A 57671-nucleotide genomic window follows, 5' to 3' on the forward strand; every position below is an offset into this window, starting at 1 on the left:
GTAGCTGGAAAAGAAGTCCTTAGATGGCCTCCCAAGGCCTTGCTCGAAAACCTCCAATATTTTTCTTCCGCCTGGATGAAAGACCAAGCTCTTCACCTGATCAAGATGAATTCTATCCTCCGCTAGCAACGAGGCCAGCGCATCTGGCATCAGTTCGCGTACCATTGATGGTATCCGCTCTGAGACCACGATCTCAAATCCAGACTCGCCGAATTGCCAGCCCATTAGAGAAGTAGAGTCAGGGTAAAGTAAACTGCTGCTTTTGACGATTTCTAATTTGCCTGCACAGCTTTCAGCTGGGGCGATGAGAAGCGTGGCAGCGCCATCACCAAAAAGGCTCGTAGCGACGACGTTCTTAGGGGTGAGATCATTCGGCTGAAACGTCAGCGACGTCAGCTCTAGAGTAACGACTAGAATACGTTCCTTTGTTGCCCGGCAAATCGCTCCTGCCAAGCCAACTCCAGATGCTCCCCCCGCACATCCCAGGCCAAAAACCGGCGTCCGTTTCACATCTCTTCGCAAACCCAATTTCGAGATCAGATCCACGTCGATGCTAGGGGTTGCTATCCCGGTCGAAGAAATGAATACGATCCGATCGACCTGCCCTGGCTTGATGTCTGCACGTTCGAGACAGCGAGCTGTCGCTTCACATGCGAGCTCTTTGGCCCACGCCAGATATTCGTCGTTTGTCTCACCGATGCGATGATCGCTCAGAAACCATTCGGGCGTGACGCACACGAATCGCTCATCGACAAGCGTATGATCGAACACTGTGAGATATTTTCCCAGCGTATCTGTCTTAGATCGGAAGTGTCGGCCAGCTAGTCTCTTGGCCTCGCTCTGCGAGAGGCGAAATGGCGGTAGCGCCGTCCCAACAGCCAAAATCCCAGACATCAATTCCCCTTGGTGATCGGCGATGGGCTCGAGTCAGGCTGTCCGGGCGGAACGGAAAAAAGGACGCGATGAAATCAGCGCAATGAGGCCGACCTCTTCAGCGGAATTTTCATTCTTTCTGAGCCGGTGTTGAATTTGGCTTTCGTGCCGGTGTGCCGACCACGGTTGCCACGTGTGCATCTCTCCATCAACTGCCATGGCTGGTAGTGGACTCAAGTGGCAATGCCTCGCTTGAGGAGTTGGCATCCGGCGTTGGCACCTAGCACGTTTGGATCATTCGGCCCGGCCAGCGTCCGGGCAATTTCGAGCTCTCTTTGTAGCTACGGGATAGCTCCTTCGGCTTGAGACTCTTTGCGCCGTCGGAGACCCGCCGAATGTCCATTGGCAGGGCGGCCAGGCCCCTCAGCGAACCGGGCTGCAGAGCCTGCCAACGCTGAACTCGCGAACCCATAAATTCCCGCCAGTTGCGCTGCTCAGGGACGGGGGTGATGGAGAAGATATAGGTCGTCGCCAATCCACTGCGCTGTGTAGAGCTGGCCCCTGATGGCAAGCCTTGTCGTTGACGCAGAATCGTTCGGCACGAGTTGCCATTGGCGCAGTTCAATATAGAGACCATCGGGAACGAGTTGGTCACCATCCTGAAAATCCAACGCAACGGCGTATCCGAAGTCTGGCAGGTCGTGCTGCGCTGCCAAACCGCCGTGCGCGGAAGACGATGCCCTAGCTGCGGTCGATGCCGCTCCCACAGATCGCGGGACCGGTTCGAGGCGCTCCTGCACTGATCCGTGGTGTTCAGGCTGCGGAATCAGAATAATTTCAATACCTAGCGGATTAGTTGGTGTCACCACCTCGCGTCTTCCTGCCCAGTGCGCGGTATAGGGCAGACCGTGGATGCAGAAATTTGTCGGCTGGAATAGCCTCGGCAGGAGCCTGTCTCTATCAAGTGCGCGGATCAGCACGCCCGGGGCCGTTTGGGTACCGTGCTGCCAGCCCAAACCGACGATATGTCCGAAATCCTCAACTAGCCGGCGACCGCCGAAGCTCGAGGACGCCTCCGCAGCAGCGGCAGATGACGATGGTCCGGCGGGGGGAGGCCACGGCGGCACCGCAACATTAACGCGTCCGCCAGATTGAGGAAGTGCCGGCGATGCGCCATGCTGTGAAGGGGTTGCCATGCTTTCCAGAAATGGCCTCACCAGTTCATAGTCCTCCTCCCTCAAGACGAAGGCCTCTGGCGACCCCGCGACCTCGGGCGACACACCGGGCACCGCCGAACCGCCGTACCCGGAGGCCGACTCCCCAGGCATCGCAGCCGACAATGGCCCAAAGACATCCGCCACAGGCGCACCTTGACCATCCTCACGCGGCTCTGACGTCGCGGGCGCATACGACGCAGTAGTGACGTGCTGCTGAGTGCGTGCCCCGGCGCTCGGGTCCTCGTGTTCGCGGTATGCCTCTCGAAGGTACCTCAACGCGGACATGATCTTGGGGGCATAAGCCCTGTACTCTTTAGCATCCTGCGTCAACGTATCGTCGTGAATGCGGCCAGCCATTGGCTCCATTTTGCGCTCTTGGAGCCAATCACTGAACCCGCGAAGAACCGACGCGTAATCGCTGACAGTGGTCGGCTGCAGAGGCGAGGGTGCCCTCCTCCTCAAGTAAGAAATAAGGCTCTCGTCCTCGGCACACTTTGCTTTGAGATGATCGCCGGACTTGGCGGTGTGGCGACCCACCGGTGTTCCAGCAACGACCTCTCGAAGGCGCGTCAGCGCTCTTTCGAGCGTAAGGACCTCCTCCTCGAAAAGTCGTAGCTCCCTTGTATAGGCCTGCACATCGGCATTCAGTAGGTTAAGCCGATTGGCCATTGGCGGCCTTCCGGACTTGCGAAGCCATCCGCTAAACCTTCGCGCCGCGTTTGCCGTCCATCGCACGTAATTCCCGGCGAGGTCACTCCTTTTGGCTTCCGTTTCGAAGCGGGAAATAAGTGCCTCGTCGATGTCGAAATCGAGCGTCTCATGTTGGTCAGAGGGCCTGTCTTGCGAGCCATGCCTTTGCTTTTTGTGTGGCGGACTATCCGTCATAGTTCATCTCCGAGCCAGAATGTGCTCCGCACCCTACCCCGGTTGGAGCATCTCAAAAGCAAGCGCCGCGCCAACGGAATCAACGCAAATTCTCAAGCTTGAAGGTTCGCACGCGACAACCGGTCTCCGGTGTTCTAACTCCGACATGCCTTGCACCACCGTCAGAAGCAGCACACGGTCAGCTGTCGTTCGCGCGCGAACAGTTTCAGTTCGGTGCGCTAGCCGCATCAACTGCCGAAAGCGGAACTGAGCTAACCTCAATCAAAACCGGTCAGTCTGGATTGAAGAGAATGCAGATGGCCGTAAACGAACGAGGCGTGTTCGTCGGCATTGATGAAATCGCCCGTCGAAGCTTGCCATGCATGCTGCACGACCAGTTCGAAATCACTTGCCGCACGAAACGCAAAAGCCCGAAGCGACGCTACCCCTGGCTACAAACGTTAAGGCCGCGCGACCAACGACTTGAGCTCGACCGCAACCGTCGCCGCGCTCGTCTTTTACCGTCCTCAGCCCTGGCACGGGCAAGGCGCCCCCAAAAGGGCGGAGCCCGAGCCGAGCTGGAACAGCTATCGCCGTCGCAGAGCGGCGCTGGGCTGAAGCCGTTCACCACTTGTCTTCGCCTGTGGTACTGCCGGGAATGTGCTCCCATTTCACCTCTTTGTAGGTGAACGACCAGTCCTCCATATTCTGGAAGAAGTTATTCTGCGGGTTGATCGTCAGTGGCACAAAGGCCTTGCCTTCGATCAAGGTCGCGTCCTTCCAGGTCGTTTTGAAGAAGTTTTGCGGCTTCGGCATCCCCGCTGGATCGGCGCGGTAGAACTCGCACACGACCTCTTCAAGCACCTCGTTGGTTGCCAGTGCCTGCCAGAGCAGCGGCGAGGCGCGATCGAAAAACTTGGTAAAGACCACCGGCTGATGATTGCGCGTGCCGGTGGCGACACCGCTCGTCATATCGCGCGGAACAATGATTCCACTGCTGAACGCAACAACGGTGATCTTTGACTGGTTGTCGGAGTCGCTCTTGGCGACCTGTCCGATGCTATCCGGCTTGGACGCATCTTGGGAGATGTCGCCCTGCTTCTTGCCTTTGATCGCTATATAAGCCTCAAGTGACACTTTTCGCCTCCATTGTCTGGCACGCTCCCGACCGAGCTGATATGGCGGACATCGCAACATCCGTGCCAAATGGCGTCGGCAAAGGGATCGTTTTTACTGCCGGACTGGATATGGTGGTCAAACAACGCTGCTTAAGATTTCGGACCACAGTCCCCATCAAGGGAAGTCGTCTGCGCAAGTCCAGCGATGTTTCACGGCATAGCAGAGCCTACTCGCTCCAGCCTGCACTCGACGTCCAGAAACGCACGCGTGGCAAGGTCGAGCACAGCCTGCCCCGACACTCGGTAGCCGGTGCGATTGTCAACGACGGCATTGCCCCGTATTGCGTAGACGACCACCGTACGAGGGCCGCGTTGTCGCTGTTCCAGATGCTGCGTAGATAGCCGCAGACGTAATTCACGTCCGTCGCGAAGCACTAGCGAGCGTATGCCATCGGACGATTTCGGCGGCGCGTTAATCATCGGTGTTGGCAGGATGGTTGCGCGCGCTGCATTGGCGACCGCTTCCACCAACGGGTCGATCTCGCGGGTTGCGGGTCGCCAGATGGTCATAAAGCGCTAGGAGATGAGCAGCTCAGGCAGGCCCATCGTAGATCTCGAAAAAGGCACCAGATTGCGACTTGATGCGATTGAACAAGTGCGTTTCGGAGGTCACCACTCCCTTCATGTCAGGATTGTGCACCGCACCGACCACCACCGGCCGGTCAATATCGCCGTTCATGTAGCCAACCAAAACTTCCGTCCCGGCGACCAGGGGAAAATGGAGCCCGGTTTCACTCGGGCCAACATAAGGCTCGAGCTTCCTCACGTAGTCGCTGCCGCGTCCTTTTGGCGCTGCTTCGTCGGCGAACGTAAACTGGAGCTTGTAGCGGCCCTGGTCGTCGATTTCCGCCCGCTCGTTCCACACTTCTCCATCGATCTTGGCGCTGTAGAGGCCGACGCCCGGCGGCACAGGCGTCATAGCGACTGGACGGTAAGGTACGTCCGACCGGATGCAGTGGACCATGTTGTAGTAGGCCCGCCCGTTCCTCGGCAACGCGTTGAACCCGGTCGGAGCCGGCCTGTAGGCCGAGTGATCCGCGGCGACGACGAGATATTCGCCATCGAACCGTGGATGGCCCTGGAGTTCGAAAATGGCCCCTGCGCGGAGCTGCGTCGCATCGCTGTGGGCGATGTACATCGTCTGACTGGCGCCGATTTGCTCCGCACGGATCTTGGCGAGCGTGATCGCTTCGCCTTCGGAAGCAAAATGTCCGCCGAACCGCTCGGCCTTTCCCAAATAGCCGCTGCCTTGTCCGACCTCTTTATCGGCGGAGATGATGGACGGCACCGTTTCGTTATAATCGCGGAGCCCGATCGTTTTTGTCGAGAGAACGCGGCGATGCCGGACAGACAGAATTGCGCTTTCGTCGACGCGGCGGGACGCGCTGCGGTCGCGTTGGTGCGAATAGAGGATAGCCGCGCCGCTGCCGAACTTGATCTTGGGAAATGCCAGGTTCTTGTCGCCAAAGACAACGGTCTCACCGTCGTCTTCCTGTTTGAAAAAATAGAAAATTCCGTTCCGTTCGCAAAGGCGCGAAATGAAATTGAAATCACTTTCATTGTACTGCGCGACATAACTTCGCTTTGGATAGCTATCCAGATTGTACTCGGCAGGGATGCTAATGGCTGCCCTGTTCAGCTCCTCTTTCACGATGTCATCCACACCGACCGGTTGGCCAGGGCCATAAACGCGACTCGCTATCGAGAGTTCGGTAGCCGAGAAGCGCGGGCGTAGAACGAACTGAAGCACCCGCAGGTCAGTTACCGTCGGGTCCAGTTCCTCTACCTGGGCGCAGAGGCCCGAGGCAATCCATCGCCCGCACGCGGTTTTGACCGTCAGCCTGGCGCGTTCACCAATCATTGAGCCGATATCAGCATCGCTCGATGTCGTGGCATAAACCAGGTAGCTGAACGGCAAGGAAATGCACTCTGTGCCTTCGAATCCTTGCACGTCGAGCTTGAGCTCCGGCTGACTGAGAATGTCCAGATTCATACTGAGATTGTAGTCGGCCATCGGTTCACCACGTCGAAACGTCCGCAGAGCCAAGCAGCTTGTATCAGTTGCCGCGGAACGAGCTAACGTCCGAGACGGCAAGCGTGTGCCCGCAATTCCCAAGTATGGGAATGTTCAAATAGTATCTTATTTCCTTACACGCTTTACGACAGCCGCATGGCGAGCACCGCCCCACAAGCGGTAAAACCAAGGCGGTCGGGTGAGACTCTGGACGAACTCACTGACCGTCTGGATGCGGTCACGGCGGTTGAGGGCAAGACCGGAGGCGAGTGCCCGCCATTGCGCTGTGGAAATGGTCGAAGGCGGTGCCGGTGTCAGATTATCGTAGAGCGCCTCATCGGCCGGCCGATGCGCATATGGATGCATGCCGGTCAAGACCAGATAGGCGACCACAGCGAGAGAATAGACATCATCGCTTTCCGCCCGCGGCTCACCCATCAGCATCTCTGGCGAAGCATAGGCCGGGGTCATGAGAGCGATCTGATCGGGTGGCGCCGCACCCCTTTCGGTTCGCGGCGCAGCGTCAAGCGTCAGCACCGCGCCAAAGTCCAGAATTTTGATAGCGCAGTCTGACGTCATAAAGATGTTGCCCGGTTTCAGATCGCCATGGACAAGTCCGAAACGGTGTATATGGGCGAGCCCCCGCCCCGCAGCGCGGATGATACGAAAGGAAACAGCGGGTGAGAGCGGACGTCCCTGATTTTCAATCAGGATCTGCGCCAGCGACCGGCCCTTAAGAAACTCCATGACCAGGTAATGGTACTTGCCGTCGTAATCGGAATCATAAATACGCACCAAATTCCGGTGCGCGACCATACGAAAAAGACGCGCCTCGCGATGCAGCAGCCCGATCAATTCCTCGCGCATCCTCGGATGCGGACGGATAACCTTCACTGCCACGTCGGGACTTGGCTCGCGCGCCCACAGACCAATCCGATCGGTCGCGCGATAAACGGTGCTGATGCCGCCGACGCCGATCACCTCCACCAGGTCGAAACGACCGCCGAGTACGTATCCCACGGGCGCGACCGAGCCCACCGAAGATGGGTTCAAAGTGCATCCTCGCTTAAGCTGATCGCCCAGACATCACCGGTTATTCCACGTCCGCCGTCCCAGAGCAGGCAGAACGCCGAGGTCGCGGTATCGATTCCAAATCGCAACGGCGAGCAGTAGCCCGACGGCCAGGGATCGCCTTGCGCCAGATGCGATGCCGCCAGGGGCTCGTTGAGCCGCTGATTCCTCGACCCGACGAGGCACCAACGGCCAGACTCCTCCTGCAGATACAAAAGAGGACTCCGACGCCCGCTGGTCATAGGCTATCCGGGCACCGGAACGAGCGAAGGACGCTCAGGCTAAAGGGATTGCTTACACTTGCTGCGCGCAGTTCGTAGGTCACGCTGGTCCCGTCCGGCTTACCGATCGTCATGGCAAACCGATCCGAAGCGCCGCCTGAGGCCAGTTGTGACGTGTCGAGGAGGCGGAACAGTGCCCAGGGGCCTGACCGTTCGATCCTCTCCTCGGTTTTGTCCGCCGCGGTGAGCGTAATGGCGGCAATACTTGCATCGGTTCGGGTCGGCCATTCGAGCTCGTAGGCACGCGGCGCCTCGTGACGATAGGTGATTTCCCTACCGTCCAAGACAAACGTCGCGCCCATCAGTTTGGGGCTGAGATAAACTGGTTTGATGCTGAACTTCACTGCCGGTGCCGAACCGGGGCTGCTGAAGAACGCATTGCGGATCTCCCGCGCGCGCTGAAATTGCATCAATGCATCCGCGCGGATTGGTGCCTCCGCCCCATCGATGATCGCTGGTGCAAGGCCGGTCCGACGGTCGACGACCAGCGGCGAAAGGTATTTCTGGGAAAAGTCGTCGACGATGCCGCCAGGACGGAAGAAATCGCCGAAGTCCTTGAGCGTCATGTCTTCACTCGCCAATTCGAACACTGGATAGCGCTGGAAAATGATGCCCTGGCAGACCGGGACCACTTCACGCGTCCAAACCGCGTCGACATGGTCGTGCGCCCGCTTGAGCAAGATGTTCCACGTTTGAAGCGCCGTCTCGTTCATGATGGTGCGGATCGGCTCCGGTCGCAGCGCCGAGTCGGCGCGCAGGCCACCGAAAGCATCGTTGTTCGGATCCTTGGCGCGTCGTTGAACGAGCCGAAACGCCGCCTGGTTCGGATCCGGTGCAGTCGCGATGTTGGCCATCGCCACATAGAGGCCGCCGAAGAGACCACGGATATGATCCATGCCCGTCGGCTGTCCAGACGCCCCGTCTGTAGCCAGTTGGGCCAAAGGCCGGAAGGCTTCGGTGATCCGCGTTCCCGGCCAAGGCGCATCGCCGAACGCAGCATGGAACAGAGCACCCGCGGCTTGATGGCCGGCCGCCGAGGAGGGCCCGGCGGCGGGGCCTGTATCTCCGGCCTTGGCCGGGGTCTGCTCTCCTAACGGCAGCAGATTCGAATTGTCGTGCACTAGAGAAATCATCTGCTGCAGCGTGCTTTGCGAACCGGCCATCTCGCGCATGATCGCTGAGCCGCGTTGCAAATCGTCAAACTTGACGACGTGGATACTGCTCAGGGCATTTGTCCAAACGCGGATATAATCGTTAACATACCGATCCATGACTTTGAGGGCGATCGGTTGAATATCTGCCGTGTCGAATGGGGCGCCGGCGAGTAGCCAGTCGGCGTTCTGCTCTGCTCGGACGATAAGCGGAAGGTTCGGCAACACGAAATTGAGAAAACCGTCGCGCGTGAAGATGCCGGGGATCATGGCACCACCATTCGCATAAACCGGTTCCTGCTCGTCAATCGCGGGAAGACCAATTTGGAAGGTGCGCATTTGGGTGATCTCAAGCTGCCCGGAACCCAGCAGACGAATAAAATCGACCGGCCGCAGGCGCGTGTTCTGCGCGCCTTCGCGTAGGAGGCGAGCATAGACCTGCTCGACCACAGGACGCTTGTTTAGCCGGGACCGCACCGCTCCCGCGAATTGCTGGTCGACACTGATGGGTTTCGGCAGCAGTTCGATAAGCCGCGTAAAATGCTGGTTCAGCTCGCCAGCCGACGTCGGATCGAGCGCAAATGTGCGCGCGACTTCATTGCGCGCAGCCTGCTCGACTTCGCCACGGTCGAAATGCCCCGGATCATGCAGCATCCAATAGGTGCGGAACACCTCCTTGACCTGGTCCAGCAAAGCATCGTTGCCGGCGCGCAACAGGGCATCGATGCGGACGGCGAGTCTGCCCGCGAAAACCGGCAGCAGGCGATTGAGCAGAATGCGGTCGTAGGTATTTTGGGCGGCTGGCGCAAGCACAGGGGGCGCGGAGATGCCGAGATCATCAAGCTGGGCAAACCAACCGTCTTCCCCAGCCAATAGACGTAGCCGGCGCGCGGCATTGAGTGTCGGCAGGATGGCCTTAAGGTCGAGCGGTCCGCGGTTTTCCAAAAGACGCGCCTCTGTAGTCTGCGCGGCCAATCTGGTTTGCTCGATACGAGCCTCATTGCGGGTGAAGGCACTATACCACAGAATAAACGCAGCCACCGTTAGCACCATTGCCACGATATGCCCGCCGCCATGGACCAGAGCGAGCCGGCGCTCAAGTTTCGAATTGCGGCCGACTAATCCCTGCTCAGCGAAGATCACTTCGGTCAGCAACTGCTTGATAAAGAATCCCCTTCCCGGCTCGAGCGTCGGCACGCGCCGGGTCAACTGCAGACCGACGTTTCGGCCAATCGCATCGACCACGCGATCGATTGGCTTTCCCTCCTGTGTGCCGCTGGTGAAGTAGACGCCACGTAGCATCGGCTCCACATCGAAGCGCTGCGATCGGAAGACCTCACCAAGGAAGCTCGCGATTTCGCTCCGGACACCCCAGAACTCCTTCGGAAACGCATACATGAGTCCCCGTCGGTTGAGATCGCGTTCGCCGTGCATGCGAAGGGGCAGTCTGGCCTCAAGTCGCTCCGCAAGCTCCTGCATCTCCAAGCCCACGGTCTCGCCGATACGATCGCACGGCCTAAGAGGAAAGGTCTTGCCCCAGACTTGGGCACGGCCTTGATTGTCGAGATCGTCGAAATATTCTGTAAAGCCAGGCACCATATCGCATTTGGTCACCAGCACATAAACCGGAATGCGCATACGAAAGGTCTTCAGCAGTTCCTGTATCCGCGAGCGAATGGCCTCGATGTGCTGTCGCCTCATCGGCTCGTCCCGCGACAAAAGATCGGCCAAGCTGACAGCAACCAGGATACCGTTGATGGGCCGCCGGCGCCGATGTGTCACGAGAAGATCGAGGAAGCCGCGCCAGGCCGCACGATCGACCTCGGTATCGATGTCCTGCGTCGTGTAACGGCTTGCCGTATCGATCAAGGCTGCTTCATCTGTGAACCACCAGTCGCAGTTTCGTGTACCGCCAATGCCGGCGACCGGCTCGACTCCAAGCTGCCGGGAGAGCGGAAACTCGAGCCCGGAGCTGCGCAAAATCGTCGTTTTACCCGCGCCCGGTGGGCCAATGATGATGTACCAGGGCAGTTCGAACAGATAACTTGGTCCGCGCTTGCCCGCGAATACCGTATCACGCAGGACCTTCAGTGCATCCTCGAAACGCCTGCGAATTAATTCGACTTCCTCCTGGCTGCTCTTGCCGGCAGGTCCGATCAGGCCTTCGCTCTCCATCAGTGACTTGATGATGCGGCGGTTAGTGCGGCGCGCCAGCCAGTAACGGGCAAGCGTGACGAGCACGACTACGAGCAAGAGACTCGCGATCGCGCCGGCGCGAACGGTTGGCTGGTCGAGCGGACGTTGCTCGAACACGACGAGATGAGGACCGCCGAACCAGATGAGCAGGCTGATCGCAAGCAAGCAGATGATCGTGACGATGCCTCGAACCGAGAAGAGTGCCGCCAATTGTGGGCCGAACACCTGCGCCTCCCCTAAAGCCCTGAACGGCCGATCGACTCGAGCAACTGCTCTACATCCGCCATTTGGTTTCCGAGGCGCCACCGGAAAAAGATGTAGCCGATGAGCATCACAAAAGCGGCAATGGCGAAAACGGTCCACAAGGACCCGTAGGTGCGCAGCCCGGTGCGGGCTTTGACGCCACGCCACTCGCCCGACAGTTCTGCGGGCGGCGCGGTGGTGTATTTCCCCAAAAGGCGATGGACCTCCGAACGCAGGTCTTCAAGCCGCTCGCGCCCTCCATCCATGACGCGATATTTGCCTTCAAAGCCCATCAGCAAGCAGAGATTGATGAGCTTAAGCAGTGCGAGGTATTTGGTGGGCTCGGCCTGGACGCGCTCGACGATCTGGAAGACCTTTTCGCCGCCCCACGTCTCGTTGTGGAACTGGTTGAGCAGGCTATTGTCGCTCCAGGCGCTTTCACCGCCCCATGGCGTGGTCATCACCGCCTCGTCGACCAGCGCGCAGATGACGTAACGCGCAGCGCTCACATCGCCGCGACTGGCCTGGTTCTTGACGGCCCACTCTTCGAAGCGGCGAATTTGCTCGACAGTTCCACGACGCATCGCCGCTATATCTGCGTTCTCGACCATGCGAAGTTGCGCGACAATTAGAAAAATCGGTGTCGCGGCCGCAACCAAAGCGTCTTCCGGCGCCGTTGGCTCGAACAGACTTTGTGCGACAATTTCAGCATGGTTGGCGATCCGCACCTCGCCGGGTGCGGGTGATGGCGTGACGGGGAAGGCTGCTGCGGCAACCTTGGACGGAACGCGAAGGGACGATTGGTCGCGTTGAATATGACGGGTCGGACCGAGCGGTCTGCGTCCAATGACTGTCGGCTCATCCATGTGTTTCAGCCTGGTTAGCCACACGTTCTCCGCGGACGGCCCAGAACTCGAGATGCAGATCCGGGTAGTCACCGCTGACGTGGAAGGCGAAGGCCGCCGAGCGCGGCAGGGTGCGCCACAGCTCTACTGATTGATCGAGCTCGAAATAGACAGCGTTCTGGATGTACGGTATCTGGCGCGGTGCCACGGGCAGTGCGCGAACAGGAATACCCGGGAGCTGAAGATTGACGAGATCTCGAATCTGCTCGACCGAGCCTACCTTCATTTGCGCGGGAAGCTGGTTCCGCAGCGTCTCGGTGGCCACACTTGCCACTGCTATAAGAATGAAGCGAGCGTCCTGAAATAAGGCGCGATCAGCGATGACAGCGATCAGGATGCCATAACCGCGATCCTGTAGCGGGAGTGAGATCGCGGCGCCTTGGATTACGACGGACAACAGCTCGCGCAGAATACGAACCAGAGCCGTGAAACCGGTTTCGAGATCCTCATGGCAGTAGGCAGGCATATCTGCGGGTATACGGCGGTCACCGGCGAAACTCGACAGCTGTCCTGCGAGGCCGAGCAGCGCGCGGAAAAGTGTTTCGGGATGATGCCCGCGCGTCGCGGCGAAATGGTCGAAAACGGCTTCGGCGCCGTTCACTACGGATAACGTGACAAGGTCGATCAGCCCCGCGCCATCTGCCCTCGCGCGGGATGGATCGGCGCGCGCGGCAAGAGCATCAGCGCGGGTCCGAAGCAACGACCTGATCTCGTTCAACAGCACAATCAGCGGTTGGACAGCATGGATATCGAGGGCCGGCGGGAGATAGGTGTCGGTCAACTTAATTGCGCCGGCCGAATCGATATCCTGGATTCGGCCAATCGGCATGGTGATCAGCTCGCCTTGCTCCTCACTATCGAACACAAGGTGCGTTGTTAGCGCCGCAACATTGATATCGACGGAAGGCTTCTCAGGCGCAGTCGCATTCCGGACCTGAAGGACCTCCTGACGATGACGGCTCGTAGGGGCATCCCCAGGAGAGAGTTCATTGCCGGCGTGCCGGCGCCGCGCCACAGCGATCTTGACCGGCAAGTTCTTCGCCGCAGCTGGGGCTGTTCGCCCAGGTGGAAGCTGGCCGTGCTCAGGCAAGCGAAGCGCCGTACCGTCGGGCATAATGGCTTCGAGCTCGGTAAGGACGACCTGCCCGAGCGCGAGGCAGCCGCGATCGAAGGCGATCCTCCGAACACCCCAACCATGACCGATCAGACCGGCGATGCGATTCTCGAGCAGTTGCTCGACCCAGCGGTCGTATTGCTGCAGGTGCTGCGGCCGCACCAACATGCCTTCCGACCAGATCGGTTTACTCGTCCCAGACATCGCCGTGTCGCCTTGTGAACTCTAGTAGTCGGCATCCGCTCAAAGCCTCGCCGCGACAGTGACAGAAGCGATTAGAAGATTTTCCACCAGTTTTGGCTGGCTTCAACGCTGATCGCATGCGCCGTCAATTTCACCAAAATCGTGTTGTCTCGGTCGGGTTTGATTTCGGTCGTTGATCGCCATTGCGCATCGTTACCCAGTCGGAAACCGGCGATCACGCCGATATAGCGAGTTTCAATGGGCGTATTGCGCTCGAAATCGTATTTCTCGCCAGGCTTGAGTTCAGTCTCGCGCTTAGCCACCAGATCGGGCCCGAGGCGTTTGGCGTCGTTGTCGAACAGCTCGAAGAACTGGGCCTTGTCGAAATTGGTCGTCGACTTCAGCTCATAAATGCGTACGACAACAGGCGAAGGCTCACCACGCGCGTTCTGATTGACGAGCGGATCGGCCTGAATGATGACTTTGATCGGCGTTGTCTTCAGGCTCTTATCGATCGAGCAGCTGGCCACTGCGGCGGCCGCCAGAAATGCTCCGCCAACGAGAGACAACCGCTGAAGTTTGGTCGGCGGCACCGTCATGTCGCGTTCCGCTCGCTTGAACCAGGTGCCGAGAGCCGCGTGTTGTAGGTTCTGGTAAACTCTTCTGCGATGTAGGCGCGCGCAGTCCGATCAATGTCATTGATCATGGATTCGTGCAACTCGACAAATCGGTCCCACAGCTTGGCCTTGTTGATGCGGGTGCCGAAGAGACCTCTATTGACGCCATCGCTCTCGATCCGTTGTGGACTCATATGCGTCAAGACATTGCTGACCGCCCCTCGCATCGCCGCTATGGCCGCGATCTCATGCGCTTTGATGTCGCAGAACCCTTCACGGACCGATTGGGAAAGCGGCAGCAAAGCATGATCCTTCGCAAGCGCCTCGCGCAGCGCGCTATGACCGCTCTTCATACACTTGAATGCATTGTTGTCGCCAGCGCGCCCTGCCGGCTGAATGTGGAGTTCGTTCTTGACCGCGGTCCAAGCGGCCAGAGTCGATTGTAGACCGTTGGCCGTTTCGGCGATCGCGCGGCCGAGTTCAGCGAGGACCTCCTGGCGCTGCGCCAGCGGCAGACACCCCGGATCGATCCCCAATGCGTTCCAGAACTCCTGCAGTTCATCCGATTCTGCCGGCGATGACGCGGGGGAAAGTGAGGCTGCAAAACCCGTTGTGTCGTGAACCCCTGGAGCGTCGATCGGCCTTCCAGCAACTTGCTGGTTTATGACGGCCGACGCATCAAGCCTGCGCTCTTCGGGACGGTCATCCGATGCACCGGGAGCGCTCAGTGGTCCACGATCGGCAGAAGCGGAATTGATCGGATTGGACGTGACTTGAAGTGGGGTGCTTGGTGCGTCGAGGCGCGAATTCGCCTCTAATGCCGGCGCAGGCGGCGGCGCTCTGAATGAGTCCCCTTCCGGCAATAGATCGCCAATGTCAAGGTCCTCTGGAATAATCGGTCCAGGACGGCCAGTCGCCGGTGCAGTCCAACTTTCCTTGAGTAGTGTAGGCGGTCGATGCAATGGCTCGACAAATGAGGTCTCAGCCTGTGGCAACGGATGCGAAGGAGGTTCGCGCAGCCGCGCATGCAAGGACGGCATCTCCGTGTCGGCCATGCTCGACACTTGCGCCATCCGAGACAAGTCTGAGAGCAGATCTGGCTCGGCTGATCCCGCGTTCTTGGCGGGAACCGCGTCTTCAAGGAGACACAATAGATCGCGCACCTGTGGTGAAACGACCGCCTGCAGCCTCTCTTCCGCAGCTGGATGGGAGGACGACCTGCACCCGTCGATCGCGGTTAACGGATCGAGCGAAATATCTATATCCCTGCCCAACAGCCCGGGAGCCGTAAGGGGTACATCGGCCAGCTCCTGCGCGACTGAGGGCGACGGCACGGCCGGCGCTGCGCCACCGATGCGCACGGCGTTCGAAGCTGTTAGCCCGAGCTGCTGACGTTTCTCGTCAGGATCGTACTCGATCATGACCGAGATGATGTAGCTTGCCATATATAATGTATCGCCATCGGCCAACGGCGCCGTGTTGCCGCGTCCCAACGGCTCGTCGATGGTGTTGATGTAGACGCCGTTAGTGCTGGTGTCCGTGACGGAGAATCCGAGACTGTTAAATGCGATCTGCGCATGGCGCGCCGATAGAGTATTTGTTGGATCCGGAAGCTGCCAGCTGCAGCCAAGTCCCCGCCCGATAACGCCACCTTCCGGTCCGAACGTATGCATTGCGTTTCGGCCCAGGGCTTGCGCGTTCTCTCCGATAATTCCGAGTATGAGATGCATCCCATGCCTTGTTCGACTTCGCTTTTCCGCGCGGCTGCGTATGCGCCCGCCGGACCAGACTTGTGCGAGGCGCCAACGTAGCTACCTCCTTCCGTGTTGTGAGGTCGGTCGACCGTTTCGCGCGCTTATTCGCTCTTTGTGCGCTCTCGGGCACGGTGAAGGACGCACTGACTTTTCCCTCTCAAAAGCGAGTGACACGGGTGCAGGAGAAGAAGATCATCGCCCGTCCTGCGTGTCCGCATGCACCTAAACTCCCTCAGTCTTGCGGCATCCTGCTAGCAACCGTCGTGCCAACGGCTCTCGCGCTCCAAACTACTGATTGGGCCTTGAAAGCCGAGACGCGGCAAATCGCGGCCGGTGTTCTGAACGTGACAGAGGCGCTATGGCTGTCAGATACTGGACAAGGGTCAACCTGGGGCCTCGCTCCGATATGGCACCTTCACTTCATCGCCAGCGTCCCCGATCCTCGCGGGCTCAGCAACGGCCACTTCGGCGACCGCTGGATGCCCGCGGCCCTATCCTCTGGGTTAGCCCTTTCAAGGTGTTAAAACGAAGGCCCGCCAGAAGCGCGCGCCGGACTTACCTCGAACCTGCCGAATGAACTTGCGATGGCAATCACAGCAGAACTGAGCTCTCTATCGCCTCAACTGGCTCTATCAACGTCGTCCAGCCCAATTCTCCTTCACCCAGAACCCATTCCGGCATCTCTCTCGCCGCCAGTTCTAGCTTGAGGTCCCAGGCCAGCGGCTCGCGCAAGATGGCACTCATAAGACGGCAAAGGATGGCGTGGGCCTCCCGAGCGGGCAGCAGCGACAAAAACTGCTGCTTGCTGAGCGGACCGAGGCGAAGCCGAAATTTGCCCACTATGTCCGGCATCGTTTCGCCAGCAAGAGTATCAAAGCCGAGCTGAATACCGGGACTACCTAGACGCCACTGCGCTTCTGGCGGAATATCGATTTCGCGCCAGATGAATTCTTCAATCCGAGTCGGAACGCCCAAGTGGCTGGAAATGACGCCGGCTACGAGCTGTGCCGACCGGCTGTACAAGGCAAGCTGACCTGCATGAGGCAGCAACCGGGCCCGCCATTCCCGGTCATCAGCTGTGTTTTCTGCGGGCATGAGCCCAAAAAGCGCACCGACCAGCACCGAGATCGCGTCTGTTGCTCCCTCCTCGAAACGCAAATAGTGGCGATAGTACCTCCAAATTCGCAGCAGCAGGCTAATGAGACGGTGATTGAAAAAGTCGAAAAACTGGCCGAGCGCTCCAGTGCCGTCCCCATGCATGACGCGTTCGGTAAAAAAGGGGGGCAACGGCGAGGATGGGCCGTGCAGCCCCAGGAAATTGACAAACAGCTCCAGCCGCTTGCCGGCCTTGACTTGGCTGATCTTCGCGATCTCTTCGGCGGGAAAGCCGAGCATTGGCGCCGCGCGGAAGCGCACGGCCTCGCGACCGGGATCGTCGGTGGATCCGATTGGTGGAGCATCGCTGAAGCGCCGTTCAAGAAGGGCTGCGAGAGAGAAAAATCCGTAAGTCGCGAGCTCCTTGACATCGTCGGGCGCGGTCAGAACGGCGTGATCTGTCCGATTCTCGCTGGCCATGTGTAGTGCGCGTTGCTCTCCGTGCCATGGATCGAAAACCGGTGCAGCATGTTGATGCCGGCGAAGGCGGCGAGGAAGCCGTCGAGTACCGAGCCCAATAGGAATAATTCGCCCTCACTGCCGATCTTGCTGTCGGCCACGGCCAATTCGATGTTGCGCATCCGGATCGGGGCGCCGCGCACCACATGATCGGTATCGGTGGTCACGACCCGGTCGAGGCCCTCGAGTAACAGCTCCAGGCGACGGCGCGCCTGACGGTCGTACACCGCTCGAAAATCGTAGCTGGAAATAACAGTCCGCAAGGCATCGATATTGACCATGGAGCCGTAATTGCGCGCCAGATTGGCCGTCAGGCGCCGCAACAGGCCGGCATTGATCGGTGGTGGCACCTCTGCAACGACACCGGTAATGTTGGAAAAGGTGACGGAACGAGGCGTGTCGGAGGAAGGCTGGTCCACCGCACCAACCGGCAGCCGCTCGGCGATAGGTCCGTTGGAACAGGTCAATCGAAGCGAGACGACATCGATCGGCGGATGTTGGGCGATGTCGAGCCGATCAACGAAACTCACATAGTGATCGATGCCTCGGCCGACTACTGCGGGGCGAATGCGCTCGCGAAAGTAAGCCCGGTTGCGACCCTCGCCAGGCAGATCGTGGCGCAACAGACCGAACGGCTCGAATTCGACGCGTACGGGGTGTCCTTGCACGTGGCCGGTCACGCGATCGACGGACCGGATGCTGAAGTTGGGTCCCCCGGAGGAAAGCACGCGATATTCCGTTTTCTTCCGCTCCAGGCGGATCGGCGCCCCCTCGTGACTGAAAACATTGATGGCCGGCGTGCAGTTCAAACGAATCTGATCTTTGCTTACGCGCAATTGCGCGGGGAACGGACGGTGAAACTCGATGCTGAGCTTGCATTCGCTCTCCGTCTTGGCCCCGGCCGGATCGAGACCGGACAATTCGACGTAGAGGAATTTCGAGGGATAACTCAGATATTCTTGAATGATCCGGAATCCTGAGAATTCGTTAGATGGCCAGGGCAAAACCGCCTCATCATCGCCAAAACCGACCGGCGTGATCTGTGTTGGCCCGATGGCGGCAACGACCTGTTCATCCGCCACGGTGACCGTCGCTGCCGTGACGTGTCGGCACAGCCAGGTCAATAGACAGCGCCCTACTTGCGGCTCTCGTTCCGTCGAAAAGAAGAGACGGAGCCGGCCCTTTCGAAGACATGACAGGTTTTGTCGACCGGTTGCCTTGATAGCTAGGGTAAGGCGAGCCGAACTCGTCCGGTTTTCTAGCTCGACGTCATTAATCTCCAGCGGCAGTACGTCAATTGGATAACAGGTGACAAACGCGCAACCGGTTCCCTCAATCGGACGGGAGCGGATGCTTGTGCCGGCAGGAACGTTCACGCTCACGGTGCTCGCCGATGGCTTCACGGCAAATGCCAGCGTCGTGATGGGCGGCAGGGGTTGAAGATATTGTGGCCATACCATCCGCAACAGGTCATGGACGAATTCTGGAAACTCGTCGTCGAGCTTCTGGCGCAGCCTTGCCACGAGGAAGGCAAAACCCTCCAAAAGCCGCTCTACGTCCGGATCGGTCGCATCACGCCCGAGAAAGGGAGCGAGCTCCGGATTGGCCTCTGCGAAGTCGCGGCCAAGCTCACGCAAATAGGATAGCTCATCTTCGTAATACGGGTTGAGGGCCACCGCTTCAGCCCCGCAAGAGGACGCGCCGGTCGTCGCTCAAGATCGTATCGAACGAGACACGCTCGACCTGGTCGTCATAGTTCACCATTGCGGTTACGTGGAATGTCAGCTGTAACGGCTTGTCGGGATCGGTGTGAAAGCGGATCGAAACATTCCCCAGTCGGGGTTCGAACGTCTCGATCTCCTGCTTGAGCGCACGAGCGACCTCGCGAACCGCATCGGCGCCATGCCCGATCGCGTCGTTTAGATCCGGCATCCCGTAGTCGGGCCGCGTCTCGCAACAACCCTGGCGCGAGTTCAAGATCCGGCGCAGGCTTTCGAGGATACTCGCTTGGAGGCGGGTGAACGAAAAATCATTCCGTGACGGAACCAAGGTCACGGCAGCTTCTTCCAAGCGCTCAATAAGACTGCGGTCGAACATCCACTGCCCAGGCCTTTATTGCTTGTCGAGCCTGCCCTTTAGCGTCAAGGCAAAATCCGCGCCCATGTACTTCAAGTGTGGGACGACAGATATGCCGACGCGATACCAGCCCGGTTCGCCTTCGACATCTTCAACGGCGATCTCCGCCTTGCGCAAGGGACGGCGCGAGCGGACATCTGCCGACGGATTCTGCTGGTCGGAAACGTACTGGCGGATCCAGTTGTTGAGCTCGCTCTGCAGCTCTTCCCTGCTTTTCCACGAGCCGATATTCTCACGCTGCAGCACCTTGATATAGTGTGCGAACCGGTTGATTATGAACATATAGGGCAGCTGGGTACCAAGCTTGTAGTTGAGCTCGGCTTCCTTCCCTTCCTGGGAGTTGCCGAAATACTTCGGCTTCTGCACGGAATTGGCCGAGAAGAAGGCAGCGTTGTCCGAGCCCTTGCGCATGGTCAACGCAATGAAGCCCTGTTCGGCGAGCTCGAACTCGCGCCGGTCCGAGATGAGCACCTCCGTAGGTACTTTACTTTGCAACTGTCCCATCGATTCATAAGTGTGCAGATTGAGGTCCTCCACCGCTCCACCTGACTGTGGGCCGATGATGTTTGGGCACCAGCGATACTTGGCGAAGCTTTCGGTCAGACGGGTTGCGAAAGCAAAGGCGCCGTTACCCCACAGATAGTTATCCGTCTCGCCATCCGAAGCTTCCTGATAGTTGAAACTCTTTACTGGAATCGTCTCGGGTCCATAGGGCAAGCGCAGCAGGAAGCGCGGTAGCGTCAAGCCGAAATAGCGAGCGTCCTCGCTTTCGCGGAACGAACTCCACTTGGCATATTTCGGCCCCTCAAAAATCGATTGCAGGTCCTTGAGATTGGCGATCTCCTCATGTCTTTCGACGCCGAACATCTCAGGCCCGGCTGAGGCGATGACAGGCGAATGCGACATGGCGCCCACCGCGCTCATGTAGCGCATGAGCTTAATGTCTTGGCTCGAACTGGCAAATTCGTAGGCCGATATCATGGATGCGACAGGCTGGCCGCCAAACTGGCCAAACTCAGCTGTGTAGACGAGCTTATACAGACCGGACTTGACGATCTCCGGGCTGTCTTCGAAATCGGTGAGCAGCTCATCCTTGCTGACGCTGAGAAGTTCTACCTTGATGTTCTGACGGAAATCGGTTCGGTCGACCAAGAACTTGAGGCCGCGCCAAGCTGACTCGAGCTTTTGGAACTCATCGGTATGCAGCACAGCGTCCAGCTGAGCCGAGATCTTGCGATCGATCTCCGCGATCATCTGATCGATGAGCTCGTTGTTGACCATCCCATCGGCCCGCTCCGGTTTGACGAGCTCGGCAAGGAACGCCGCGACACCCCGACGGGCGAGGTCGTACCCCTCGTCGCGCGGTGTGATTTTGGTTTCGACGAGAACCTGATCAAGCAGCGAAAGCTCATTAGTCGTAGTGGCGACTTCGGCTGGTTGCTGCGCGCTTGCATCGGCCATAACACCGCCACTCATATCACTCACTCCGGCTTACTGGTGAGCTCGCCGACGAGCTGCGGCCGCGCACCGTCGTCTTCGAGCAAGTTCTGGATGGCTTTACGGAAGTTAGGCATGTTGCCAAGCGGGCTTTTCAAAGCAATCAAGGCTGCGCGCAATTCGGTCAAAGCTCGAACTTCTGAAATTTGTTGCGCGACACGCTCGGGCTCGAAATCTTTCAAGCTCTCAAACTTCAGCGTTACTGACAGCTTGCCGGCCTCAGGCGATTCGTCGAGCTTGTTCTCGGCCAAGATGTCGACGCTCAGTTCCTTCCCTTTAACGATCTCGTTAAAGTTGTCCTTGTTGATATCGACGAGTTCTCGGTCCTCAATGGGACAGTTATCGTCCCGTCCGGTGAAGTCGCCCAAGACCATTAGCTTGAGCGGCAGCTCGACATCCTCCTTGAGGTTGCCGGTTGCCGGCTTGAAGCGGATATTAACGCGCTCCTTCGGAGCGACTGAGCTTTCCTGTGCCATACCAGCTCCCGTTGCCCATTGGCTTCGACCAACTCAGCCGCTACCGAGGCGGCTCGCCCGTGCGATGTCGATCCGTGCTGCTCGAGTTCGGATCTGCTCCAGCGCGAGGCGACGGCGAGGCTCGTCGATCATCTGTTGCGACTCGGAATGGGTCATTGCGCGGAAGCGCAGTTCAGCAGCCTCAAGCGCAAGCGCAGGCTCCCAGCTTTCCAGGTCGCGCATAGCGACAACCCCTTCGATGTGCTCGAGCAGCGGGATGGCAGTCGTGACGAATCCGGTCTCGACGCAGAAACGTGCTTGTGCAAGATGGCCGACGAAACGCGCACGTTCGCCGGTCGCGCCATCCAGCGCACGCGACAGCCTCTCCAGCGCCGCCTGCCGCTGCCCCCCGCTGACGAGCTTGTATGCGTCAGCGACCGCTTGCTCCGCGAGATCAGGGCTCGTCGTCGCGTCTATCACCGCGGCGGCCCAGGCACGCGTTTCGTCATCTGCAAACGGCCTGCCGTTGTTGAAATGAAACTCCAAGATGCGCGGATAGCGTGTAACCAGCATGGTCACCGCCCCGCGTACCACCGAGGCCGCCGTCTCAAATGACGGCCCCATTTGCTCCAGCGCCTCGGCTGCGTGCCGGTGAGCGTCGAGCCAGAACGGTCCCGTCCAGGCGATCTCTTCGGACAAATTCACGACATCGGCCTGCTGACCGGCCACCACTTTTGCTTCTAACGCGACGATGCTATCGGCGGGCGGAAATACCTCGGTGCGGCCACCCGAATCGGGCGGGAGCGCGTCGAAACGCATCCACGAGCCGACGCGATTGAGCAAATACGCCTTCGGGTTTGCTGGCGAGGCGAGGCGCATGGCGGCAGCTGCCTGTCGGAGCATATCCGGCAAACGCTCCGCAAAGTCGGCCCAGTCATCGACGCCGGGCTGTAAAGCCAGATCCGGCGCCGCCTGTTGAGTCGCGCCAGTCAGCGGCGAGGCCTCCGCTCGCGCGGCCGAGGTCTCTTCGAAAGCACAGAACCCGTCAGCCACACGATCCGCCGCCTCGGCGGCTGCGCGTTTGGCTTCCTCGTAATGCGGCTTCAGCGCCCGGGAAAGCTCGCCCAAGGCAACGTGCTCGTTGACCAATTTCTCGCCGAACTGCTGATCAAGATCATCAAGCGCTTCATAGGCGGCGAGCACCGCAGGATAATCGGCTTCGGCCGCCGCATTTTCGGCCACCGCCAGCCCAAGGCGACCGACGAGCCAATCGACCGCTCCAACCCGTGCTCGGTGCCGCTTGATCGGGGGATAGAGTCCCTCCCAATGTGCGTCCACCATGCCACGCAAGATTGCTAATCCCACGGCAAGACCCTGATATCCCTCGATGCGAAAGAGACCATAGACAGCCCAACAGGCAATCAGAATGTCTTTTGACTGGTTCGCCAGGATATGAAGCGATAGCTTATTGACTTTCTGCCAATCAACCGCGGCTGGTCCGTCGGCATCCATACGCCGCACCTCCGCTTCGAGCTGCTCAAAGTCGGCCGCTTCACGGACGTCAGCACCGGCTGGCACGGCGCCCGGCACAGGCGCGGCGCCGTAGAGCGCGCGCGCATCGGCGGCGGCACAAGCCGCTATGCCCGTGCGTTCGATCACGGTGAAAAACTCGTGCGCGGACACGCGCTGAGGCGCGTAGCGGCGTTGGAGCGGTCGAATTCATATCCGCCGCTTCCAGTGAACTGAGAAGCGTGACTCTTGTATGCCATCACTCCGACTCGTTATGAAGGCGATGCTGGATGCCCCCCTTCAAGGCTCGTGCCAATTGTGGGTGCTTGATTTGTAAGAATATCTGCTCGTGTCGACCCGACAGCCTGTCGCAACTTCGACAGTCGGCATCGGAGACGCTTGAGCTCGACCTCGCAGGTGCTTGCTTAGAGGGAGTTATTGAGCTCCGTAGATAAATCCCTAGCTCCAGGTTTGCTCCTGAAACACTGATTCACGGCAATTATTGTGCAAGTTGAGGTGGCACCATAATCCGAGTCAACGGCGTGAGCCCCATGCGTTAATTCGACCACTCGAACAGCTCGACCAAGCCGAAGGGTCCGACAATGCGAGGAAGCTAAGGGTCGCGCCCCGCCCGAGGCTCCAGCAAAGAAGATTGTCTCGATCGGACATTGAAGCAGCGATGACAGAATCGGCGGGCAAATCGACTCTGATCGAACGTATGTTTTTCAATTCTGCCCCAACGATCGCACGCTTCATGATTGTCAGGACGGCACTGGCGACGCCACGCATCAATTCGACCGCGACATAACATTTTTGCGCCTCAGTCAACTACCAACGCCAGCAATTGATCTACATGACAGAAGCGTGTCACCTATCGTTTGATGAACGTCGGTAGGTCCAACGTGACCTGCAAGGAATTCGGCATGCAACATCAACCACAATATGTATTCGATAACGGACCTAGCCGGTCGGCTGTCTCGTCGTCCGTAGAAATGCTGCGCGCTCTGGTCTGCTCCAATAGCGAGCTCTCGTTCCTCATGGAAGCGCATGACGGACTCTCTGCCGCGATCGCCAAGCGTGCAGGATTCAAAGGTCTCTGGGCGTCGGGGCTGTCGATTGCCACCTCTCTCGGCTACCGCGATGCCAACGAAGCTTCATGGAGCCAGTTCGTCGACGTTGTCGAGCGCATCGTGGACTCGGCCGAGCTTCCTGTGCTAGTTGACGGCGATGGCGGCTTCGGGAACTTCAATAATGCACGCCTCTTGGCACGCAAGCTCCGTCAGCGTGGCGCAGCCGGCATCGCACTCGAGGACAGCTGTTTTCCCAAGATGAACTCATTTGTTGGCGAGAAGCGTCCCCTCGCCGATATCAATGAATTCTCCGGCCGTCTGCGGGCCGTGAAGGATACAGTTTCGGACGACCTGGTCCTCGTTGCTCGGACCGAAGCCCTGATCGGCGGCTATGGAATGGACGAAGCACTTTTGCGCGCTCACGCTTACGCTGACGCGGGAGCCGATGCGATTCTTATACACTCACGAAAGAGCAGCGCGGACGAGATCCTTTCGTTTGTGAGTGCCTGGCAGAAGCGGCTGCCGGTCGTCATCGTCCCCACGAAATACTTCCGAACACCGGTCTCAGCATATCGCGATGCCGACATCTCGACAGTGATCTGGGCGAACCACTCCATGCGAGCCGCAACGGCAGCAATGCGGCAAGTCTGCGATGAAATCATGGTCGAGCAAGGCATTGCCGGCGTTGAGCCACGTATCGCGACACTCGAAGAGGTCTTCGCGCTGTTGGGGTACGACGAACTCGCCCGTGCGGAAGCGCGATATCTGACTCCCCGATGATCTATGGAAGTCGTTTCTTACGCACACAACAACATACTCGTTACTGGATGCTGCCATGCAGCCGACTGCCCGATCGCGACGCTCCATTGCCGCCTCGCACGTTCCTTGCTCTCCCAATACATACTGGAGATTTCATAAAATGGCGTCACAGTTCGCAGGTAGCCGCTCTGTGCATTTCCGCGTGTTGGCTCGATCAGCTCACTTATCCAGCGGATTCATTTCTCTCGGAAAACGACCGACGCGGAGCATGAGTTGTTTCGTTTGAGCCGTTAGGTTACTTTTTGGAAAGGCTTCCGGCAGATTTTACGCCACCGCGGTAACCATAAGCGGCATTTTGGATCGAAGGAAACGGCATGTTGGCGCAACGGACAGCCCTGCTCAAACCGTCGAGCACCGCCACGGCAAGGGCCACTGCCAAAGCAGCTGCCGCGAAGGGCGCGGAAATTATCGATTTAACTGCCGGAGAGATCTGGGCCGATATAGCACCATCGGTGCGCGAGGGTGCAATCGCCGCGATCAGCAACAACCTCAACCGCTACACCGACACGATCGGTTTGATGGAGTTGCGCCATGCGCTAGCTTGCAAAATTTCCGCCGAGACCGCTCACCCCTGGTCGGCAGACGAAATCGCGGTAACAAGCGGCGCCAAACAGGCTCTCTTTAATGCGGCGATGGCGATTCTAAATCCCGGCGACGAAGTGCTCATCCCCGCTCCTTACTGGACTACGTTCCCGGCGCAGATAGTCGTTGCCGGCGGCACGCCGGTCTTTATCGAGACGCGCGATAGCAATTTTGTGCCGAGACTTACGGACCTCGCGGCGGCCGTTACCTCAAAGACTAAAGCGGTCGTGGTCAATACGCCGAATAATCCGACCGGCGCGATCTACGACCGCGACATTCTTGCTGGTATTGCCGAACTCGCCATCGACCGGGATCTCTGGATCATTTTCGATGAATGCTACGGAGCTTTCGCCCATGCCCCACATACCCATCATCCGATCGTTTCTGTCGCCCCCCAGGCACGCGATCGCATTTTGATTGTCAACTCGTTTTCCAAGTCGTTGGCCCTTGCTGGCTGGCGGATTGGCTATCTCGCTGGCCCCAAGGCGGTCATCAGTGCAGCTAAGGCGCTACAAAGCCATACCACGTCCAATCCCAATGTCATTGCACAGTATGCGCTGCTCCATTACCTGGAGCGCGGTGATCCAGCGTTCCAACTGCAGTTGCAAAGCCACGTCGCCAACGCGCGAGCGCGCGGGCTGTCGATTTTTTCAGCGCTGACATCGGTGCCCTTGCCCGCTGCACAAGGTGGATTTTACTTCTATCTTGACCTTACCGAATTGCTGCGGCGCGCCAAGCATAATGGCCGAGAATTCAACGCCGATGACGTTGTTAACGCCTTGCTGATGGATGCAGGTGTCGCAACTGTTTCCGGCACCGCCTTTGGCGACCCCGCCGGGGTTCGACTCTCCTACGGCATCGATCTCGAATTGCTCGAAAATGGCTTGCAGCGTCTGACCGCGACGCTGAACGAACTGACCTTCGCCTGGCGAGGTGTCTATAATTGAGGAGGGTTGCCATAATGCCCGAAATTGCAAGCAAAGCCGCAGGCCCCGTAGCGGGGCTCGGTTCGCGCATGAGGCCTCCGACCGGGATGCGGACCGCCCTGATCACATATCTGCAGCCTGAGAAATTGGAATGAGAACAATATCCGTTTCGCACCAAGCAAGCGCAAAGGGAGACCCATTTCATCCCTTCCTCCCTAAGTCGGATAGCTGCATTCCAGATGCAGTGGTTCTGCCTTTTTGGCCGCCGTCACAGCGATTCGACTGAGATTCGGAAAGTGTTACCTCAACTGCAGCCAACGAACATCGTGAGCATGATGGCCCGAAGTCAGATAGCGCTCTTATCCAGCACGTGTTCGTCGTTGCCCTCGGCATTCGCAACGACTTGCCGCCGGAACTTTATAGACAGGGGACCGTCAGAGCCATCAATGCTTAGAAGAACGATACTTATCACGCGACGATGAAGGGGCATGAAATGACGGCCAACGCTCCCAAGAAAGCGATCATTCTCGCCGCGGGCTTCGGATCCCGCCTTCGCCCGCTGACCGATCTACGCCCCAAACCGCTAGTCGAGGTCAACGGCACTCCGATTCTATACAACGCCCTGCGCAATCTGCAAGCCGTGGGCGTGAAAGAGGTGACCATCGTGGTCGGTTACCGGAAGGACGCCATTCAATATGCCTGTGGCAATTGTTTTGACGAACTCGACATCAACTATGTCGAGTCAACCGTTTTCGATCGCACTGGAAGCGCCTATTCTCTGTGGTTGGCGCGCGACGCACTTCTCTCCGCAGACTGCATTCTTCTCGAGGGCGACGTTTTCTTCGAACCGCAAGCATTACGTTACTTAATGGCCAGCCAAGCGCCCGACGTAGCTGCAGTAGCTCCCTTCGGTGAATTGATGGAGGGATCTGCAGTAGAGTTGTCGGATAGAGGCTTCATCTCAGGTTTCCGCATGAAGCAAACCGCAGGAACTCTTGTCGCAGGTGGCCCAAGACTTTTCAAGACGATGAACCTTATGCGATTCTCGGCGACGACCCTCGGGGCAAAGATCGTCCCAGCGCTGGATGACATCATCGGATCCGGATCTACGCAGGCCTACACTGAGGAGATTCTTGCCTATCTGGTAGAAAGGCGTGGCTTACAGCTCGCAGCGGCACGATGCGACGATGTCAGGTGGTATGAAATCGACAGTACGGAAGATCTGCGCATCGCCGAGCGCATTTTTGCAAACAGAAGCGCCCTCGCTCCCGCCGCGTCGGCTACAGTCTAACGTGGGGATCTAATGCTAAAATACCTCTGGGATCCAGCGAATGCCGTGACTATCGCAGGTCTTCTTTTTTCTTCCGCCGGCCTATTCCTTGCTCTGTCCACACACCTTGACCTAGCCGTGGCAGTGGCCCTCTGGGCAGTCCTGTCAGACCATCTCGACGGCGTTGTGGCGGCTCGCACGAAGAATCGAGCCCCAGACGTCGCAAAAATGGGAAAGTACCTCGATGGATTCGCCGACATTATTTACGGTGCCGTTTTGCCCTCTGCTATTGTAATCCAGCTCACCCACGCCTCACTCCTTTCCCTGGCGACCGCAAGCGCGCTACTCGTGGCAGGAGCAATTAGGCTTAGCTACTTTGCGAACTTCGGCAAGTCGTCCGATGAGCGCTTCCTGGGTGTGCCCTTATCATATGATCTACCCTTACTGGCCCTCTTGTTCCTTCTCAAGCCCGTCATCCCTGCTGCAGGATTTTCAAGCGTCGTTAATGTCTGCTTCTTGCTGCTCGCGGTCGCTCACGTGTCATCTATTCGCGTGCCATCACCGAACACCGCAACGTATGCGGCAATTAGCATCTTCGTCGTCGTGTCGTCGCTGGTCTTAGCCTTTCGTTCCGCTTGATCAGCGCGTGGCAGAGAAGGACACGTTGTGGGGAGGCAAACGATCGTACCAAGTGAGCCTTTTCGTGGTGCGGGGCTTTACTACGCACGATACAAGATATCTTATCCAGAGTCTTTCCAGATATTGGCTCCGGTTTGCTGTAGCCGACAAATGGTCTGCTCTCGATCTGGCTGCCGGCACGGAACGGATTGGAATTTCCTTGCCGCGCTTGGTTGCGGACACACTTTCCGTAGACACGAGCGACGAAACGGTCAAGGAAGGAAAGCGAACAGTGGCGACCCTCAGGTGTCGATATCCGTAGACTTGAGCCCACCAATATTGTCATTTGATATCGTGACAATCGAGATAGCTGCTCCTGGACGGACGAGCGACGGTGACGGCAGGTCTAGCTCAAATGCTTAAGAGGATGGCTGAGAGCCGAGCGAATGGCACAATCCGATGTTGAGCAACATCAAAGAGTTGGCAACTTTCGGGCAGATCCTGAAGTCGTTTGGCACGCTGAGGCTGGTGCATGCAAAATGCGCGATAGGATTTGCGCCGCCGTCAACTACTTCCTTTGGTAATTGATCTAGAAGAGAAAGGTATGGCAACTACGCGATGCGTCCCTTCCTATTCAACCAAGCACTCTCGGCTAATCGACATGCGATATCCATCACGATCTGTGCCGCGAACGGCCTTCATCGAAATCCCAACTACCGCCTGCTGACATGCCGCGCGCTCACGCTTGCTTCAACCGCAACCTCTTCTTCCTCTTGGAAGCGTATCCTGGGCACGGTGCCGCAATCGCCGCTGACGCAAATTTCGAGACGCGAGTAACCCCTCTACGGCTTTAGCCGATCACTCTCTTTGAACAACTGGTGGCCAGAACAATGAGATGAACAGAGCCAGCCCACGAACGTGGCGAGTCAACCTTCGTGGTAGCCGCCTGCTACCCGCGGCACCTTATCCAGATGACCTCTTCGGATCACTAGTTCGGGCTTGCGAGTGGCTTGCAACCTCACCTTTAGCAGCCATACGGCTCAATGCGTCAATCCAGAATTCTCATTCAAACTCCCAAGGCAACTACCATGACGATCCAGTACAGTCGACATCCGTTGCGGGAGAGGTTTCCTAATCTAGAGAGATGACCCGCACGATGGCGCCGACATCGCCAGGATGGCCCAAATATTGAAAGAAATCTCATCTGCATGCCAGCTCGATCGTACGCTGGAGCTCTTGGGTTGGTCTTCGTCCACCGATGCGGTTTGGTAGGGGTGTCTCATCGTAATGGTCGACAGACAAAGGGGCCTATTGTTGTCTCGCACTTCGCGACTCTGAGGGTACAATTGCAACCGAAAACCGCACTTACCCAGCCGTTCGAGCACTCGTCCGAATCGCCAAGCAAATCATTCGGCGATTGTTTCGACGAAGATCGCATTGTCCCGAGATCGTCCATTGGATCGAATCCACAGCGTGAGTGACCTTGTGGTGCAAATATTTCGTTCACTCGAGCCAGGGAGCGAGCTTGTGTTCTTAGATATCAGGGAAGTCAGTCTTGAAAGTGTTCTACTTGCGCGACACGACATTTTGAGGCCGCATCAAATGCCCGAGGAAACAATTACTCCGGCAGATTTACATCCAGATGCGGTTCATTTGGGGGCCTACTTGGACGAGACCTTGATCGGCGTTGCGTCAGCTGGACCAGAGCCATTTCCTTACAACAAGGAAATCGCCGGTTCTTGGAGGGGTCGAGGATTCGCCGTCTATCCGAAGTATCGCAACCACGGCGTGGGAAGCGCCCTCATGAAAAGGTCACTGTCGTTGTTGAGGGCACGCGGCTGCTCCCTTCTTTGGGCATTCGGACGGGTCCCCGCGATGGGATTGTACTCGCGCGTAGGCTATAAAACGTATGGCGAGGTCTTTGAGATCGATGGCGTAGGTCCACACTACACGATCGTGCTCCCGTTCGGCGAAAGCAGGGAGTTAGATAAGTTCTTGGAGAGTTCCCCTCCGTCCGATGCCTCATGACGGATTAATCTTTACATCTCTCAACTTTTGTATCCCGTTTCTGGGCGAAGCTCGTCTCCGATTCTAGTCTCGTTCTTTCGCTACCTTGTCGGCATGCGGTGTTTGCGTCAGTTGCTCCAATGGACGGTGAATTCTCCGGTAACCTGCGCTTTTTTTGGGGGCTGTGTAAACTCGAAGCTGCCCCATCGAGACGCCCCGATCGCGCAACGGACCTTTGACGCATTTCGCACCTATGACTGGATGTAGCGGTCAGATGACAAGAGCTAATCCCTCGTCAACATCGCCCGCTCTTTCCCAAACATGGCGAAGCGTCGGAGGATATCCGTACTTGTGTGGTCAGTATCACGGGTGTTGTTGAAGGAGAGCTCTCACCACCGGATGCCAGCTTCAGAACGCGACTCCACCGGAATCGATTACGCATGAAACACTCTAGCATCTGCGGGTGCACGCATCTTCGTTTTTTGTCCGTTGCGAAAACCATCGATCGCCTGATTCTTCCCTTTCTGCCCACGCCCAGCGGTGCCTTTTAATATGCGTGGCGTCGATCATCGGGGAGAGCATCGATCGCCTGTTCGCACAACGCTCCCGCAAAAACTGTTTCAGACGCTGCGCCTACCCAGGGAACGGTTATAGATTGGCCGTCGACGCCGCCCCACATTCGGGCGCGCAATCCAACCAGCGGCAGCCCCTCCTCCTATATCGAATTGCAACAATTTGCGCCCCGTCAACTACTAAGGTCAGCAATTGATCTTAAGCATATCCACTATCATTGTTTGAATGCGGGTCGGGAAAAGTGACCATAAGGACTCGGCGTGAAACATCCGGCGGCCCGATTTCGGGATCCCGTACGCATTCGCCTCTCGTGCGGAATGCGGTCTGAAACCCTCGGGCTGAGGCAGTTGGTCGAAGTCCTCAAGACAATTGGCTGCGATGTGCGTTGACAATGAAGGCGATGAAACGAGTACAAATTTACATGTTGGCAAACAGACTTTTTTTGAATGAGCGGCGTTTGTTTATGCTCGGTTGGTCGATCCGCCCTGAACACGAGAACTAGGATGATGCCTGTGCTCGGAATTTCAAACGGTGGACGCTTGACCGTCTGGTTCATCGGAGATTCTTCCGGCACCCTTAGCTAACCGGCCGGCTTGCGATGGCCGGCTTTCCTAGACTGGAAGAGCCACATCGACGCGGTCTTCGTTACCTCTTCGCATTTTCCTGGTTAACAGATCTGGGGCGATTGGAGCAGGGCCGGAGCGAAGATCATGGATCGAGCTTCAGCGTCGCAGGTATTGCCTCCACCATCCTCGCGCCGGTTGCGTGGCGGATGGGATCAAGCCTGCTGCTGGAGCCTTCAACGCGACCCTGCATCGGTCGTCTGAGGAGAATTTCAATGCCTACGGACGAAACAACGACAACAATCGATATGACACGAACGATGGCGCCGGAAGTGCCGATTTTTCGCGAACATATTGAGCGGAGCCTCACGGTTCTGGCGCGCAAACCGGAGCTTGCCGGGACCATATTACGCCATCGGTTTCATGGGACTGCCCGCGACAAACAAGTCGCGGCGAACTGGTTGGGGCGTCGGCTTGGTGCGGCGCCAACACCGGTCCGCTTACTGATGACTAGCGGAACTCAGAACACGCTTATTATCCTGTTCTCGCGCCTCGTCCCCAAAGGCGCGGTTATTGGGACGGAAAAGCTGACATATGCGGCGATTGGCCAACTCGCGATGCTGAGTCAGACCACGGTTCTACCCATCGATATCGACAAAGACGGGTTGCGGGACGATTCCTTAGAAGCAATGTGCAAGAATCATAGAGTCGGAGCAGTTTACATGAATCCGACCGGCCACAATCCGACGACCTCGATTATGTCAGCCGAGCGTCGACGAAGGATTGTTGAGGTGGCGCGCAGGCATTCCGTACCGATTGTTGAAGATGACGTGCATGGTCATATAACCAAAGCCGCACCGCCCCCGATCGCTTCAATCGCTCCCGACCTCACCTGGTATATGATGAGCGTCTCCAAATGTATGGGCATTGGGTTAAAGACGGCCTATTTAGTTGCGCCATCGGAGGAAAGTCTTGCTGATCTTGTTCGGCCGATACCGAGCATCTCCACTTGGTTTGCGCCCGGGATCTCCGCGGCCGTTATCACTGATCTAATAGAGAGTGGAGCTGCGAGCCAAATCGCGAGACACATCTCTGATGAGATTGCGGCCCGACAAGCCATTGCGCAGGAGATGCTGGGGCATTTGGGCATGATGCACACGAACGGGTCTTCCTTACACATCTGGATAGACTTACCGTCGAACTGGACAATCGAGTCGTTCATTCAAACAGCCGCGCGCAACGGCGTGGCACTGAGACATCCGCGCGTGTTCGCGACACCTGGCACCGAGATCGAGGGTAACATCCGAGTGTCGTTGATCGCTCCCTCAACGCACGATGACCTTCGACAAGGGCTCCAAGTATTAGCGGACTTGCTCATGGGTCGTGCGAAGTCTCAAGCATAGCGGCTGCCCTGGTTTCGGTGAACGCAGATGTCGACGGCGGAATTTGCACATCTCAACGGCCAAATTATCCCCTGGAATGACGCGAAAGTGCATGTATTCGCACCCGTGGCGAAGTACGGAATAGGTGTCTTCGAAGGAATACGTGGCTATTGGAACGAAGAGGCACAGCAATTATACCTTTTTAGGGTCGCGGAGCACCTTGACCGGTATTCGTTCTCGCAAAAGGCGATGCGATTCGATCAAGGGCCGTCCAGATTGGAATTGGCCGAAGCGCTCGTTGACCTGTGTCGCGCAAATGGATTTCGGACGAACGTACATATCCGGATGATGGCTTTCATTGACGGCTCTGGCGAAATGGACGCAACCGGGCCCGTAGGAACCGCCATCACAGCGTTGCCGCGGGAGACCACTAAACAATCCATCAAAGGCGCTTCTGCTCAGATTAGTTCGTGGATGCGCATGCCGGATAACGTCATGCCGGCACGTATTAAGTGCAATGCCAATTACCATAACGCGCGATTGGCTATCATGCAGGCTAAACGCGACGGTTACGATGTCGCTTTCCTCCTCAATTCAAGAGGAAAAGTGGCCGAGGCACCCGCGATGTGCGTGTTCCTGGTTCGCACTGATCAACTGATCACGCCGAGCGGGACCAACGACATACTGGAGTCGATTACCCGCCAGACCGTTATCGAGTTAGCCCGCGAATATCTTGGGCTAGAGACGATCGAGCGCGATGTTGACCGAACGGAACTGATCCTCGCGCACGAAGTCTTCTACTGCGGCACCGGCTCCGAAATCACGCCAGTGACATCTATAGACAGTATAGTTGTTGGGAGCGGTCAACCCGGGACCATCACACAACAATTGATGGAGATCTACCGGCAGATCGTCACCGGCAAGAGTGAAGCGCACGCTTCGTGGCGAACTCCCGTCTTTTAATGACGTTAACACGACGCCCGGCACGCTCGGCGAAGTCGGGCGTTTTCCGCAATCATGGGCAGCGGTCTGTGGGCTCAACGTCGAAATGAGCTGGGCCTTACATTGCGGGCTGCAAGGCTCGGCCTTCTGGCGACGAACCGATCTGAAACAGGGACAGCCCTCCAGATGCGGGCTTGCCGAGCCCCTTGTCGACAAGCCCAAAGTGTATGAGGTTCTACGTCTGCGGTGATCAGCGAGCGCGCCTGTGGCGGATCGACATCCTATCGCGGCCCCGGAGCGGAACGTAAAGCCTTGCAGGACAGGAAAGCGACGCGAGAAGGCATATCTCGCGCGCGGCAAGAACGTTTGAAGTCGTGAAGTCAATTAGCGCCCTGGCCGGTCGAAAGACGTAGGTCGTCAGAACGATCTACCATCCTGTGATTCTAGGACCTTGGCCGCGGCGACTGCTACAATCGTTACCGCGAAATGCAAGAAATTTGCGGCCGTCAACTACCAGCGCTAGCAATTGATCTAGGTGAAGCAAGCATGTGAGCTACGGTTGATGAACTTCGGACCGATCGAACATTACTGGCTAAGGAGCTCGCCACGGAACGTCGACCACAACTTGTTCTCGCCAACGGTCCTGATCCATCAGCTAATAGTCGGTCGCAGAATGCTGTCTGCTCGGTCTGCTGCAACTGCAACCTCTACCTCATGTAAGTAAATGATGCGTTCTTCGGAGCGATTGGCGAGCGACTGCTCCTTTGATGGGTGTCTTTTTACAGTGCTCGCCTGCTACATGTGGCCCGTTCCGGACTTGCCCCGGCCGTCCAATGTACGTGAGACTACAATCCTGGCTGGTCTCTTTGTCACGTTGATAGAGGGGCGGCGCTTCAGTGACTCATGGATCTGCAAAGGAGGTTTAATGTCAAACGCGTCGAACTGCCCTGCAACCAAGTGGGGCGATTTCAGCAATAGTGCAGCTGAGTACGGTCAATGCCCCCCATATTCGGCAGTCGTGCTGGGATCACTAACCAGAACGGTTGCGAGCGTCTTCGGTGAGGTCCAGATCGCCGAACTTGGCGCTGGGACCGGAAATCTGTTGCGATCTTTAGACGACCAAAGAGTGACCGGCTATGCCGTCGAGCCCAACGCCGCAATGCGCGCTGTTGCCCGTCAGCTTGCTCCTCATGAGTCTCGATTCCAGTGGGTGGCAGCCACAGCCGAGTCGTCCCAATTACCCGATAATTCCGTAAATTGGGTGATTCTTGGAAATTCGTACCAGTTTGTTGATCCCCCACAGACGTTCAAAGAAGCCCACCGAATTCTCAAGGAGCAGGGGTTCCTAACGATTATCTGGGACATTAGAGACTTCAAGCGAGATCAGCTTCAGCGCGAAATAGAAGAAATGGTGAAACGCGAAGTATCCGATCTCAAGAGAACTGGCACATCGGTTGCCGACATAATGGATGCGGTCGACACGGAAGGGCTGTTTACCGAATACTGCTACATGGAAGCGCGCCACGAGCAAAACCTTACCCCTGAACGTTTCCTGGATACGTGGAAAGCCGGGCACGATATTCCAAGTCAAGTGTCGCAAAAGCAATGGAATGATCTTCTAACCAAGACGGCACGGATGATTCCTCGCAAACCATCGATCCATACGATCTGGATCACCCGCGCCTGGACGTTCCGGGCCACATAATGGTTCTCTCAGATAAGACCATTGATAGGAGCCAAATATGATCGTCGCGAGCGAAGTGTATCGTGGTGCGGCACCCTATTACGCACGATACAGGCCACCCTATCCGGGAGATTTTTTCCGATCATTGCTTAGGGTTTGTGGCCTCGGAAACAGCAGTCGTGCGCTCGATCTAGGCGCCGGCACGGGACAGATCGGCATTTCCTTGGCGCACTCTGTTGCGGACGTGCTTTCCGTCGATGCAAACGACGAAATGGTTCAGGAAGGAAGGCGAATGGCGGAGGCCCTAGGGATCAAGAATATGGAGTTTGTAGTATCGAGATCTGAAGACCTAACCGGCCCAATATCGTCCTTTGATGTCGCAACGATTGCGACCTCCTTCCACTGGATGGAGCGACGGATGGTGTTGGCAAAGCTAGCCCACGTGCTCAAGTCGGATGGCTGGGTCGCGATCATCCAACCCCACCAGGATCGCTCGGAACCTGGGGACTGGGAGACTGCGATGTGGAGCGACATCAAAGAGTTCTGGGGAGGATGCTTTCCGGCAGGTCCTGGAGCTGTTCAACCCGTACTAACGGTATCCGATCGAGAAGTCCTTCGCGATTCCGACTTCAGTGAAATCACTGAGCTTCGTCACTACTACGAGCATCACTGGAATATTGATGACCTACTTGGTTTCCTCAAGTCAACGTCAACAGGTTCGCCAGGTATTCTCGGACCTCGTTGTGGCGAGTTTACAAATCGTATGCGTCGCTTGTTGTTGTCGTATTCGCCGTCAGGCTTCTTTGTGGAACGAGGTCACATCACGACGTTGCTCGGACATAGAGCCTAGGTGCAGTTTTGGCCCGACGATCGGTCAAAATTCCCAGGTGACGTCACCTCAAACTCCTCCACCTAATTCCGCCTGACTGGGCGGCTGTTCGGCCACAGAGCGCGCCTTGAGCGCCAGACGAGCCAACGAGAGATCCAGCGGCTGATGGGGATCGACCGCAAGGCGACCCGGCGCTACGGGGCGATTTTCGTGTCACGGCGGGCGGCAGAGGCAAATTGCCCGCCGGGGTGACCGCCGGCTCCGAGGCCGCGGATGGCCAAACACCCTCACCTGCGTGACCGCCGGCTATCGGAGTGAAGGTGACCGCCAAGGCGTTTGATTTCGTCCGCTCAACCTGTCAACCGCATCGAGCAGCGGGCCCGTCTGAAGGTAAGGCGTAGGAGACCCACATAGCGTGGCGCGTTCGAATAGCAGAGAATCTCCTGGTGATATGCAAGGAGATTCCCGTGAGCGAACGTATGTCTGATACTAGAAGCTTCGAAGTTCTCACGGCGACTCCTGTGCGGCCGTCTAGCAGTCCGAGCGCGCAGTTACCGGTCATGGTCGGATGAAGAGAATGCGCGGATCCTTTGAGCGACGCTAGTTACCGGAGCGAATGTAACGGCGTTTGCGCGGTCAAATGGGCTCGATCCGTCGCAACTTCTCGCGGGGCGTCGCAAGGCGAAGGCGTTGACGTCGGGCTGACCGGCTTGCCGATGTGATCCGGGCGGTTCGCAAAGGCATGATCGCGGCCGGCGTGCAGGTTTATGTCGCGAGCACACCGGTCCGCCCGCGTGCACCACCACTTCGCCGATAACAATTTCTACGACGTCGCTCCGCAGCGCTTCAAAGCGCGCAAACTTGACGGGCTTGCTCGGCGCTGCTGCCAATGGCACGACCACCCGGAAACTCGCTCCAGATGAGCCGCAAAGCCCTTCCGCGGACGCGGAGCGCGTTTCGGCTTGTCCTGAACGGCGCTTTCGAGCTCGGCTTCGTTCGCTGAGATTGTCATCGAACCTGAGAGTCCGCAGGCTGCGAAGGGCCGGAGAAAGTTCTGATCGGCGAGGACGTATCGGAGCGTCTGGACGTGATGCCGGCGAAGTTCCGCCTGATCGTCACGCGTTACCCGAAATACGCCTACAGGAATCGCGACGGCGTGATCCAGGCGCCGGTGCCCCCTATCATCGAGAGCGGCATCCCCATCGAGGCGCTGCTGGCCTCGAGATTGCCGGCGCCAAATATGCCGATGGTCTGCCGCTCTATCGGCAGGAGGCCATCTATGCGCGGGACAAGGTCGAGCTGGACCGTTCGCTGATGGCGCAGTGGATTAGCAAGGTTGGCTTCGAGCTGCAACCTCTGGCAGACTACGTTCTGGAGAAGATCAAGCCGGGCGAACGAATCTTTGCCGATGAGACCAGGTTGCCGACGTTGGCTCCCGGTTCCGGCAAGACCCAAAGGCCTGGTTATGGGCCTATGGCTCAGGACGACAGACCCTTCGGCGGTGCAGATCCGCCGACGGTGGCCTATCGCTTCGAAGACAGCCGAAGCGGTGATGGCGGTCTGCTGCAGGTTGACGGTTATGCGGCTGCGGCGCGGCGATCAAAGTGAGAGTGCGTATTGCCTCACCTATCGATACTCCCGAGTGCAATCGGTTGCCTCATTTATTTTGCTCCCGGCTTGGGTTGAGGAGGAGGCCGGGTGCGGAGATGGCCGGGGTTTCGGAGCGCCCGGCCTCAAGGCGCCCGGTCGAGGCCATGTTCCGGGAGGAGAAGCCGCATCTGCGGCCGCGACCGGCTTCCTTACTTCTCCGAGTTCGCGCGCACCGTCTACGAAGACACCACCGTTCGCGGGGATCACAGCGACTATGCGGCGCGTCCCGCGACGATCGGCAGCCAGGTCGTGGTACGCGTTTACGAGACCACGATCGAGATCTGCGACCGCAGCACCCGGGCGCTGTTGCGCGTTCATGCCCAGGCCGCACGGCCGGTTCGCTCGAGCTGCCGGACGACGAGCGCCCGTTCAATCCATGCCGTCAGACCGCCTTTCCTGCTGGCAAGCGCCGGCGACATCGGACCGCAAGCGAAGGCACTCTGTCAACACCTGTTCGACACTGATGACCGCCAACGCGCGATGTGAGGCATTGTCAGGCTGGCGAAGAAGTCTCCCGTGCGGCTCACCGACGTCGCGCTGGACACCATGATCGGAGGAGAACTTGCGGATAATTGAAACCTCACCGGACGGGAGCGATCACCATAATAGAGCAGCAGTGTCTCCAACTCGAACGACGTGGGAATGGGAACCATGGATGGTAGAGCTGGATCACGCCGACGCGGCGAGGTGGCATGCAGCCGTTGTCCTACGCGTCGCGGCCAAGTCCAATTCAATTTCAGTTGGGCTGGTGGGCATCAACCTGTCACGTCAATGATCGGCAGGCTTCTTACCGCCGAGATGAACGCACTGCGCGGATTAGCCTTCCCAAGGTACGGCTAGGATGAACAGGGCGTCGCCAAGATCGGTCAGAGCGTGGGAGCGCATTGTGAACACCGTCCCCGAATCTCGGAAATGAGCGACAGCGGGCGGTCGCCACGGCGTTCGCGGGAAGTGGATCGCGCCGGCACGCTGACCGGCTGTGACCGTCGCGCCAAGCGCGACAAATGGCTCAAACAATCCGGTCTCCTCAGCGTAGACATATCGTCGGGTCGGCAGGCGAGTCATCAGTGGTGTCGGGGGTGGAGCCGGCACATCTGTCAGCGGGCGCGTGACCACGCCAAGATCGAACAACAGGCGCCGCAGCCCCTGTTCGGCCAGGCGGAGCGCATCAGGGGATACGCGACCTGCGCCCCCGAGTTCAGTTGACATGTGCGAAACGCCGGCGCGTTCGCAGGCACCAAACAACTTTTGGTCGTTGCCCATCAGGCCTTTCACGATGATGCTTGTCGGCATCCCAAAGACCCTCAAGAAATGCTGTCCTCGCGCGAGACGAGCGGCATCGGCGGAATAGAAGATGTGCGCTGAGGGGAGGTATTCAGACGAACAGCCGCCCGAATGGAAGTCGAAGACGTGATCGACCCGGGGAAGCAGCTCATTCTCGATATAATGGGCCATCATGCGGGTTGGACCGCCGTTCGGATCACCCGGAAAGCTCCGGTTTAGATTGCCATCGTCGAGGGGCGAGGTGCGGCGCCCGGCATAGGCGGCTGGTGCATTGGCGGCAGACAAGATGAGGATCTTCCCACGGACGTCGCTGATTTCGAGTTCGCGCAGCAATTTCATCAGCATGACCTGGCCCTCGAATTCGTCGCCATGGTTGCCAGCCATTAGGAGCACGCGCGGGCCGTCGCCGTTTTTGAAGCGAGCGATCGGAATTGGAATCCAGCTAGCACCGTGGAGGTGACGCGAACTTGGCAGTCGGAGATAGCCTTCAGCCTTGCCTTCGCCATCCAGGTCAATGTCGGTCCAGATGCGGCTCCGACCTTGCGGATATTCATCACTAACGTTGAATAGTTCTCGCGTCACGAGTGTTCTCCTAAGAGTTGTAAGGGATTGAATTTTCGACGAAGGTCTGCGCTCAAAGACTTCGCGCGCCACAAGAGCAGTCGTTTCGATCAAAGTCCAAGACGCCAACTGCGCGTCCATGCGACTGCGTGCGCATAACTCCGATTCTTGGTCGATCCGATTGGGTAATCCGGCTCCGTTAACCCGTCATCGGCTAGATCCGGTTCTTCTTACGAAAGATCTCGGTGCCTTTCACCAAAGAGCTGATCTTGCCGAAAGCGATCTCACGCGGCAGATGCCACATGCCGCAATCGGAGGCGGGATGGAGCCTATCCGGCGGCACCACCGTGGTAGCCGCCTCAAGGCGTTCGGAGATGTGCCGCGGGGTTTCGACCGTTTCTGTGCCTAGGTTGAGGAGCCCGAGGATCACGTGCTTAGACCCGCAATGGCGCAGAAGCTCGGGCTGGTGCCCGGGCTGTTCGTACTCTAGACTGATGGCGTCCACCCGGTCGCAGCCGGCAATCAGTTGCAGAACGTCGGAGTAGCTGTCATTGGGTGCTTTCGTCTCGCGGAAATAGGAATACCCATAGCACACGTGTACAGCCACGGGCGCCCGCAAACCGGCGGTAATCCGTTCGATAGCAGCGGCGCCGAACTGGCGCGCCCGGCTAAAGCTGGTGTGAAAGGACGGCTCGTCAATTTGCAGAAGGTCGGCTCCAGCGAAGTCGAGGGCGCGCAGTTCAGCGTTCAACGCATCGGCGAGCGCGAAAATCGCCTTTTCCTCGTCACGATAGAAGTCGTCAGTCATCTTGCCGTAGGAGGTCACGGGACCGATGACTGTCACCTTTATAGGCTTCTTGGTGTGGCGTTTGGCGAAGATCAGCTCGTCGACGCTGAGTGGCCCCGGCCACTCGACCGGCCCAACGATACGCGGAACCTGATTGCGGACGCGCTCTAATTCAGTGGCGCGATCTTGGCGCACCCGCGAGACAGGCTCGATCTCACTGTCTTTCTTGCGGATTCCTAAAGACTCGGGGTCGACCCCCTTGAGCCTCGAATAAAAATACCGGTCGTAGGCCGGGCGTTGAGCCTCTCCGTCCGTCAGAAGGTCGAGGCCCGCCCGCTCTTGCTCGTAGATCGCTAGTAGCGCCGCGTCTCGGCGGGCAGCGTCGAGATGGGGCGGGAGAATCCGCCATGCGCTGCCGTCCAGGTTGAAGCTCTTTTCGCGGTTGACGAGCCATTCGGGCTTGGCGTAGCTGCCGACAATCTGAGTGGTTAAGGGGCGCAACATTTTCGGATCCAACTCCGTTGCTTAAGGTTACAGAAGGTTAAAGGCGGCAGGTTTCAATCCGTGATTGGCGTCCAGCACGTACGGCAACATCCGCAATCGACAGCGGCGAACTGCGCAACAAAGGTATGCTGCCAAGATCATTTCGGCCGTTGTCAATCGACGGATGCGACGACCTTCGACGGCTGCGATGACCCTTTAATTTCTCATGATAGCTCTGCTAGGCAATGCACTGAGACCTTCGATCACGTTTGAACGTGTTCGCTGATGTGCGCGAGCTTAGAAACTCGAATTGCTACAGCTGGATGACGTCAATCGAATAGTTCGATTGGAACTTGCGCACGCGCGATGGATTTGCGATGCGCGCGGCGATGATCTCGGAAAGCAAGAGCGTAGCTAAATTCGCGTCGCCATCAAATAGCGCGCGACGCAAGTGAAAGGTCCGGCCGGAGTTCTAGTCACGGAAAGTTCGCCGCATAAAGTCTGCTGAGCTTTGTGGCAGAAGCGTTTGACCGAGGCCAGAATCTGGTCTGCGGACTTGGTCTATTTGAAAGGCTTTGGTTTTTGTTGTGCAGGTCGATGAAGTTGCGGATGTCGGCCTCGAGCTGCCCGACGGAGGTGTGAACACCTCGCTGGATCTGCTTTCGGGTGAGTTCGGCGAACCAGCACTCGACCTGATTGATCCATGACGCGGAAGTCGGCGTGAAGTGGACATGATAATGCGGCGGGCGGGCGAGCCACGCCTTGATTCTTGTGGGTGGAGTAGTTATCCATGACGATATGGACATCGAGCCCTTCAGGAACTTGAGCATCGATCTCTTTTAGCAATTTCAAGAACTCAACCGGCCGGTGGCGCTTGTAGCATTTTCCGATGACGAACCCCGAGGCGACATCGACGGCCAGAGCGGGCCTCTTCATGCATTTCACAAATCAGCGGAGCCATTTGCCAACGGTGTGTTCATGGAGACCGAGTTCGATAGCTACGACGATGACGAAGTTGCCTCTCTAAGTACGTCCGCTCCTGCTGACTTAGCACCAACGGCGCGATCGGCCGTCCTCTCACAACGGCACTTGACACAAGCACTCTCGTTCAGAGGTCCAGCGCTGTTCTATGTGACGAACTTGCATTCCAGATGACCAGCGGCCGTCAGCTCGCGGCGCTGAAAACGTATCTTAGCTCAGAGCTCACCGAGTGGCGGACGAGTTGCCCGATTGGGGCGTTCTCGCCGCCGTGGCGGAAATATGCTTGCAAGCAACATGCAATACACCGCTTATTCACTCTATCGCAATGGTGTGCCCGTAGGCACTGACGTTGAAGGCCTGCTGACGCAAGGAGGCCCGGGCCAATGATACAACGTGCATCATCGCAGCTTTGGATCATTGCATTAAAATAGGCGATTGCTCGATTAGTTAGAACGCTTTGGAGGGAGTAGAAGCCCCGCAAAAGCTTAAGAGCTAATAGGTGCCTTATTTTTCCCCCTGTTGCAGAACGTCTGAAAATCCGTCCCTCTGAAACGAAGGCCATGACGGTGCGACCCGTTAAGCTGCGCGATAATGGCGCTGACGTTGTTACACTCAGTCAGGGCAAACCGGATTTCGACACGACACCTGCTGTTGAAGAGGCCGGCATTGGGCAATCCGAGAGGGATGAACGAAGTACACCGCGGTCGCCGGGATTAGGCCGCTGCGCGAGGCTGTCCGCATGAGCCTTCTCCGCGACCACGGTCTTGACTACAACATCGACCAGATCACGGTGAGTTGTGGCGCAAAGCAAGTCGTATTCAACGCTCTGTTTGCCAGCCTCAATCCGGGCGATGAGACCGTAATTCGACGCCGTGTTGGGTCTCCTATCCTGACATGGTGGCGGAAAGCCGGTTCTCGTTCCTTGCAATGAATTCCATGGCTTCAAGCTGCGCCCAGAGAGCCCTGGAGGCTGCAATCAAATCGCGCACCAGGCGGCTGTTGCTGAATTCACCGCCCGATCCGACGGGGGCAATGTACAGCCGAGCCGAGTTGCTGGCGCTCGCGGCGGTGCCGCGCCTTCATTTCCTCGTCCACATTCTCTTCGACGACATCTACGAAAAGCTCACCTATGGCGCCGCGTGTGCAACCATGGCCGAGGTCGCGCCGGACCTTCACAAGCGCACGCTGACGGTCAACGGAGTATCCAAGGTGGACTCGACGACCGGGTCGCGTGTCGGTTATGGTGCGGGGTCGTTGGCTCTGATCAAGGCCATGAACCTCATTCGAGGCCAGACCTGCTCGTACACGAGTTCGATTTCGCAGTATGCTGCCGTAGAGGCGCTATCTGGCGGCCGGGACCATGTGAAGGAACCTCCGGGTACCTTTCTGCAGCGTCGCGACCTTGTGGTGGCAAAGCTGAACCAGCCGGGGGGACTTTCCTGCCGTGCGGCGGACGGCGCTTTCTACGGTTTTCCCTCCGGCGCTGGTCTGATCGGTAAGCGCACTCCTGACGGTAAGGTGATCGATCTGCTCGAGGCCTTCGCTGCGAACGGGGTGCCATGCAGTGCCTTCATGGCCTCACCCGACATCCGGATTTCGTATGCCTCGTCGATCGAGGACCTCACCCACGCCGGCGACCGTATCATCGCCGCACATGCCGCCCTATCCTGAAGGATCTTTCCATGTCGCCTGCCAAACGCCTCCGCGACCGCATGGCCGAGACCGGCCTTGTTCACATCATGGCCGCCCACAGCCCGCTGTCGGCGATGCTCGCAGAGGAAGCAGGCTTCGATGGTCTCTGGGCCTCAGGCTTCGAACTCTCCTGCCTTTACGGCCTGGCTGATATGAGCCTCATCTCGATGACCCAGCATCTGGACATGCTGCGCGCTATCGCCGGACGTACCACGCTGCCGATCGTAGCCGACATCGACACGGGCTACGGTAACGCAATCAATGTGATCCACGCGATTGGCGAATACGAGCGAGCTGGCGCCAGCGCGGTCGTGATCGAGGACAAGACGTTCCCGAAGGTGACGAGCCTTGCTGCCTGTGGGCGTCAGGAGCTCCTGCGCATCGAGGAATTCCAAGGCAAGATCGAGGCCGCTATTGCGACCAGGCGAGATTCGGCCTTTCTTGTCATCGCGCGGACCGAAGCATTGATCGCGGGCCTGGCCGAAGCTGAAGCTCTGGACCGTGCGCGAGCCTACGTGAAAGCGGGCGCCGACATGATCCTGATCCATTCAAAAAAGAAGGATCACGGGGAGATCGAAAGCTTTTCGCGGGCCTGGACCGGATCGGTGCCACTAGTGATTGTGCCTAACGCCTACCCGACTCTCGACGGCCACCGGGTCAAGGCACTGGGCAATATCCGGATGATGATCTATGGCAATTACGGCATCCGTGCCGCTGCAACTGCCATACAGCAGACTTTCCGCCGGATCATCGCCGACGGCGGCGTCCAGAACGTCCATAAGGACATTCTGCCGGTGGAGGAGATTTTCAGACTCCAGAGAATGGACGACATTAAAGCAGCTGAAGCTCGTTTTCTTCGCTGAAGGCAAGTCTCGAGCGCCTCGGACCTTGGAAAATAATAGCGATAGTTGGCGCGGCGAGTAAGAGCACAACCGGCTCTCTCCTTCGCAATGTCACATTTGACCGGGCTCAGACGAGCGTCAGCGCCGAGCATTATGACCGCGCTCTTGAGGTGCGAGGAAGAGGGTGATCGCACATCAACCGGCTGTCGCTCCCATACGGATCCCACCCAATTTAGTTCAAAAAGCTGATTTTTCGCACGAGTTACCCCTGATAAGCAGAATTTCGGCTGTAAGCATCGAATAATGTGATCGAGCAATCATATTTGGAAGATCGAGGTGAGAAAAGGAACTTCCCAGAAGTTAGCGGAGCATAAGATGGCTGCGGAAGGCGATGAAGTGCCACTCAATGCAATCCGGGTCTTTGTGACGATCGCGCGAGAAGGAAGCGTAACGCGCGCAGCAAGTGCATTGGGAATGAGGCAAAGCTCGGTTAGTCGCTACTTATCCGTCTTGCAAGATCATCTAGGCGCAGAGCTCATGCAACGACGCGGTCGGGGAAGCGAACTGACCGAGTTTGGAAGGCTTTTTGCAAACACAGTCGCCGAACCACTCGATACGGTGTGCTTCACCGCCAAAAGAATGCGACGGCGAAACCGGCAGGACGCAAATCGAATCGTAGTTCGCACCTCGCTTTCGACCTTCGCTTACTCCTTTCTGATCCCGAGTCTGCAGGCATTTTCCGCTGAAATGGGCGGCGTCATCGTGGATGTGATCAGCTCACTCTCTCCGCCCACGTCTTCTGACGACTACGACATCCTGATCACACGGGATCTTTCTGTCATCGAACCAGCCGACAAGTGGGAAATCTACAACGAGCAACTGGTATGTGTCGGTTCTCCAAACCAAGTAAATGGCAAAAACCTTTCGATTGTTCGCTCGACACCGATTCTGAACATCACGTCCCGGCCCGACATATTGCCCACCTGGATGCGGGCGATGAACCTGACCTCTCAGGACATAAGGTCGGGGGCGCGATATGATCACAATTACCTCGCTCTACCGGCAGTCATGACCGGAAAGTGCCTCCTAGTGGCGCCGGAGATCATCGTCAGCGATTTGGTACGCGAGCGCCTTCTGAAGGTGATACCAGGATCACGCACTCCGAGCGGCATGCGTTATCGGGCTTACGCGGTTGACCGCAGCGCTAATCCCGAGATTTCCCGGGCATTTTGCCGCTGGCTGGTGCGCCTTTGTAAAAAAACTGCCATTTCGGAAGTCACTTGATGCCCGAAGGTCAGTTCCACTGCATTTATTTCGACATCCCCATCTAGTCACCTCGGTCGAAAAAAACCTGGCATATTTATCTACGCACATTTGAAAGCAGGCGCAGTCGACACGACGGGCAGGCACGAGTCCGTTCTTTGCTCGCGAACATCTAGCCGCCGCTTCCAGATTTTCTTGTTCTTTGGTAGCTTTCCGCCGGAAACGCCGTACAGTTGGGCTTCCTGAGCTTCGAGCTGTCTGAATCATGGGCGCAAGTACACGAGCGCATACCTTCTGTCGACGGCGGCCTTGCTCTCCGGCGCAAGGGTTGTGCTTGTCCGGACTAATGGAGTTTCGAAGGTCGTCCTCGATTTGCTTCGTGTGGCTGGCCTTGGCACGCTGATCCTAACCATGAGCCGCACAAAAAACCGAATCATTCGGTTGGACCCTTATGACCTTGTCGCGATGCCGGTCACGGAACGATAAAGCCCGTCGCCGTCCGCAAAGCGCGCAATGCTTTTTGAGGAAAACACATGTTGATCGACCGTCAGCCGTTTTGGGTTCAGTGGGCGATTTTTCTCGCCTTTACGCCATTGCGGTACTGCACGTGGTCGCTTACTGGCTCGGCAGCCGCAAGGTTTTTGTTGTCCACGGCCACGACGAGGGCGTTCAGCAAGCCGTCGCACGGTTTCTAGAAAAGCTTGGTTCGAGGCGATTATTATGCATGAGCAGGCCAACAAGGGCCGCACCGCGATCGAGAAGGTCGAGGCGCATAGGGATGTTCGGTTTGCCGTCGTGCTGACGACGCCGGACGACGAAGGCTCCGTCAAGGTCTGACGTCCATTTCCGCCAAAACGTGCTCCTTGAATGCGGATACTTCATCGGCACGAGTCTGCACGCTTGACGTCGGAGACCCCGAAGTTCCCTCGGACTAGCGCGGGGTGATCGACGAATCATTCGACAGGGCGGCGGCGGCTGGCGTCCCCCGCGAGAGCTCGAAGCCGTGGGCTACAAGATTGACTGGAATCCGGCGATGCCGCCGGCTGCACATCACGGCTCCTTTGCAAAGCATATCCTCGATGCCCCTCGATTGAGAGTCGCACCGAGCTACGTGGGCCAGTTTCAGCGTCTGTCTCCGGAGAGACCTTCCCGAGCGTCGCGGCCGAGCGAATAGCAAGGCAAAGAGCATAATAGATTTGGCAGCGCTCCTAAAGCGACGAAGCGCGCTGCATCTGTCGCAATTACAGACGTCGAAAATCGCGCTCATGCCCCGACGACGACGTTGAGGCACATTCGAGGTTCGCCGCCAGCGACAAGTACACCAATGATGGGCGCTGGTCGCGATCATTTTCCTTTATTCTTTCCGAAGGTCTGCCCTGTGGCAGTCGTTCTGATGGGCACGTTACCCAACACAGCGAGGGTTCATTGGCAATCGAGGAAATTTTCGCGTATCGTTCCCGATCAAAGCGATGGCGCATGATGTGCAAACCGGTGGATACGAGGGCTTGCAAGCGCTTCCCATAGGTAAGCCCTTGACGTTCCGCTCACCGACTCCGCTTCTCGCCTCCGACCGAAGAGCATAGCGGAGCGCGGCCTTGGGCCTCTGCTCCACGTTTACGCCACTCCGGCCTTGCCCGTGTATTCATCGATCCACTTTGCCGTCTGCTGAAGTCCACCGAAGCTAAAAAAGTGCGCTCGCAATGATCGCAATTCTGCCTTCGAATGCAGTTGGAGCACGATTCGATCGACCAAGTCTCGCGGCTCATAACTGGTCACAAGACGGCCGAGCCTCCGACCTTGCGAGCGCAAGGCATGCGCAGATCCGTTCACACCGCATACGCGCGCTAAGCGCATCACGCTCCTCAACGTTGTCGGTCCAGCCAATCCGATGCGAAGATCGTCCGCTATCCCTCTCACCTTCAAATGATCGAAATGCGCCGTGATCGCATCGGCCTCAAAGCAAAACTGGCTCACCAACCAAGGTTCGATCCCTTGCCGAACAGTCGATGATACTTTTTGATCAAGCTCGTGATTTATTATATCGGAGGGTATGAGCGGATGGGCCTCCGGGTAAGTCGCAAAGCCAAGACGCCTGAACCCATAGTGCGCGAACAAGCCCGTCTCAAGTGCTGCTCGACCAGAGGGAAATGGCCCGGCGATTCGCCCAACGTCGCCTCCCAGCAACAGCGCTCGATCAACGCCAGCCTCTGATTGCAGTCGAGCAAGCGTCGTCTCCAGCTGACGATAGCTCTCGTATCTGCGCGCAACCACATGAGGCACCGGAATGAAGCCCGCCATCCTAAGCTTTTGAGCTTTTGCAACAACTGCGTCCGTTGGCTCTCCTGATATGCTCGGAAGATAAACCTCTGTCCCGAGTGGAAGAACTCGGCTCGCCATTTCGACCGCGCCGATATCGCGCGGCGTGATCTCGATTGAGTATTGACTGAGGAATTGCTGGGACGCTTTCCCCTCGTCATCGCCTTGGGTGTTTGAGGAGATCATGGGTGTTTCCTTTGCAGATCGGACGATGCGCACAGGCCCGTCCGGCAGGTACAGTTACCAGCAAGTTTGAGCGAGGTCGGAAGCGCGCTGGATTGGCCCACACTTCGAAGTGCAACGACCTGTTTCACAGCTCGTTCTTTCGTGAGATGACGTAGGACTCGTCCCAGAACCAGAGTCCGTTATGCTTGCGCAGAATGTCCTTTGTGCATTCCAGGTACTGATCGTCCGTCATCGCTCTGGCCAGGCGCTCGTCCTCGATCTGCGCGACATAGTTTGCATTATTCCAAGCTGCAAATAGTGTTGACGTCCCGATCGACGTTACGTCAGCATCAATCTCATGGGGGAGCGTGTACATTACGTACTTAAATTTTGACTGCTCATCTGTGAGCGCGGTGAATCTGTACTGGCGCGCCTTATCTCCCATCGCAGCCTCGGTTTCGCGCAATATATCTCGCCGATCGTTTGCAAAGGGCTGCTCGCCGGGCCACACGCTTTGAATGATTTCGAGACCCGGGTCGGCCCCACACGAATGAATGCCGATCAGCCGTCCTCCCGGAGCAAGGGCCAAGGCCAGTGGTGCAACGACTTTCTTTGCCTTGAACTCGGCGGATGCGCGCGCCCTATAGGGTTGCGAAGCGATAATAAGGTCGTAGTCCGCCGCAATCGCGCCCTGCCTGGGGATGATCTGGTCCAGGAGGAACTGACAACTCTCCAGGTACAGCACCAGAACGACCGGGCGCTCATAGATGGGATTTCCGGACTTCTTGCTTACGCTGGCTTTCCAATATTGCGCCAGAAACGGCTCGAGGTCATTGATCTGACGCTCGTACTCTGCTGCGGTCTTCCCTGTAAGGGCGACTTCTTGCCAGACGAGTCTTGATGCCGCTGATGCCGAGCTCGGCGAAAGGTAGGGGGCTTCCTGATAGTAAAGATTTGTCAGAACGACCACGGTCGTCGGGTGCTCGTAAAAGCGGTCAGCAAGCTTCTCAAGCGTCAAACGTATGTCCTCGAGACTAATTTCCTTCCCGACGACATAGAAAGGAACATTCTCGTAGCGCCGATGCATAGATCGCAGCACACGGGCCAACACCGTTCCATCACCAACGCCAGCGTCAAATACGCGCAAAGCAGGCGGGCGCGGGTGAATACTATCAAGCTCGAGTGCTATTCGTTCGGAAACGATGCGCTTCTCGCTGCAGGTGTTGACGAACATCAGGTACTTCTGCCGGTTGTCATAGAACCGAAAATCGTTCTCAGGTTCCGCTTTTTCAATCGCTTGAGCTTCGGCCAGCGCGAGAGCAGGTCGTTTAACGGTCAACATGTCAGCCTCTTTGTTCATAGCGCAGCATTTTGCCTCACTGAGGTGGAGGTCCCAGCAAATTTTCAATTGATAGCTTGTGGAAATCCGGCGGCGCCACATGCATGCTCTGGTGATCCCGGTCCCAATACGCGAGCCAGGCGAACCGCCCGATGATGTCGTTCGAGAAGCACCATCCGAGGGGGTCGATCGCCTGCGTCAACGGAAGCGGGCTGATAATCAGCACTCTCGCGCGGCACAGCAAAAACTCGATCCAGCCTTCTTTCGCTGACGCCAGGTTTCCCTCCGGGCAGTTTGATCGCGCGCCACCTGAGAAGGTGAAGGCCGCACGTTAGTCGTGTCGGGTGCGCGATTGCTCTCAACGGCGAACCGGCACGCTTAACGGCTTGGGCACTCTTTCACCAACAAGGAAGATTTTGACTGCAACAGATGTTTAGCGCTTCCAGCTGCTCCTCCCACAGGTTTGGCGCTTCTATTGCCGTGCGATAAGTGCCGCTACCTTCGATTTCATTTCCCGCATCGCTTCTTCGGGAGTCGATTTGAGCGTTACGACTTTTTGCAGAATGCCCTTGATGGTATTGAAGATCTTGATCGAATTCGGTCCCGGGAATGAATACCAGCTGGTCACCCGATCCCGATTTACCAATGCGACCTTAAACAAGGGCTCGGACAAGTAGAAGTTTCCAAGCGAGTTCTGCTCGTTGATTGCCTTCTCGTTGAACGGAATCATTCCCGTACTCTTCACGATGGCTGCCTGGGAGGATAGCGTCATTGCAAATTTCAAGAATTTCCATGCTGCATCAGCTCTTGCTGGGTCTTTCGTAAACAAAACTGCAGTCAAGCCGGCGACAGGTAGCCGACCATTGGGTGATGGGACAGGAAAGGGCGCAACTCCCAGCGGGAAACGTCCCCCGATCTGTTTCTGGACTCCCCCAATGCCTGAGCTGGCTATGACAAGAGCTCCCAATTTGCCGGCAGTGAACGCCTGACGAGCCTGATCTCGTGACATATCCGCATGACCTTGACCGGCTTCGCCGATCTGTCGAATGATCTGCAGCGCCCACAATCCTTGCTGACCAGCAAAAGCGGCATCGTCCGACGCTGTCGCCATCGTCCCTCCAGCGCTTTCGAGCAGAGATAGGTATGTCCAGTTTCCGCTCGCCTCGAGATCGAAGTAAAAACCCATGGTATTCTGACCGATGGCACCGATTTCTCTGCCCAGATTGATAATATCCCGCCACTCACTCGGAAATGCATCAGGATCACGGCCCGCCTTTGCAATGAGCTCCTTGTTGTAGGCAATCACCGGCATCGATGCCGCGAGAGTCAAACCATACTCGTGCCCGTCGATGCGTCCGGCGTCCGCTGCAGCGGAGCTATAGCTTACGTCCGCCCATTCTTGATCGTCCGACATTAGCTGACCGAGATCGACGGCATAGCCACGCTCGACAAACACCCTAATTTGATTGCTGCCCGTGAGAGTCATATCGGGTAGATCGCCCGTGATTGCCGCACGCAATGTTTGTTCGGTCAAAGATTCAAAATTCATGTTCTGCGCTTCGATCTTTACGGCAATCTCTGGATTTTTCCTTTCAAACTGCGTCGCGAGTTCGCGGAACATGGGTGCCCACGCCGCCGGAGCAGCTGTGATCCGGATGATGGTCTTGGCAGAGGTCGGCGACGCTAAACCAGACATCGTGCCAAGCAAGACGCATGCGATGAGAACTGCCCGACGCATAGTGAACTCCGAGTTCCTAAGACAACAGCAGGCTTGGGAGCCGCGTAAAGGATTAGAGGCGCGTTGCATGACGCCGATGCGGGCCTTGTACTAAAGTATCGCAGCCGGCAGCCAAGACACGTCTTCAAGGCGATCCAATTTTCACCATGTATTAGTGCGTTTCAATCATTCGGCCCGGCGCGACGCACCATGACGCCAGCAATCACCGCTCTTTGGTCATATCAAAGATCGCGGGTACAGTCGCGACCAGATGCGAGTGCGGGCTCCTTAGAAACTCGAACTACTACAACTTGATGACGTTCATCGAATAGTTCGATGCAAGACTGGGCGAGATCTGATGCGTGCCTCGTCCGGAACGGCGCGGGTACCGTCGGTGTCTTGATCGCAGTCGCCATCCGATCGGTTCATGCGCTTCACATCCTCGGAATATCTTGAGCGCAAGAGTTCATCGATCCGCCGTCGCGTGGGTCCGGCGGTCGCATCGTCCCGTCGATGAGAGTTGATCACGGCCGCGGATCGAGGACGCCATTTCTGTAAATGCACACTAACGACAAGCAGAGCGACGATTGGCGATGGATGCCAGCGACAATTCGGTTGGCACGCCGCTTAGCGCACTTAACTTGCCTGGCACGTCAAATCCGGGAAACTACCGCTCCTTCGGCGAAGTCAACAAAAAAGATCTGCCTTTTGGCGACACCAGTGTCGGCACGTGGGCCGAGCACTAGCCGGGGTATCGGGCAAACTACAGTGTGGACATGACGCTGGCGCAGCAGGTCATTTCCACCGTGTACGATCAACATCTCGCGTTGGATACTGCGCAGCCCTACGTCGATGTGAACTGGAACGCGCTGCCCGACCTGATGATCACGATCGGCGCCAAATACGCCTCTGTCAACCGCAGTTATGATTCGATGGTCGATCCCAATACACGGGGGCCGTTGAGTTACGCCAGACCTGGACGAAGGTTCTGCCGTCGCTTGCCGCAGATTACAAGCTTTCATCCAACTGGTCGATTTATGCGCAGGCCGCAGAAGGCGTTTTGACTCCGTCCTACGCTCTGCCCAGCGCTGGGAATATCCAACCTGAAACCCACCCGGAACTATCAAGTCGGCACGAGCTACCAGAGCAAGGCCTTCACGCTTGCAGGCGACGTCTACTACATCGATTTCCAGAATATGATCGGGTCACCAACGATCGACGGCATTACCAACTACTTCAACCAGGGCGGGGTGATCTACAGGGGTGTCGAGCTCGAAGGAACAGTCTCTACATCGGTAATGGCTTCAACGTTTTCGACAACGGCAGTCTCAACAGTGCCAAGAGTATTCAGACGGGGCAATGGATCGCTGAGGCGCCGAACGCGACCCTCGCAGCCGCTAGGCGCTTAACGACTGCGCTGCAGTTGGGCTGCACGCGCACGGTTGCTGATGCTTTACGTCCGCGACGGTTCTGAGCATGCTCGCAACGCCGCGTGCCCATTGCAATTCTCTGGTGCTATCGACCGAATGAACGCTGATACGAAAGAAGCTCCGTGATGCCGTCATTGCCCCTTTTTCCGCATGATTGAGAGAGCCCAAATACGATTGCGGGCATTGTCACGAGCAATGCGCTTGCCAATTGCCTCATCGAAGTTTTCCGGCGATGCCGCAGCGCTTTCGCCAATGACCAGGAAGCCATTGCGGAGCTTGAGCGCACAAACTGTCATCGTCGCGCCCGGGAAACCTGAATGACGAGCATCTTGATCCGCTTTCCAGAAGTGCGCTGCAACGAACCCCTATGCATTGACAGATCGATCCTCAACCGTCGGTCGGCGACCCCGCGACTTATCGCTTTGCGCTGCGTCCTATCGCGTCGAGTCCCTTGTCACGCTCTTGCCAAGCGTCGCCACTAGTTCCGCCCGAGCGGATGATTCTTTTGGATGACGACTGTGGAGAGTGCTCCAGTCGGCACTCAGAAGAGCCAGTCAGCCGGTTTCGACCGTCACACAAGGCCAGATCAGCGGAGAGAGTCCGGCACCCGGCCGCGCGGCTCTCGAGCCTAACGAACTGTCTCGGCTTGCTGGCATGACGTCCACAAGTGCGAGCCGGCCCTTCGGGAAAATAATGCGTAAGGGAGGCACATTTTGAATGAGCTCGTCGCGCCGGAACATGGGTTCTTCCCGCCGTCGGGCGTCATCGCATCTTGCGGGACATCACATCGAATTATTCGATTAACGTCATCCCCTTGTTGTCGCCTCAATGCGATGGAGCGGCGCCAACGTTCCTCCTGTTCTCGGGGTTAATATGCGAGTTGAGATAAACGGCACCGACATTTCTAGCGCACGCAGCCCGGCTGCCAAACCTGTTGTCAGCCTTCGGACCAGTGCAAAGCAAAAGGGGCTTGTTATCGCACTGTCCCTGGCAGCTAGTCTTGCTGGCAGCTCCACGCTGGCCCAAGCGGCTAACGTGTCCAATTCAAAAAGTGACGCTGCGGATGATGTTGCCGAAAGAAGAGCGCAAAAGACGATCGCTCCGGCGGCAGAACTCAAGAACGGCCGTGAAAAAAAAGAAGCAGCGAGTCGCGTCGGCAACTCGGCGCTAGCGCAAGCTATCAGGACGCCTAATTCAACGAGCGACAATGCGAATGGAGTAGGCAAAAGCAAAGCTCAAGAAAAGGCTGATCGGTTCGCAAGATTCGACAAGCTCGCCGTAAAAGGCAGGTGGCTCAGCGTGCCCGGTGCCGCCGATACGATAGATCCGGATATCGGCGGCTTCAGATCGGCGCTGGCAGACGTCGGAATCGGTTACGTGGGCTGGACGCAGAACAGTTTTGCATACAATGTTCTACCAAACGCAGCCAAGAGCACCATCGCCAATCAACTATATAACGGCCAGAATCCGACATTTAATACCGTAAACTACCTGTGGGTCACCTATGATCTCAGTCGATTTGGGATTCCCGATGGTCAGATCGTCGTGTCGGCCGAGCAGCAATCCTGGACGTGGCAGCCCGGAGGCCCAGATCGAGTGGGCATCGATACAGTTTCCTACTATCAAACTCTTTTCGACAAGACGGTCGAACTCAAGTTCGGCTATCTCCCAAATCAAAATGAGTTTGCAGGCACAGTGGTCGGAGGAAACGCTGGAGCAAACGTTTTTGGACCTTCGTCGAACGTCCTGTACCAGGGGGGCATGAGCAACAACCCCGCGCCGACGCCAGCTATCGTCGTGAAGTACAATTTTGATGATCGACTGTATAACAAAGGCACGATTCAGCGCTCTCTCAGTCCAGACGGTCAAGTTGCACAGATAACCCAAAATCCCACGGGCTTAAACTGGAGCACGGCTAACGCCGGCGTTCTCTTGCTTGATGAGACTGGCTATAAGAACAAGGCTGCTCCCGGGTTACCGGAAACGTGGCTACGGGCGGGCGTTGGATTCAACAACAGCAACTACACGAACCTGGCGCATCCGACCCAACCGAGAGCTAACGAGAACAATTTCTACTACGTCGCCGCCGACAGGCAATTCTGGCAGACCGATGTCCAGGGCTTGGCAGCTCGCGGTATCTATGGCGGATTTTCGGTGATGGGGGCTCCGCCTGATCTGAACAAGGTTAGCCAATATTATGAACTTCGTCTTTATGCAAAGGGGCCTTTTGACTGGCGTCCCACGGACATGATTTCTGTTGTTGCCACTGATACCGTCTGGAGCAACTTTGCGGTGGATGCTGCCGCAGCGAAGAGGAGTCTCGTCCATACCGACAGTAAAGCAATTTCTGGAACCTATACCGCACACCTTGCACCAGGAATTTATGCAAACGTAGGCCTAACATACATCGATCACCCGACGAGCATTACATACACACCCCAAACGGGCCACGCTCTGAATTTTTCCTTCTCTACGACAGTGTTCTTCTAGGCTCTCAGGGCTGGGGCATCATCGGGGACGCCAGGCGCAGCACTGCTTGATCTTGTCGCTGCGTCCCCGACCCTTCTTAAGGTGCACAGGGCCGAGCTTCGTAATAGCGTGCAACTTTGACGACGGGCCAGGGTCGGGGAAGGTGTAGCAGGACAGTCTGGCTGGGAATCGTGAATCCTGATTGCCACGGCTTTCTCGGCCTCGACCATTGCGCCCTTGATGACGACGGCTTCAGCTCACTTGCGCGACATCGCGTCGGTCGTTTCGATCGAATGACCGTTTCGATGCTCGTCCCAATGGGCACTCTTGATCGTTTCAATGGAGGGATCCGAAAGAAGGTAGACTGCGAACTCGACGCATGACTGTCTTGGTCACAGCGAGGAAGCTCATCATCTCAGCCCATGGCGTTGCCAACGAGTTTGCAGCGGTACGCCGTCGCCGGATCAGCCCATATCCAAAGGGTGCGGCTCAAGTGCAGATCACCCAGGTCGAGTGCGCGAGCTCGTCAAAAGACGAATACAAAGTCGAACTAAAATCGGTTTCGTGAAGCCAGACTTGCTTGGACCGGCTCGTGAACGTCATCGAAATTGCGATGGCGCCTTTTCGCTGGTCCACGTCGATATAGGCCGCCTGCGGAAGATCCCTCCAAGCTCATCAAGGCACGCTACGATTAGATTTCATTTGAAGACAAGGGCCAGCGTGCATGCCGGTTGACATCAAAACAAACCTAGACAACTATATTTAAGGACCGGCCAACTGTTCGACTGACGGCTGCGCCGCACACGAAAGTCTTAGCAGGAGCACTGAATGACCGATTTGACCTTCACACCGCTCAGCGATTTTCTCGGCGCCGATGTCAATGGATGGGATCACGAGACCAGTTCGCGCGCCGACATCGAAGCTTTGCGTGACGCACTAGCCAAGTATCGGCTGCTTCGCGTGCGCGGTCTGGAACTGCCGCCCGCGTCTTTCGTCGCAATCGCCAAGAGTTTTGGCCCGGTTCGAGCGCTCAAGCGCGCCAGCTTGGAGGGCGCGCATTTTCAGGAATTCCCGCAGATCAAGATCGTAGCGAATGGGAGCGCCCATGGAACCAAGATTGGTGACGGTGACGCAGCTGAAAACAGTTGGCACACCGACGGCACCTATCTGCAGGTCCCGACCACTCTGACCTTTCTTTATGGTCGCAGAGCGCCATCCTGTCCGCCCCGCACCGTCTTCATGGACTTGGCCCAAGCCTATCGCCAGGCGCCAGAGAGTCTTAAGTCCCAAATCGTGGGCCGCCGCGCCATCCACTACTCGCCATACAACCATGACGAGGCAGACGCCGAGCGGTTGGCCGCAATGACCGACCCGTCGCAGCGCAAGCGGATCGGGCCGTGGTGGCCGCTCGTGGTCCGCGATCCCGCTTCTGGCGCTCCGTGTCTGATGCCGCCGCGGCAAACGGACTGCGTCATCGAAGGCCTGGATGATGCGGACAGCCGGACCTTGGCGACGACCGTTTGGGATTTCCTGCTGTCGCCGGAACGATCTTTGGGTTGCATTTGGGGTGCGGCGATCCTGCCCGGAGACCTGCTGCTGTGGGACAACCGCTTCACCCTCCACATGCGCGAGGCGTTCGATGGAAGCCAGGAGCGGTTGCTGTGGCATACCTCCACTTTTGGAGCCTCCTTCGAGGCTTTCCAATCATGACCCCTGAAGCTTGGCCCGTTGCCACGGCCGATCTCTGCGACCAACTCGGCGAAGCGGCGCAGATCATCGCTTTACCCTGGCGTGCCTACGGCGGCCGAGCAACCTTTTGTGGGCGCGCGGCGACCGTCCGTACAGACGATGACACGACGCTCATCCGCGGGATTTTGGAAGGCCCTGGTAAGGGGCGGGTATTAGTCATCGACAACACCGGCCGGCTTCATCCCGCCGTCTTCGGTGGACGCTTCGCGCGGCTGATGCAGTCGAACGGATGGGCGGGGGCCGTAATTCATGGCGTCTTGCGCGACACCGTTGAGGTCGCCGCGACCGCGATCGGCTGTATCGCCCTGGGCTCGAGCCCGCGACGCCCCTTCAAGAAAGGCAGGGATGAAGGGGGAATCCAGCTTGACATTGCAGGCGTTGCTGTCCGTCCAGGAGATTGGGTAGCGGTGGATCCCGACGGGGCGGTCGTCGTCGCTCTTGAGGAGGCCTGAAGAATCAGAGGTCGAGCACAACGTCAATGCGGCTGCCACAGGCTACGGTGACGCCGAAAAAGACCGGCGCACCCGCGTGATCGACATTGAGCGCGTCGAATTGCAGTACCGGCTCCGTCCTCGCCATCTTTAACTGACTGGCTTCGGTCGGCGTGGGTAGTCGCGTGCGCAATCGGACCTGGCCCCTCCTGTGCTCGCCTACCCCGACCGCGTCGAGGAACTCCGTCAGCGTAAGGCCGGTATTGTCGCCGGCCTGCAGAGCAGCCAATGCGGCTTTGGTGTCGGGAAAGCGCTTGGTCGGGAAATAGGCCTGCCAGACGTGAATCGGTACGCCGTTCGCCTCGCCGAGCAAGG

General features: G+C 57.6%; 41 protein-coding genes and 4 pseudogenes (1 of these 45 running past the window's edge). 21 read left to right on the forward strand and 24 right to left on the reverse strand.

Annotated elements, in window-relative coordinates; genetic code table 11:
* The 16 genes from SO156_RS14005 to tssA form a co-directional block, all read right to left on the reverse strand.
* On the reverse strand, window positions 1-894 hold an 894-nt coding region (locus SO156_RS14005), incomplete at its 3' end, for a type III polyketide synthase (RefSeq protein WP_498535176.1).
* Window positions 895-1367: 473 nt separating this feature from the next.
* A complete protein-coding gene (locus SO156_RS14010; RefSeq protein ID WP_498535177.1) occupies window positions 1368-2975 on the reverse strand; it encodes a hypothetical protein in 1608 nt (535 codons plus the stop codon).
* A 603-nt stretch (window positions 2976-3578) separates the two neighbouring features.
* Window positions 3579-4091, reverse strand: coding sequence for an Hcp family type VI secretion system effector (locus SO156_RS14015; protein ID WP_498535178.1), 513 nt, complete (start codon window positions 4089-4091; stop codon window positions 3579-3581).
* 573 nt (window positions 4092-4664) lie between these two features.
* A complete protein-coding gene (locus SO156_RS14020; protein WP_498535179.1) occupies window positions 4665-6146 on the reverse strand; it encodes a type VI secretion system Vgr family protein in 1482 nt (493 codons plus the stop codon).
* A gap of 126 nt (window positions 6147-6272) precedes the next feature.
* Complete coding sequence (locus SO156_RS14025; protein WP_498535180.1) at window positions 6273-7199, reverse strand: serine/threonine-protein kinase; 927 nt, start codon at window positions 7197-7199, stop codon at window positions 6273-6275.
* 256 nt (window positions 7200-7455) lie between these two features.
* Window positions 7456-11070, reverse strand: coding sequence for a type VI secretion system membrane subunit TssM (gene tssM, locus SO156_RS14030; protein ID WP_498535181.1), 3615 nt, complete (start codon window positions 11068-11070; stop codon window positions 7456-7458).
* 11 nt (window positions 11071-11081) lie between these two features.
* On the reverse strand, window positions 11082-11954 hold the full coding sequence (gene icmH / locus SO156_RS14035) for a type IVB secretion system protein IcmH/DotU (protein WP_498535182.1): 873 nt from the start codon (window positions 11952-11954) through the stop codon (window positions 11082-11084).
* The gene (tssK, locus tag SO156_RS14040; RefSeq protein ID WP_498535183.1) at window positions 11947-13311 is read right to left on the reverse strand and encodes a type VI secretion system baseplate subunit TssK; all 1365 of its coding nucleotides are present in this window, start codon (window positions 13309-13311) and stop codon (window positions 11947-11949) included. Before tssK ends, icmH begins: the two co-directional genes overlap by 8 nt.
* Before the next feature lie 71 nt (window positions 13312-13382).
* Window positions 13383-13889: a type VI secretion system lipoprotein TssJ gene (tssJ, locus tag SO156_RS14045; RefSeq protein ID WP_498535184.1), complete on the reverse strand. Its 507-nt coding sequence runs from the start codon at window positions 13887-13889 to the stop codon at window positions 13383-13385.
* On the reverse strand, window positions 13886-15580 hold the full coding sequence (gene tagH / locus SO156_RS14050; RefSeq protein WP_498535185.1) for a type VI secretion system-associated FHA domain protein TagH: 1695 nt from the start codon (window positions 15578-15580) through the stop codon (window positions 13886-13888). The genes tssJ and tagH overlap by 4 nt, the downstream gene beginning before the upstream one ends.
* Window positions 15581-16252: 672 nt before the next feature.
* Window positions 16253-17236 carry a type VI secretion system baseplate subunit TssG gene (gene tssG, locus SO156_RS14055; RefSeq protein WP_498535186.1) on the reverse strand — a complete coding sequence of 328 codons (984 nt, stop codon included), beginning with the start codon at window positions 17234-17236 and terminating at the stop codon, window positions 16253-16255.
* Entirely contained in the window at window positions 17200-18951 is a 1752-nt protein-coding gene (gene tssF / locus SO156_RS14060) for a type VI secretion system baseplate subunit TssF (protein WP_498535187.1), read from the reverse strand. The genes tssG and tssF overlap by 37 nt, the downstream gene beginning before the upstream one ends.
* 4 nt (window positions 18952-18955) lie before the next feature.
* Window positions 18956-19372, reverse strand: a complete 417-nt coding sequence (gene tssE / locus SO156_RS14065) for a type VI secretion system baseplate subunit TssE (protein ID WP_498535188.1) — start codon at window positions 19370-19372, stop codon at window positions 18956-18958.
* A gap of 15 nt (window positions 19373-19387) precedes the next feature.
* Window positions 19388-20887 carry a type VI secretion system contractile sheath large subunit gene (gene tssC, locus SO156_RS14070; protein ID WP_498535189.1) on the reverse strand — a complete coding sequence of 500 codons (1500 nt, stop codon included), beginning with the start codon at window positions 20885-20887 and terminating at the stop codon, window positions 19388-19390.
* 5 nt (window positions 20888-20892) lie between these two features.
* The gene (gene tssB / locus SO156_RS14075; RefSeq protein ID WP_498535190.1) at window positions 20893-21384 is read right to left on the reverse strand and encodes a type VI secretion system contractile sheath small subunit; all 492 of its coding nucleotides are present in this window, start codon (window positions 21382-21384) and stop codon (window positions 20893-20895) included.
* A gap of 33 nt (window positions 21385-21417) precedes the next feature.
* The gene (gene tssA, locus SO156_RS14080; protein ID WP_498535191.1) at window positions 21418-23022 is read right to left on the reverse strand and encodes a type VI secretion system protein TssA; all 1605 of its coding nucleotides are present in this window, start codon (window positions 23020-23022) and stop codon (window positions 21418-21420) included.
* A gap of 842 nt (window positions 23023-23864) precedes the next feature.
* Between tssA and aepX the strand changes: the two genes are divergently transcribed.
* From aepX to SO156_RS14135, 11 genes and pseudogenes are all read left to right on the forward strand, one after another.
* Entirely contained in the window at window positions 23865-24722 is an 858-nt protein-coding gene (gene aepX / locus SO156_RS14085; protein ID WP_498535291.1) for a phosphoenolpyruvate mutase, read from the forward strand.
* A 353-nt stretch (window positions 24723-25075) separates the two neighbouring features.
* Complete coding sequence (locus SO156_RS14090; protein WP_498535192.1) at window positions 25076-26290, forward strand: aminotransferase class I/II-fold pyridoxal phosphate-dependent enzyme; 1215 nt, start codon at window positions 25076-25078, stop codon at window positions 26288-26290.
* A gap of 472 nt (window positions 26291-26762) precedes the next feature.
* Entirely contained in the window at window positions 26763-27560 is a 798-nt protein-coding gene (locus SO156_RS14095) for a phosphocholine cytidylyltransferase family protein (protein WP_498535193.1), read from the forward strand.
* 12 nt (window positions 27561-27572) lie between these two features.
* Window positions 27573-28178 carry a CDP-alcohol phosphatidyltransferase family protein gene (locus SO156_RS14100; protein ID WP_498535194.1) on the forward strand — a complete coding sequence of 202 codons (606 nt, stop codon included), beginning with the start codon at window positions 27573-27575 and terminating at the stop codon, window positions 28176-28178.
* 1581 nt (window positions 28179-29759) lie between these two features.
* Window positions 29760-30185, forward strand: a complete 426-nt coding sequence (locus tag SO156_RS14105) for a GNAT family N-acetyltransferase (protein WP_498535292.1) — start codon at window positions 29760-29762, stop codon at window positions 30183-30185.
* A 1390-nt stretch (window positions 30186-31575) separates the two neighbouring features.
* Window positions 31576-32703 (forward strand): aminotransferase-like domain-containing protein, encoded by a 1128-nt coding sequence (locus SO156_RS14110; protein ID WP_498535195.1) that lies wholly within the window; start codon window positions 31576-31578, stop codon window positions 32701-32703.
* A gap of 27 nt (window positions 32704-32730) precedes the next feature.
* Window positions 32731-33645 carry a branched-chain-amino-acid transaminase gene (gene ilvE / locus SO156_RS14115; RefSeq protein ID WP_498535196.1) on the forward strand — a complete coding sequence of 305 codons (915 nt, stop codon included), beginning with the start codon at window positions 32731-32733 and terminating at the stop codon, window positions 33643-33645.
* Window positions 33646-34549: 904 nt separating this feature from the next.
* Window positions 34550-35329: a class I SAM-dependent methyltransferase gene (locus tag SO156_RS14120; protein WP_498535197.1), complete on the forward strand. Its 780-nt coding sequence runs from the start codon at window positions 34550-34552 to the stop codon at window positions 35327-35329.
* 37 nt (window positions 35330-35366) lie between these two features.
* A complete protein-coding gene (locus SO156_RS14125; protein ID WP_498535198.1) occupies window positions 35367-36158 on the forward strand; it encodes a class I SAM-dependent methyltransferase in 792 nt (263 codons plus the stop codon).
* Between the two features lie 980 nt (window positions 36159-37138).
* Window positions 37139-37724 (forward strand): annotated as a pseudogene (locus SO156_RS14130) (IS66 family transposase); the annotation flags it as partial.
* Between the two features lie 143 nt (window positions 37725-37867).
* Window positions 37868-38270 (forward strand): annotated as a pseudogene (locus tag SO156_RS14135) (Mu transposase domain-containing protein); the annotation flags it as partial.
* Between the two features lie 333 nt (window positions 38271-38603).
* Here the strand turns inward: SO156_RS14135 and SO156_RS14140 are convergent.
* The 3 genes and pseudogenes from SO156_RS14140 to SO156_RS14150 all read right to left on the reverse strand — a co-directional run.
* Entirely contained in the window at window positions 38604-39773 is a 1170-nt protein-coding gene (locus SO156_RS14140) for a succinylglutamate desuccinylase/aspartoacylase family protein (protein ID WP_498535199.1), read from the reverse strand.
* A gap of 73 nt (window positions 39774-39846) precedes the next feature.
* On the reverse strand, window positions 39847-40923 hold the full coding sequence (locus tag SO156_RS14145) for a uroporphyrinogen decarboxylase/cobalamine-independent methonine synthase family protein (protein WP_498535200.1): 1077 nt from the start codon (window positions 40921-40923) through the stop codon (window positions 39847-39849).
* Window positions 40924-41316: 393 nt separating this feature from the next.
* Window positions 41317-41820 (reverse strand): annotated as a pseudogene (locus SO156_RS14150) (transposase); the annotation flags it as partial.
* Between the two features lie 957 nt (window positions 41821-42777).
* Here SO156_RS14150 and SO156_RS14155 point away from each other — a divergent pair.
* From SO156_RS14155 to SO156_RS14170, 4 genes are all read left to right on the forward strand, one after another.
* Window positions 42778-43554 carry an aminotransferase class I/II-fold pyridoxal phosphate-dependent enzyme gene (locus SO156_RS14155; RefSeq protein WP_498535201.1) on the forward strand — a complete coding sequence of 259 codons (777 nt, stop codon included), beginning with the start codon at window positions 42778-42780 and terminating at the stop codon, window positions 43552-43554.
* Window positions 43555-43565: 11 nt separating this feature from the next.
* Window positions 43566-44438 carry an isocitrate lyase/phosphoenolpyruvate mutase family protein gene (locus SO156_RS14160; RefSeq protein WP_498535202.1) on the forward strand — a complete coding sequence of 291 codons (873 nt, stop codon included), beginning with the start codon at window positions 43566-43568 and terminating at the stop codon, window positions 44436-44438.
* Window positions 44439-44792: 354 nt separating this feature from the next.
* Window positions 44793-45701: a LysR family transcriptional regulator gene (locus SO156_RS14165; RefSeq protein ID WP_498535203.1), complete on the forward strand. Its 909-nt coding sequence runs from the start codon at window positions 44793-44795 to the stop codon at window positions 45699-45701.
* Between the two features lie 597 nt (window positions 45702-46298).
* Complete coding sequence (locus SO156_RS14170; RefSeq protein WP_498535293.1) at window positions 46299-46517, forward strand: TIR domain-containing protein; 219 nt, start codon at window positions 46299-46301, stop codon at window positions 46515-46517.
* Window positions 46518-47294: 777 nt separating this feature from the next.
* On the opposite strand, the gene SO156_RS14175 is transcribed toward SO156_RS14170, so the two are convergent.
* From SO156_RS14175 to SO156_RS14185, 3 genes are all read right to left on the reverse strand, one after another.
* Entirely contained in the window at window positions 47295-48182 is an 888-nt protein-coding gene (locus SO156_RS14175) for a methylenetetrahydrofolate reductase (RefSeq protein ID WP_498535204.1), read from the reverse strand.
* A 124-nt stretch (window positions 48183-48306) separates the two neighbouring features.
* Complete coding sequence (locus SO156_RS14180) at window positions 48307-49503, reverse strand: hypothetical protein (protein WP_498535205.1); 1197 nt, start codon at window positions 49501-49503, stop codon at window positions 48307-48309.
* Between the two features lie 469 nt (window positions 49504-49972).
* Window positions 49973-51238 carry an extracellular solute-binding protein gene (locus tag SO156_RS14185; RefSeq protein WP_498535206.1) on the reverse strand — a complete coding sequence of 422 codons (1266 nt, stop codon included), beginning with the start codon at window positions 51236-51238 and terminating at the stop codon, window positions 49973-49975.
* 572 nt (window positions 51239-51810) lie between these two features.
* Between SO156_RS14185 and SO156_RS14190 the strand changes: the two genes are divergently transcribed.
* From SO156_RS14190 to SO156_RS14200, 3 genes are read left to right on the forward strand one after another with little or no spacing between them, the layout of a single operon-like run.
* Window positions 51811-51963, forward strand: a complete 153-nt coding sequence (locus SO156_RS14190; protein ID WP_498535207.1) for a hypothetical protein — start codon at window positions 51811-51813, stop codon at window positions 51961-51963.
* A 24-nt stretch (window positions 51964-51987) separates the two neighbouring features.
* On the forward strand, window positions 51988-52281 hold the full coding sequence (locus tag SO156_RS14195; RefSeq protein WP_498535208.1) for a hypothetical protein: 294 nt from the start codon (window positions 51988-51990) through the stop codon (window positions 52279-52281).
* A gap of 39 nt (window positions 52282-52320) precedes the next feature.
* Window positions 52321-52626, forward strand: a complete 306-nt coding sequence (locus tag SO156_RS14200) for a TonB-dependent receptor (RefSeq protein WP_498535294.1) — start codon at window positions 52321-52323, stop codon at window positions 52624-52626.
* Window positions 52627-52778: 152 nt separating this feature from the next.
* Here the strand turns inward: SO156_RS14200 and SO156_RS14205 are convergent.
* Window positions 52779-52949 (reverse strand): annotated as a pseudogene (locus tag SO156_RS14205) (Gp49 family protein); the annotation flags it as partial.
* 571 nt (window positions 52950-53520) lie between these two features.
* On the opposite strand from SO156_RS14205, the gene SO156_RS14210 reads away from it, so the two are divergent.
* From SO156_RS14210 to rraA, 3 genes are all read left to right on the forward strand, one after another.
* Entirely contained in the window at window positions 53521-55137 is a 1617-nt protein-coding gene (locus SO156_RS14210; protein ID WP_498535209.1) for a carbohydrate porin, read from the forward strand.
* Window positions 55138-55944: 807 nt separating this feature from the next.
* Entirely contained in the window at window positions 55945-56826 is an 882-nt protein-coding gene (locus tag SO156_RS14215) for a TauD/TfdA dioxygenase family protein (RefSeq protein ID WP_498535210.1), read from the forward strand.
* A complete protein-coding gene (gene rraA / locus SO156_RS14220) occupies window positions 56823-57317 on the forward strand; it encodes a ribonuclease E activity regulator RraA (protein ID WP_498535211.1) in 495 nt (164 codons plus the stop codon). The genes SO156_RS14215 and rraA overlap by 4 nt, the downstream gene beginning before the upstream one ends.
* Window positions 57318-57321: 4 nt before the next feature.
* Here rraA and phnF read toward each other — a convergent pair whose 3' ends face one another.
* On the reverse strand, window positions 57322-57671 hold the end of the coding sequence (gene phnF, locus SO156_RS14225) for a phosphonate metabolism transcriptional regulator PhnF (RefSeq protein WP_498535212.1). The gene runs 370 nt beyond the window's last position; 350 of the gene's 720 nt are visible here — the last part of the coding sequence; the start codon falls outside the window, past its right edge; its stop codon occupies window positions 57322-57324.

The organism is Bradyrhizobium sp. UFLA05-125 (genome assembly GCF_059803515.1).

Coding starts and splice junctions, on each gene's coding strand:
- SO156_RS14090 (WP_498535192.1), top strand. CDS start 25,076: ATGTTGGCGCAACGGACAGCCCTGCTCAAACCGTCGAGCACCGCCACG.
- tssK (WP_498535183.1), bottom strand. CDS start 13,311: ATGTCTGGGACGAGTAAACCGATCTGGTCGGAAGGCATGTTGGTGCGG.
- SO156_RS14185 (WP_498535206.1), bottom strand. CDS start 51,238: ATGCGTCGGGCAGTTCTCATCGCATGCGTCTTGCTTGGCACGATGTCT.
- tssB (WP_498535190.1), bottom strand. CDS start 21,384: ATGGCACAGGAAAGCTCAGTCGCTCCGAAGGAGCGCGTTAATATCCGC.
- SO156_RS14020 (WP_498535179.1), bottom strand. CDS start 6,146: ATGGCCGACTACAATCTCAGTATGAATCTGGACATTCTCAGTCAGCCG.
- tssG (WP_498535186.1), bottom strand. CDS start 17,236: ATGGCCAGCGAGAATCGGACAGATCACGCCGTTCTGACCGCGCCCGAC.
- SO156_RS14010 (WP_498535177.1), bottom strand. CDS start 2,975: ATGACGGATAGTCCGCCACACAAAAAGCAAAGGCATGGCTCGCAAGAC.
- SO156_RS14140 (WP_498535199.1), bottom strand. CDS start 39,773: ATGGACGCGCAGTTGGCGTCTTGGACTTTGATCGAAACGACTGCTCTT.
- SO156_RS14215 (WP_498535210.1), top strand. CDS start 55,945: ATGACCGATTTGACCTTCACACCGCTCAGCGATTTTCTCGGCGCCGAT.
- SO156_RS14105 (WP_498535292.1), top strand. CDS start 29,760: ATGCCCGAGGAAACAATTACTCCGGCAGATTTACATCCAGATGCGGTT.
- SO156_RS14165 (WP_498535203.1), top strand. CDS start 44,793: ATGGCTGCGGAAGGCGATGAAGTGCCACTCAATGCAATCCGGGTCTTT.
- SO156_RS14210 (WP_498535209.1), top strand. CDS start 53,521: ATGCGAGTTGAGATAAACGGCACCGACATTTCTAGCGCACGCAGCCCG.
- ilvE (WP_498535196.1), top strand. CDS start 32,731: ATGTCGACGGCGGAATTTGCACATCTCAACGGCCAAATTATCCCCTGG.
- SO156_RS14180 (WP_498535205.1), bottom strand. CDS start 49,503: ATGTTGACCGTTAAACGACCTGCTCTCGCGCTGGCCGAAGCTCAAGCG.
- SO156_RS14175 (WP_498535204.1), bottom strand. CDS start 48,182: ATGATCTCCTCAAACACCCAAGGCGATGACGAGGGGAAAGCGTCCCAG.
- tagH (WP_498535185.1), bottom strand. CDS start 15,580: ATGCATACGTTCGGACCGGAAGGTGGCGTTATCGGGCGGGGACTTGGC.
- rraA (WP_498535211.1), top strand. CDS start 56,823: ATGACCCCTGAAGCTTGGCCCGTTGCCACGGCCGATCTCTGCGACCAA.
- SO156_RS14120 (WP_498535197.1), top strand. CDS start 34,550: ATGTCAAACGCGTCGAACTGCCCTGCAACCAAGTGGGGCGATTTCAGC.
- icmH (WP_498535182.1), bottom strand. CDS start 11,954: ATGGATGAGCCGACAGTCATTGGACGCAGACCGCTCGGTCCGACCCGT.
- SO156_RS14145 (WP_498535200.1), bottom strand. CDS start 40,923: ATGTTGCGCCCCTTAACCACTCAGATTGTCGGCAGCTACGCCAAGCCC.
- SO156_RS14095 (WP_498535193.1), top strand. CDS start 26,763: ATGACGGCCAACGCTCCCAAGAAAGCGATCATTCTCGCCGCGGGCTTC.
- SO156_RS14125 (WP_498535198.1), top strand. CDS start 35,367: ATGATCGTCGCGAGCGAAGTGTATCGTGGTGCGGCACCCTATTACGCA.
- aepX (WP_498535291.1), top strand. CDS start 23,865: ATGCTGCGCGCTCTGGTCTGCTCCAATAGCGAGCTCTCGTTCCTCATG.
- tssE (WP_498535188.1), bottom strand. CDS start 19,372: ATGTTCGACCGCAGTCTTATTGAGCGCTTGGAAGAAGCTGCCGTGACC.
- SO156_RS14190 (WP_498535207.1), top strand. CDS start 51,811: ATGGATGCCAGCGACAATTCGGTTGGCACGCCGCTTAGCGCACTTAAC.
- tssC (WP_498535189.1), bottom strand. CDS start 20,887: ATGAGTGGCGGTGTTATGGCCGATGCAAGCGCGCAGCAACCAGCCGAA.
- SO156_RS14110 (WP_498535195.1), top strand. CDS start 31,576: ATGCCTACGGACGAAACAACGACAACAATCGATATGACACGAACGATG.
- SO156_RS14160 (WP_498535202.1), top strand. CDS start 43,566: ATGTCGCCTGCCAAACGCCTCCGCGACCGCATGGCCGAGACCGGCCTT.
- SO156_RS14100 (WP_498535194.1), top strand. CDS start 27,573: ATGCTAAAATACCTCTGGGATCCAGCGAATGCCGTGACTATCGCAGGT.
- SO156_RS14155 (WP_498535201.1), top strand. CDS start 42,778: ATGGTGGCGGAAAGCCGGTTCTCGTTCCTTGCAATGAATTCCATGGCT.
- tssJ (WP_498535184.1), bottom strand. CDS start 13,889: ATGACGGTGCCGCCGACCAAACTTCAGCGGTTGTCTCTCGTTGGCGGA.